The following is a 44,531-nucleotide window of genomic DNA, read 5'->3' on the forward strand; positions in this document are numbered from 1 at the left end:
GCGCTTCAGCCCAGGCGCGGCAGTACCAGGTCCCAGACACGGTCGGCGAGGTCCTCCTTGGGTCCGGTGGGCACGTCCACCGCGCTGCCGTCCGAGCCCAGGATGACGGCCTGGTTGTCCTCGGTGCCGAACGCGCGCCCGCCGCCGACCTGGTTGACCACGAGCAGGTCGCAGCCCTTGCGGGCCAGTTTGGCCCGGCCGTTGGCGATCACGTCGTCGGTCTCGGCGGCGAAGCCCACGACGGTCTGCGCCAGCCCCTCGGCGTCGCGTGAGGCGACCAGCCCGGCGAGGATGTCGGGGTTCTCGGCCAGCTCGATGGGAGCGGGCGTGGCGCCGGGGCTCTTCTTGATCTTGGAGGCGGCGCTGGCGACCGGCCGGAAGTCGGCCACCGCGGCGCTCATCACGATCACGTCCGCGCCGACGCGCTCGGCCTCCATGGCCTCGGCCAGCTCCACGGCCGAGCCCGCGCGCACGACGCGCACCCCGGCCGGGTCGGGCAGGGAGACGTTGGCGGCGACCAGGGTCACGTCGGCGCCGCGGGCGGCGGCGGTGCGCGCCAGGGCGTACCCCTGCTTGCCCGAGGAGTGGTTGCCCAGGAAGCGGACCGGGTCGACGGCCTCGCGGGTGCCGCCCGCGGAGACCACCACGCGCCGTCCGGCCAGGTCGGGGGCGGCGGTACCGCGGCGCAGCACGAGGCGGGCGGCCTCGAACAGCTCGGAGGGCTCGGGCAGGCGCCCGCGTCCGGTGTCGGCGCCGGTCAGGCGGCCCACGGCCGGGTCGAGGACGACGGCGCCGCGCGAGCGCAGGGTGGCCACGTTGGCTTGCGTGGCGGGGTGCTCCCACATCTCGGTGTGCATCGCGGGCGCGAACACCACCGGACAGCGCGCGGTGAGCAGGGTGTTGGTGAGCAGGTCGTCGGCCAGGCCCGCGGCGGCCCTGGCCATGATGTTGGCGGTGGCCGGTGCCACGAACACCAGGTCGGCCTCCTGGCCGATGCGCACGTGCGGGACCTCGTGGACCCCGTCCCACACTCCGGTGGCGACGGGCTGGCCGGACAGGGCGGCCCAGGTGGGCTCACCGACGAAGCGCAGGGCCTCGGCGGTGGGCACGACCCGGACCCGGTGGCCGGACTCGGTCAGGCGGCGCAGCAGTTCGCAGACCTTGTAGGCGGCGATGCCGCCGCCGACGCCGAGGACCACGCGGGGAAGGTTTGTGTCACTCACAGAAAGGAGTTCTACCAGCCCCCGGCCGCCCCGCGCGCGCCAGGGGCGCGGCGGGCGCGCGGAACGCGAGGGGCGTACCGGATCCCGCAAGACGAGTCGAGCCGTCGGCGAGGACGCCGTGCCCCTGGGAGCGCGGAACCCGGTTCTCCGCGACCCGAGCCCCGTGCGGGCCTGCGAGTACGCGGGGAAGGCGGGTCAGGAACCCTCGTAGGGCTCCGCGGTGAGCAGGCCGGACCTGACCTCGCGCAGGGCGATGGACAGCGACTTCTCCTGGACCTGGGTCTCCACCAGCGGGCCGACGTACTCCAGCAGGCCCTCGCCCAGCTGGGCGTAGTAGGCGTTGATCTGGCGGGCCCGCTTGGAGGCCATGGTGACCAGGCTGTACTTGCTGTCCACCAGCTCCAGCAGATCGTCGATCGGCGGGTTGGTGATGCCTTCGGCGACGGGCTCGGTACCAGCCACTTCATTACCCCCAGGAATGTTCCGCGGCTCGTCGTGGAGCCGCGGTGGACGGACGTTGGGGCGCCGTCGGGACGGTTCCCGGCGCGGCGCGGATGGCGCGGGCCCTCCGGGCCCGGCCGCTATCACACCTTGGGCGCGGTGATCAACGCTAGCAGCTCGTCGCCCACTTCCTGTACGGACGTGTTGACGAGGGTGGTGTCGAACTCCTTCTCGGCGGCCAGCTCGACCCTGGCCACGTCCAGGCGGCGCTGGATCACCTCGTCGGACTCGGTGCCGCGCCCGGTGAGGCGGCGCACCAGCTCCTCCCAGGAGGGCGGGGCGAGGAAGACGTGCAGGGCGTCGGGCATGGACTCGCGCACCTGGCGGGCGCCCTGGAGCTCGATCTCCAGCAGGACGGGCACTCCGGCGCGCAGGCGCTCCTCGACGGGTCGGCGCGGGGTGCCGTAGCGGTTGCCCGCGAACTGGGCCCACTCCAGGAGCTGGTCCTCGGCGACGAGGCGGTCGAACTCCTCGTCGGTGACGAAGTGGTACTGGACGCCGTCCTGTTCGCCCGGGCGGGGGCGGCGCGTGGTGACCGAGACCGAGAGCCACACGTCGGGGTTCTCACGGCGCAGGTGGGCCACCACCGTGCTCTTGCCCACACCCGAGGGTCCGGACAGCACGGTCAGCCGCTTCTGCGCCGGGCGGGACTGGGATCCGGGATCGGGCATGTGTGTTCGAGGCTTCCCTTCGGGCCCGCCCGCCACGGGCGGGGCCGTGGCCCTCGCGTCGCGCTCCGGCGGGCCGAAGCCGGTCCGGGCGCCGTCACCGTGCGGGCGGTCTGGTGTGCGGGGTGTCCGCGTACGGTCGCGGGAAGCTCCCTTTATACCACCGGGCAGCGCCGCACGGTCCTGACCCGCCTCGACACACACCGCGCCCGGGGTGAGCCAAGGGCAGCGGCACACAGCCCTGACCCGCCTCAACACACACCGCGCCCGGGGTGAGCCAAGGGCAGCGGCACACAGCCCTGACCCGCCTCGACACACACCGCGCCCGGGGCAAGCGAAGGGCCGCGGCACGGCGGACGGTCGTGACCTGGGGTCACCCGTCCGCCGACCGCGGCCCTGCCTGGCTCACCGGGGGTCGGCCGCTGTCGCGGCGTGGTGTGCGCCGCGACTGTGGGGGACGCGGCGGACCGGTGCACTGCGTTCAGGTGCTGCTCGGTACTGCTGGGTGCTGCGGGTACTGCCTGGTGTTACTTGGTGAGGTCGCCGAACTCGGCCTCGAGGGCGGCGCGCTGGTTGGTTCCCAGACCGCGGACACGGCGCGACTCGGCGATGTTGAGCCGCTCCATGATCTGCTTGGCCCGGACCTTGCCGACGCCGGGAAGGGATTCGAGCAGAGCCGAAACCTTCATCTTGCCGATGACGTCGTCCTTGAGGCCGTTGGAAAGGACCTCGGACAGCGAGATGCCGCCGTTCTTCAGTTTGTTCTTGACCTCCGCGCGCTCTTTTCTGGCCTTGGCGGCCTTGGCCAGAGCCGCGGTGCGCTGTTCGGGTGTCAGGGGAGGAAGGGCCACGCCGGGTCACCTCGGATTTCTACTCGTTTGTAGAGGGCGGACGCCTGCGCAAGTTAGTAGGTCTGACCCCTGTTAGGCAACGCAAAGTGCCCTTTCAACGGCTATTTCGTCGAACTAACTACGGAGAGTTGCTATTCGACTGCATTGCGAGACGAAAACCGGGACTTTAGTCCCGATTGAAGGAGGTCTGGAGGGTGCCACCAGCGCAGGTCACGTAGGGGTGACGCGGGTCACTCTCGGCAGTGTTCGGCGGGTTTCGGACATGCCAAATCAGTAACTGACAGTGACCCATAATCGGTCGCGTCAGACTCCCGTGCACCGGTTCGTCTCCCCGATCCGTCGATCCCTTGGCCCAACACCTCCGGACACCGTCGAAGGGCGCCCGCGCGGCCCCCTCCCCCTTCGCTCCCTACACGCGCACACCCGCCCGGCGCACGGCCGCCGCGAGGGAGGCCGCCGCCGCCCCCGGGTCCGGCGCGCGGGTGATGGGGCGGCCGATGACCAGCAGGTCCGCGCCGGCCGCCACGGCCTCCTCCGGGGTCGCCACGCGCGACTGGTCGCCCCTGTCCGCCCCCGCCGGGCGCACGCCCGGCGTGATGAGGGTGACGTCCGGCCCGACCTCGGAGCGGAGCAGGGCCACCTCCTGGGGTGAGCAGACCAGCGCGCGGGCCCCGGCGCCCACGGCCAGGACCGCCAGACGCCGCACCGCGTCGCGGGCCGGACCGAGCAGCCCCACCTGCTCCAGGTCGTCCTCGTCCATCGAGGTGAGCACCGTCACGGCGGCGATCCTGGTCTCCGGCGCGGCCTCCACCGCGGCCCGGACCATGTCCGCCCCTCCCCCGGCGTGGACGGTCAGGATCGAGGGACGCAGGCCCGCGACGCTGCGCGCGGCGCCGGCGACCGTGGCCGGGATGTCGTGCAGCTTCAGGTCGAGGAAGACCCCCACCCGGCTGGCCCCGCGCACCGCGCTGACCACGTCGGGCCCGTAGCGCAGGTACAGCTCCAGGCCCACCTTGACCGTGCTCACGTGCGGCGCGACCGCTGAGGCCCAGGTGGCCGCGGTCTCCAGGTCCCTGGCGTCGAGCGCCACGGCGATGGGCGCGGAGGGCGCGGTGGTCTCGGTCATGTCGGTATCTCCCATCGTGTGCCGCCGACCGGGGTCGGCGCGTGCAAGGCACGGACGTACTTGCGGACGTGCTTACCGCGGCACCTGAGAATGCACGTTCGCTGTCATGTGCACACCATCAAGTGTGCGGTTCCCCGGATGAGCCGCTTCATGCGCCCCACCCGTGTCACTTCCCCGTAACGGCCTCCCAGACGGCCGCAGACGGGACGTAACGGTCAGGACAGTGGTAGAGACCAATTGCGCGTGTTTGGTCGCACAGCGCCATCTGAACGCCGTTCAGGCCGGTCAGGGCCCTTGTGCGCCGCGTGCCCGGCCTGTCACGCGCCCACACCCGTCCGGTGCGCGGCGCCCACCAGGTCGGCGGCCCGCCTCAGCCCGCGGGCCTCCAGCAGCTCGGTGAACTCGCGGAGCACGCGGGCGCACGCCGAGGGGTCGGAGAAGTTGACCGTGCCGACCGCGACCGCGGAGGCCCCGGCCGCCATGAACTCCATCACGTCGGCACCCGTGCGGACCCCGCCCATTCCGATGATGGGCACGTCCGGAAGCGCCTCGTGCACCCGGTAGACGCACCCCACCGCCAGCGGGCGGATCGCCGGCCCCGACAGCCCGCCCATCCCCCCGGCCACCGCCGGGCGCAGCGTGCGGGTGTCCACGGCCATGCCGCGCACGGTGTTGACCATGGACAGCCCGTCCGCGCGCGCCTCCACGCACGCGGCGGCCAGCTCCACCACGTCGGGGACGTCGGCGGCGAGCTTGGCCAGCACCGGCAGCCCCGAACGGGTGTGGGAGCGCACCGTGCGCACCACGGCAGCGGCCTGGGCGGCGTCGTCCACGTAGCGGCGCCCCGCGGGGTCGGACGGGTCCGGACTGGAGAGGTTGACCTCGATCGCGCTGACCCCGTCGGCGGCGGAGACGCGTCTGGCGAGTTCGCCGAACTCGGCCATGCCGGTGCCCGCGACGGAGACGATCGCCCGCCCGCCGCGGGAGAGCAGCCAGGGCAGGTCCCGTTGGAGGAACACGTCCACGCCCGGGCCCTGCATGCCCGTCGTGCTGAGCATCCCGCTGGGCGTCTCGGCCATGCGCGGGGACGGGCGCCCGGCGTGGGGCTCCAGCATCACCGACTTGGTGGTGACGGCGCCGATCGAGGCGATGTCGAAGAACTGGGCCAGCTCGCGGCCCGCTCCGGCGCACCCGGCGGCGGTGACCACGGGGTTGGGCAGCTCCCAGCCGCCCAGCCGGGTCCTGAGGTCTGCGTTCAACTCTCTCACCCACTGTCTGGTGGTGGTCGGTTCCGGGGCGGGTCCGGGGCCCTCAGGCGATGTCGCGGGCCGTCTCCGCGGCGCGGGCCGCGCTGGAGCCCTTCCAGCCCGGGGCGCCCAGGGCGTCGAAGGGGATCGTGCCCACGTCGTCGAAGCGCACCTGCTCGCCCCGGAAGACCGGGCCGTCCACGCAGGAGCGCACCATGCGGGTGATCCCGTCCTCGCCCACCACCGGGATGACGCAGGTCATGCAGATCCCGGTGCCGCAGGCCATGGTCTCCTCCACCGCCACCTGGACGGGGATGCCGTGGCTGGCCGCCACGGAGGTGACCGCGCGCAGCATCGGCATGGGGCCGCAGGCGTAGACGGCGTCGGACCGGCATTCCTCGATCACCCTGCCCAGGACGTCGGTGACGCGGCCGCGGGTGCCGAAGGAGCCGTCGTCGGTGGTGAAGGCGGCCGTCTCGGCGATGCGGCGGGCGGTGATGGCGCTGAACACCCGGTCGGCGGAGGCGGCGCCCAGCACGAAGTCCACCCGGCAGCCGCGCCTGCGCAGTGACTGGGCGAGCGGGAACAGCGGGGCGCTGCCCGAGCCCCCGCCCACCAGCACGCAGTTGACCGGCTCGCGGGGCAGCGGGAAGGGGCGGCCCAGGGGGCCGACCACGTCCAGCAGGTCGCGCGAGCGGCGTTCGGAGAGCCAGGCGGTGCCGGTGCCCCGCACCGAGAACAGGAACTCGACGGTGCCGCCGTAGTCGGGCTTGACGTCGTGGATGGCGAAGGGGCGGCGCAGCAGGGTGCTGGAGTGGTCGCCGCCGACGGCCACCGACACGAACTGCCCGGAGCGGAACCGCTCGGCTATGCCCGGGGCGACCACGGTGATGGCGTAGTAGGCGTCCACCCTGCGTACGTTCAGCACGGGGCACCTGGTCTGCACCGGTCCGTTGTCGCTCATCAGGTCGTGGCGCCCGGGCCCGGTGTCGCGGACACCGGGGCGTCGGCGCCGCCCTCCCCCCTCTGGGATTCCTGCGTCGTCCTGTGCGCCAACCGTATAGGCGGGGGAACCGTGGACACACCGTCCACGGCGCCCCCGCCCACCGCCCCGGCTGGTTCGGGCGCCCGCTCTCCGGGCGCCCGAACCAGGAAGGTACTGCGCGTGGCGTCCGTTGAGGGCGGTGGCCCGCCCGGCGCGAAGCGCCACCGCGGGCGGCGGCGGGCGCCGGGCGGGCGGGGCGGAGGCCCGAAGAGGAACAGCCTAGGCCCGGCTGGCGGTGAGGGTGCTCGCGTGCTCCTGGAGGGAGCGCACGCCGAGGTCCCCGCGCACCCGCGCCTCGATGGCCTGGACCGCGGCGGCCAGGCCCTGCACGGTGGTCACGCTGGGCACGCCGCGCACCACGGCCGCGGTGCGGATCTCGTAGCCGTCCAGACGCGGTCCGGCCTGCCCCGCGCTGCCGAAGGGCGTGTTGACGATGAGGTCGACGCCCCCGGAGTGGATGAGCTGCACGATGGTGGGCTCGCCCGCCGGGCCGCTGCCCTCGCTGTGCTTGCGCACCACGGTGGCGTGCACGCCGTTGCGGCGCAGGACCACGGCGGTGCCCTCGGTGGCCAGGATCTCGAAGCCGAGGTCGGCCAGGCGCTTGACCGGGAAGATCATCGAGCGCTTGTCGCGGTTGGCCACCGAGACGAACACCCGGCCCCGCTCGGGCAGGGAGTCGTTGAGGGCCAGCTGCGACTTGGCGTAGGCGGCGCCGAACTCGGTGTCCAGGCCCATGACCTCGCCGGTGGAGCGCATCTCGGGGCCGAGGATGGTGTCGACTCCCTCGCCCTCCTTGTCGATGAAGCGGTTGAAGGGCAGCACGGCCTCCTTCACCGACACCGGGGCGTCCACGGGCAGGTCGCCGCCGTCGCCGCGGGCGGGCAGCATGCCCTCCTCGCGCAGTTCGGCGATGGTGGCCCCGGCCATGACGCGGGCGGCGGCCTTGGCCAGCGGCACCGCAGTGGCCTTGGACACGAACGGCACGGTGCGCGAGGCGCGCGGGTTGGCCTCCAGGACGTTGAGCACGCCGGAGGCGAGCGCGTACTGGACGTTGATCAGGCCGCGCACGCCCGTGCCGCGGGCGATGGCCTCGGTGGAGTAGCGGATGCGCTCGATGTCCTCGCGGCCCAGGGTGATGGAGGGCAGGGTGCACGCCGAGTCGCCGGAGTGGATCCCGGCCTCCTCGATGTGCTCCATGACCCCGCCCAGGTACAGGTCGCGGCCGTCGTAGAGGGCGTCGACGTCGATCTCGATGGCGTCGTCGAGGAAGCGGTCGATGAGCACCGGGTGCTCGGGGCTGACCTCGGCGTTGCGCTCGATGTAGTCGGCGAGCATCGCCTCGCTGTAGACGATCTCCATGCCGCGTCCGCCCAGTACGTAGGAGGGGCGGACCATGACGGGGTAGCCGATCTCGTCCGCGGCGGCCTTGGCCTCGGCGAAGGAGTAGGCGGTGCCGTACTTGGGCGCGGGCAGCCCGGCGTCGGCCAGGACCTTGCCGAACTCTCCGCGGTCCTCGGCCAGGTCGATCGCCTCGGGGCTGGTGCCGATGATGGGCACCCCGGCGTCCTTGAGGCGGCGGGCCAGGCCGAGCGGGGTCTGGCCGCCCAGCTGGACGATGACGCCGACGACCGGTCCGGCGGCCTGCTCGGCGCGCACGACCTCCAGCACGTCCTCCAGGGTGAGCGGCTCGAAGTAGAGCCGGTCGCTGGTGTCGTAGTCGGTGGAGACGGTCTCGGGGTTGCAGTTGACCATCACGGTCTCGTACCCGGCGTCGGAGAGGGCGAAGGAGGCGTGGACGCAGGAGTAGTCGAACTCCACGCCCTGGCCGATCCGGTTGGGTCCCGAGCCCAGGATGATGATCTTGGGGCGGTCGCCCGTGGGGACCTCGGTCTCCTCGTCGTAGCTGGAGTACAGGTAGGGCGTGCTGGCCTCGAACTCGGCGGCGCAGGTGTCCACGGTCAGGTAGACGGGGTGGACTCCCAGGGCGTGGCGCAGCTCGCGGACCACGTCCTCGCTGCGGCCGGTGATCTGGCCGATCTGGAGGTCGGAGAAGCCCAGCCCCTTGACCTGGCGCAGCAGGTCGGCGTCGAGCTTGGGGGCGTCGGCCAGGACGCGGGCCGCCTCCTCCAGGCGCAGCATCTGGTCCACGAACCAGGGGTCGATGCGGGTGGCCTCGTGGACCTCCTCGACGGTGGCCCCGGCGCGCAGGGCCTGCTGGACCTGGCGCAGGCGGTGCTCGGTGGGGGTGGCGGCCAGGCGCAGCAGCTCGTCCTTGTCGCCGGGCTCGCCCTCCCAGGTCAGGCCGACGCCCTTCTTCTCCAGGGAGCGCATGGCCTTCTGGAGGGCCTCGGGGAAGGAGCGGCCGATGGCCATGGCCTCGCCCACCGACTTCATGGTGGTGGTCAGGCCGGGGTCGGCGCCGGGGAACTTCTCGAAGGCGAAGCGGGGCACCTTGACGACGACGTAGTCGAGCGTGGGCTCGAAGCTGGCCGGGGTCTCCCGGGTGATGTCGTTGGGGATCTCGTCCAGGGTGTAGCCGACGGCGAGCTTGGCGGCGATCTTGGCGATCGGGAAGCCGGTGGCCTTGGAGGCCAGCGCCGAGGAGCGCGACACGCGCGGGTTCATCTCGATGACGATGACCCGGCCGGTGGTGGGGTGGACGGCGAACTGGATGTTGCAGCCGCCGGTGTCCACGCCGACCTCGCGGATGACGGCGATGCCGATGTCGCGCAGCTTCTGGTACTCGCGGTCGGTGAGGGTCATGGCGGGGGCGACGGTGATGGAGTCGCCGGTGTGCACGCCCATGGGGTCGAGGTTCTCGATGGAGCACACGACCACGACGTTGTCGTTGGTGTCGCGCATCAGCTCCAGCTCGTACTCCTTCCAGCCGAGGATGGACTCCTCCAGGAGCACCTCGGTGGTCGGGGAGAGCGCCAGGCCCTGCCCGGCGATGCGGCGCAGCTCGGACTCGTCGTGGGCGAAGCCCGAGCCCGCGCCGCCCATGGTGAAGGAGGGGCGCACGACGACGGGGTAGGAGAGCTCCTCGGCCGCGGCCAGGCACTCCTCCAGGGTGTGGCAGATGCGCGAGCGGGCGGACTCGCCGCCGATGCGCTCGACGATGCCCTTGAAGCTCTCGCGGTCCTCACCGGACTGGATGGCCTCGATGTTGGCGCCGATGAGCTCGACGCCGTACTTGGCGAGGATGCCAGCCTCGTCCAGGGCGACGGCGGCGTTGAGGGCGGTCTGCCCGCCCAGGGTGGGCAGGAGCGCGTCGGGGCGCTCCTTGGCGATGATCTTCTCGATCATCTCGGTGGTGATCGGCTCCACGTAGGTGGCGTCGGCGATCTCCGGGTCGGTCATGATCGTGGCCGGGTTGGAGTTGACCAGGATGACCCGCAGGCCCTCGGCCCGCAGAACCCGGCAGGCCTGGGTGCCCGAGTAGTCGAACTCGGCCGCCTGCCCGATCACGATCGGGCCGGAGCCGATCACGAGGACGGATGAAAGGTCACTACGGCGCGGCATGCTCTGCTTCCTCTTGCTACTTGGCAGCCGGAGCGGGCTGGGCGGACATCAGGTCGACGAACGCGTCGAAGAGTTCGGCGGCGTCGTGGGGGCCGGCGGCGGCCTCCGGGTGGAACTGGACGCTGAACGCGGGGCGGTCCAGCAGCCGCAGGCCCTCGACGACGCGGTCGTTGAGGCCGATGTGGCTGACCTCGGCCCGGCCGTAGGGGGTGTCGAAGGGCTCGTCGAGGGGGGCCTCGACGGCGAAGCCGTGGTTCTGGCTGGTGATGGCGACCCTGCCGGAGCGGGTGTCGATCACCGGCTGGTTGACGCCCCGGTGCCCGAAGGGCAGCTTGTAGGTGCCCAGGTCCAGGGCGCGGCCCAGGATCTGGTTGCCGAAGCAGATGCCGAAGAGCGGCCTGCCCGCGTCCAGGACGCCGCGCATGGCGGTGACGGGACCGTCGGCGGTGGCGGGGTCGCCGGGGCCGTTGCTGAAGAACACCCCGTCCGGGTCCAGGGCGAGGATCTCCTCGGCGGTGGCGGTGGAGGGCAGCACGGTGACCCGGCACCCCCGCTCGGCCAGGCGCTGGGGGGTCATGGCCTTGATGCCCAGGTCCACGGCGGCGACGTGGAAGCGGGTCGGCACGCCCTCGGGCGGCAGGACCTCGTAGGGCTCGCCGGTGCTGACCTCGGCGGCCAGGTCGGCCCCGGCCATGGTGGGCTGCTGGCGCACGCGCTCCAGCAGGGCCCGCGGGTCGGTCTCGGTGGTGCTGATGGCGGCGCGCATGACGCCCTTGTCGCGCAGGTGGCGGGTGAGCGCGCGGGTGCCGGTGAGGGCGATGCCGACCACGCCCTGGCGGCGCAGCTCCTCGTCCAGGGTGCGCTCGGCCCGCCAGTTGGAGGTGATGCGGGCGGGCTCGCGCACGACGTACCCGGCGACCCAGACGCGGCCGGACTCGGGGTCGTCGTCGTTGACGCCGGTGTTGCCGATGTGGGGGGCGGTCATCACCACGATCTGGCGGTGGTACGAGGGGTCGGTGAGGGTCTCCTGGTAGCCGGTCATGCCGGTGTTGAAGACCGCCTCGCCGAAGGTCTCCCCGGTGGCGCCGAAGGAGCGGCCGTGGAAGACACGGCCGTCCTCGAGTACCAGAATCGCGGGTCCGCTCTCGGACACGTTCGCCCCCTCCTCCGCCGGGCCGTGGGCGGCCCGGGTGTTCTGTTCTGTGCTCACTGGATCTTCCCCTCCAGGACGGTCGGGGCGCCGCGCAGGAACGTGGCGCGCACCCGGCCGGGCAGGGTCATGCCCCGGAAGGGGGTGTTGCCGCTCTTGCTGACCATGGCCGCGCCGTCCACGTCGACGGCGGCGGCCGGGTCGTACAGGACCACGTTGGCGGGCTGGCCGACCGCCAGGTCACGCCCGTGGTCGTGGACCCGGCCGATGCGGGCCGGTGCCGCGGACATGCGGTCGGCGACGTCGGCCCAGGTCAGCAGACCGGTGTCGACCATCGTGCGCTGCACGACCGCCAACGCCGTCTCCAACCCGACCATTCCCATGGCGGCGGTGGACCACTCGGTCTCCTTGGCCTCCGCGGGGTGGGGGGCGTGGTCGGTGGCGACGATGTCGATGGTGCCGTCGGCCAGGCCCTCGCGCAGCGCCTGGACGTCCTCGGCGGTGCGCAGGGGCGGGTTGACCTTGTAGACGGGATCGTAGCCCTCCACCAGCTCCTCGGTCAGCAGGAGGTGGTGGGGTGTGACCTCGGCGGTGACGTCGCAGCCGCGGGCCTTGGCCCAGCGGATGATGTCGACCGAGCCCCTGGTCGAGACGTGGCACACGTGCAGGCGCGAGCCCACGTGCTGGGCGAGCAGGCAGTCGCGGGCGATGATCGCCTCCTCGGCGACCGCGGGCCAGCCGGGCAGGCCGAGGCGGTCGGAGACGGAGCCCTCGTTCATCTGGGCGCCCTGGGTCAGGCGCGGCTCCTGGGCGTGCTGGGCGATGACGCCGTCGAAGGCCTTGACGTACTCCAGGGCGCGGCGCATGAGCAGGGCGTCGGAGACGCAGATGCCGTCGTCGGAGAAGACCCGCACGCCCGCGGCGGAGTCGGCCATGGCGCCGATCTCGGAGAGGCGCTCCCCGGCCAGGCCGACGGTGACGGCGCCGACGGGGCGCACGTCGCAGTACCCGGCCTCGCGGCCCAGGCGCCAGACCTGTTCGACGACCCCGGCGGTGTCGGCGACGGGGTCGGTGTTGGCCATGGCGTGGACGGCGGTGTAGCCGCCCATGGCGGCGGAGCGGGAGCCGCTGGCGACCGTCTCGGCGTCCTCGCGGCCGGGCTCGCGCAGGTGGGTGTGCAGGTCCACCAGACCGGGCAGGGCGATCAGGCCGGTGGCGTCGACGGTCCGGGCGCCCTCGGGGGCGTCCAGGTCCCGGCCGGTCGCGGCGATCCGGCCGTCGGCCAGGAGCAGGTCGACGGGGTCGCCGCCGAGGGGGCGGGCGCCGCGGATCAGGTGCGGTCCGTGGGTGTCGGGCATCGCGGTGTTGGCTTCCTCGTGTTCTGGGATGGGGAGGGGCGGCGCGGGGCCCCGGGGCGCGCCGGTGGGCCGGGCGCGGCGGGGGCCGGGGCCGCCCGGGCCCGTGGCGGGGCCTCGCGTCCCTCGGGTGCGGTGGCGCGGGGCACGGGGCCCCGCGGCCGGGCTGTCAGGAGCCGCCGAGCAGCAGGTAGAGCACGGCCATGCGCAGGCTGACGCCGTTGGCGACCTGTTCGGTGACGGTGCAGCGGGGCGAGTCGGCGACCTCGGCGGAGATCTCCATGCCGCGGACCATCGGGCCGGGGTGCATGACGATCGCCTCCTCGGGCATGCGGGAGAGGCGCTCACCGTCCAGGCCGTAGTTGCGGCTGTACTCGCGCGTGGACGGGAAGAACGACTCGTGCATGCGCTCGGCCTGTACGCGCAGCATCATGACGACGTCGGACTTGGGCAGGACCTCGTCGAGGTCGTAGGAGACCTCGCACGGCCAGGTGTGCACCGAGACCGGCAGCAGGGTGGGCGGCGCGACCAGGGTGACGTGCGCGCCCAGGGTGGTGAGCAGCAGCACGTTGGAGCGGGCGACCCGGCTGTGCAGGATGTCGCCGACGACGGCCACCCGCAGCCCCTCCAGGCGCCCCAGGCGCGAGCGCATGGTGAAGGCGTCCAGCAGGGCCTGGGTGGGATGTTCGTGGGTGCCGTCGCCCGCGTTGAGGACGGACCCGTCCACCCAGTTGGCGAGGCGGTGGGCGGCGCCGGAGGCGCTGTGCCGGATGACGACGCCGTCGGCGCCCATGGCCTGGAGGGTCAGCGCGGTGTCCTTGAGGCTCTCGCCCTTGGAGACGCTGGAGCCCTTGGCGGAGAAGTTGATGACGTCCGCGGACAGGCGCTTGGCGGCCAGCTCGAAGGAGGTGCGGGTGCGGGTGGAGTCCTCGTAGAAGAGGTTGACCACGGTGCGCCCGCGCAGGGTGGGCAGCTTCTTGACGGAGCGGTCGCCGACCTGGGCGAGTTCGGCGGCGGTGTCCAGGACGAGGGTGGCCTCGTCGCGGGAGAGGTCGCCGGTGGAGAGCAGGTGGCGCATCAGTCGTTCCCCTCGGTGGCGCCGGGGCGGGTGCGGGGGCGGAACGGGCCGAGCAGCACCGCGTCGTGTCCGTCGGTCTCCTCCAGGCGCACGGTGACGCTCTCGCGCAGCGAGGTGGGCAGGTTCTTGCCCACGTAGTCGGCGCGGATGGGCAGCTCACGGTGGCCGCGGTCGACCAGGACGGCGAGCTGGACGGCGCGGGGGCGCCCCAGGTCGCCGAGGGCGTCCAGGGCGGCGCGGACGGTGCGGCCGGAGAAGAGGACGTCGTCGACGAGGACGACGACGCGGTCGTCGAGTCCGCCCTGCGGGATCTCGGTCCGGCCGAGGGCGCGGACGGGGGCGGAGCGCAGGTCGTCGCGGTACATGGTGATGTCGAGCGAGCCCGCGGGGACGGTGAGGTCCTCCACCCGTTCGATGCGCCGTGCCAGGCGGTGGGCGAGCGGGACCCCCCGCGAGGGGATGCCCAGGAGGGTGACGTCCCGGCCCCCCTTGGTGCGTTCGAGCACCTCGTGGGCGATGCGGGTCAGCGCCCGGTTGATCTCGCTGCCGTCCAGGACGGCGCGGGTGCCCTCGGGCACCTCGGGTGCGGGGGAACCGCCGCCGGCGTCACCGGTCGTCGGTTTTTGCGCACGCAAAGTAGTGACTCCCTTCCCTGCCTCACTGAACAGGTCGTTAAAGGATGTCGATCGGATCCACGCTACCAGCGACGTTCGCGACCCCCGCGAGGCGGTCGATGACCCGAGGTCACGAATGTGACTCTGGTCACACCACAAGCGCACACGCACCCTCTGAAATGTGGTCATGTCGTCACCCAGTGGATACGGCAACGAAGGGGCCGAAACCTGAAATACCCAGGAGGAACGGGCTTTTCATGCCATCGTGACGCACGACTCCTCCCGTTCGGTCCTGACATGAGAGGTGTCTCACTTACGCACGGTTTGGCCACCGATTAGTCGCGTTTCACACCAACGGCTTGACCTGGAAGGCAGACCCCCCTACCGTCACTGTCTGTAACCACTGCCGGGTGGGGTTGCAACCCGTGACCATCCGCTGGACCGCCCAGGCGGCCCGCCGAGTACGAGCGGACGTCCCCCCACCACGCCAGCCACTGTCACGGCCGGGAGCGACAAGAAGATGCCATCCGAATACGCGAAGTCCCTCGGTGCGCGACTGCGTGCCATCCGCACCCAGCAGGGCCTGTCCCTGCACGGGGTGGAAGAGAAGTCCCACGGCCGCTGGAAGGCCGTCGTGGTGGGCTCCTACGAGCGCGGCGACCGCGCCGTCACCGTCCAGAAGCTCGCCGAGCTGGCGGACTTCTACGGCGTGCCGATGTCGGAGCTGCTGCCGGGCGGCGCGGCTCCCACCCCGCTGGGCCCCACGCCCAAGCTGGTCATCGACCTGGAGCGCATGCAGCAGCTGCCGCAGGAGAAGGCCGGGCCGCTGTCCCGCTACGTCGCCACGATCCAGAGCCAGCGGGGTGACTACAACGGGCGGGTGCTCTCCATCCGCCAGGAGGACCTGCGCTCACTCGCGGTCATCTACGACAAGTCGCCCGGGGACCTGACCGAGGAGCTCATCAACTGGGGCGTCCTCGACCCCGAGGCGCGCCGCGCGGTCGACGCCTTCTGACCGGTACCCGGGCACCGGGACGACCGAACAGATTCGCACCCGCTCGACGAGAACCGGCGACCCCACGGGGGCGCCGGTTCTCGTCGTGTCCGCCCGGCCGGGGACTGGCCGGCGGACGGGGCGGAGCGGCGCGGCCGGACGTGGGGCTTCCCCTCCCCAACCCGACCGCGCCGCCCTCCCGCCGGAGGGGGTCCGACGGAGTGTGTCGAACTCCTGTTCGACACGATCCAGTTAACCCCAGGCCGCCGGACCCGTCAAGGACCCCGCCCGGCGCTGTGCACCCCGTCCTCGCGCAAATCCCGGGACTCGGCGGGGCCGGGGAACTACCCTTGGCCCGTGGTAGCCGATACCGAGTTGCGCGAACTGGCCCCACCCGCCTTCACGCACGCCGTCCCCGCGCTGCTCCAGGTGTACGAGGCCGCCATGCGGCCGCCCCCGGAGCAGTTGCCCGGGCGCGCCTCCGTCATGAGGGGCCACGCCCGCAACCCGGGCTTTCGCGCGGTGGTGGCCGTGCGCGGCGGCCTTCCGGTCGGCTTCGCCTACGGCTTCCACGGGCACGGCGGCCAGTGGTGGCACGACACGGTGGCGGAGGGGCTGCGCGCGGGCGCGGGGATCCGCCAGGCGCGCCGCTGCCTGTCCGACGCGCTGGAGGTCGCCGAGGTGCACGTCCACCCGGACGCGCAGAACCGGGGCGTGGGCCGCGCCCTGCTCCACGCCCTGTGCCGGGGCAGGCCGGAGCGCACCGCGGTGCTGTCCACGCGTTCGGGACCCTCCGCGGCGCGCCACCTGTACCGCTCGTGCGGGTTCACCGAGGTGCTGGAGGACTTCCGCTTCCCCGGCAGCCCCGGTCAGCCCTTCTCGATCATGGCCGCCCGGCTTCCCCTGACGGGCTCCGGTGACCGGAGATCTCCCGGTAGATCTGCCTGGTGGCCGTGGACCGGTTCGAGGTGATGAAGTGGATGCCCGGCGCGCCCTCGGCCAGCAGCCGCTCGCACATGCGCTGGGCGTGCTCGATGCCGAAGGCCCGCACGGACTCGTCGTCGTCGCCGAAGGAGGCGAACTTCTCGGCCAGGTCGGCCGGGAAGGGAGCGCCGGAGAGCTGCTCCGAGCGCGGGATGAACGAGGTGCGCACCACCGGGAAGACCTCGGGGATGATCGGCACCTCGCAGCCCCGCGCGGCCACCCGGTCGCGCAGGCGCAGGTAGTCCTCGGGGTCGAAGAACATCTGGGTGATGGCGTAGTCGGCGCCCGCCTCGCACTTGCGCACGAAGTGGTCGGTGTCGGTCTCGACGTCGGCCGAGCGCGGGTGCTTGTAGGGGAAGGCGGCCACGCCCACGCAGAAGTCGCCGCTGTCCTTGATCAGGCGCACCAGCTCCTCGGCGTAGGTCAGCCCCCGGGGGTGGCGGATCCACTCCCCGTCCGGGTCGCCGGGCGGGTCCCCCCGCACGGCGAGCATGTTGGACACGCCCGCGTCGGCGAGACGGCCGACGAGGTGGCGCAGCTCGGCGACGGAGTGGTCGACCAGGGTCATGTGCGCGACCGGCAGCAGTGTGGTGTCGGTCGCGATGCGCTCGGTGGTCTCCACGGTCAGCCCGCGCGTGCTGCCGCCCGCGCCGTAGGTGACCGAGACGAAGGCGGGGCCGAGGGCCTCGATCTCCCTGATCGCGCGCCACAGGCGTTCCTGCGCCTGGGGCGTGCGGGGCGGGAAGAACTCGAAGGAGAACATCGGCTCGCCCGCGTCGAGGAGTTCGCGGATATGACGCGGCCTGGGGGCCGGGCCTCGGGGCGCCACAGGGAGTGTCGGTGCAGCCAGCATGCGCACCAGCTTAGGTCAGACGCCCCCGCGGCGGAGGCCCCGTCCCATCCTGTGAGACCCGTGGCGCACGCCACTCCCGAACGCCGCTCCCGAACGGCGCGACGTGCGAGGACGCGGCTCGGTCCCGCCCCCGCCGCGGTGACCCGCGCGTCCGCGCGGGCGGTGCCGGCGACGGTGTCGTCCGTGTCGGCGGACGGCTGGGATCGGCCTGATCAGGCGGAGCGGGACCGGGCCGCGCCCGACAGCCGATAACCTGCGGGTCATGGTGCCTTCCTCTTCCCCGTCCGCCTCCGCCGTCTTCGCGGTCCGCTCCGGTGTGGACCGCGAACTGAGCTCGTTCTGCGCCGGCCACCGGGCCCAGCTGCTGGAGATCGGGGAGGAGTTGGCCCCGGCCATGGACGCGCTGGAGGCGATGATCTCCGGCGGCAAGCGCCTGCGGCCGACCTTCTGCTACTGGGGCTGGCGGGGCGCGGGCGGCGCGGCCGAGGACGAGCGGGTGGTGCGGGCGGCGGCCTCCCTGGAGTTCCTCCAGGCGTGCGCGCTCGTCCACGACGACGTGATCGACAACAGCGACACCCGGCGCGGCCTGCCGGCCACGCACAAGCGGCTGGCCAAGATGCACGCCGACCAGGGGTGGAGCGGCGACAGCGAGGGCTTCGGCCAGGGCGCGGCCATCCTCATCGGCGACCTGTGCCTGGCCTGGTCGGACGAGATGTACCAGGCCAGCGGCTTCCCGACGGAGGTGCTGGGCCGGGGGCGGCCCCCCTTCGACGCGATGCGCACCGAGGTCATGGCCGGGCAGTACCTGGACACCCTGGAACAGGTGCGGGGCACCGGCACACGCGAGGCGGCGCTGCGCGTGATGCGCTACAAGTCCGCCAAGTACACGGTGGAGCGCCCGCTGCACCTGGGCGCGGCCCTGGCGGGCCGCCACGAGGAGCTGGCCGGGGTCTACACCGACTACGGCATCCCGCTGGGGATCGCCTTCCAGCTGCGCGACGACGTGCTGGGCGTGTTCGGCGACCCGTCCACCACAGGCAAGCCCGCCGGGGACGACCTGCGCGAGGGCAAGCGGACGCTGGTCGTGGCCGAGACCCTGGCGCGCGCCGGGGCGGCCGACGCCGAGCGGTTCCGCTCGCTGCTGGGGGCGCCGGACCTGTCGGTGGCCTCGGTGGAGTGGATGTGCTCCCTGATCGAGGGCTCGGGCGCGCTGGCCGTGTGCGAGGAGATGATCGCGGAGTACGCCGACCGGGCCGTCGCGGCCCTGGAGAGCCCCGAGCTGGACGCGTCCGCCCGCGAGCCGCTGCGCCAGCTGGTCGTGGCCGCCACCTCGCGTTCCTTCTGAGGGTCCTTCCCTAGGGGACTTTCCCGGGTTCGCGCCCACCGGGGGCCTGTTGTGTCCGCCTGCCCGCTCCGGTTGAATCGCTAACACGACATATCGCGAAATCGGGGAGTCTCCCATGTCTGGGCACACCGTTTCCCGCGGTCCGGTCGGCGCGGGGGAGAGAGCCCTCGCACCGGACCTGGCGCGCGGGTTCATGCTGCTGTTCATCGCGCTCGCCAACACGGCCTGGTACCTGTGGGCGCTCCCGTCCAGCGGGGGCGGCGTCCACCCCGAGCCGGGCGGCGTGCTGGACCGGATCGCGCAGTTCGTCATCGTCATGGCGGTGGACATGCGCAGCTATCCGATGTTCGCCTTCCTGTTCGGGTACGGCATGGTGCAGCTGGCCCGGCGCCAGGAGGCGGCGGGCTCCTCCGTGCGGGAGGTGAACGCGCTGCTGCGCCGCCGCAACCTGTGGCTGCTCGCGTTCGGCTTCGTCCACGCCCTGCTGCTGTGGATGGGCGACGTCCTGGGCGCCTACGGCCTGGCGGGGCTGCTCCTGGGCTGGCTGTTCCTGCGGCGCAGGGACGCCACGCTGCTGGTGTGGTCGAGCGTGTTCACCGGGCTGGCCGCCCTGCTGGCGGCGTTCAGCCTGCTGGGCCTGGCCTCCATGCCCGCGGACGCCTCCTACTCCTCCTCGGCCGCGTTCAGTACGGACCTGATGGCCGACAACATCGGCGACACCTCGATCCTGGGCGCCGCGCTGGCCCGCGTCCTGGACTGGCCGCTGGTCACGCTGGGCCAGGGGCTGCTGGGCATGGTCGTGCCCGCGGCGATCCTGCTCGGCTACTGGGCCGCGCGCCGCCGGATCCTGGAGGAGCCGGGCGGGCACCTGGGCCTGCTGCGCTGGACCGCGGCTCTGGGCATCGGCGTGGGCTGGCTGGGCGGGCTGCCCCTGGCCCTGACCCAGATCGGGGTCTGGGACCTGTCCCCCGCGCAGGCGGCCATGCTCACCATGCCGCACATGGTGACCGGGCTGGCCTGCGGCCTGGGCTACGTGGCGCTGATCGCGCTGGCGGCGCACCGGATCCAGGGGCGCGGTCGCGCACCGGGCGCGGTGGTCGGCGCGCTGTCGGCGACCGGCAAGCGCTCGCTGTCGGCCTACCTGGCCCAGTCGGTGCTGTGCGCGCCCCTCCTGGCGGCCTGGGGCCTGGGGCTGGGCGGCGAACTCGCCTCGTGGTCGATGGCCCTGTCCGCGGTGGGCGTGTGGCTGGTGACGGTGGCGGCGTCCTACGCCCTGGAGCGCGCGGGCAGGCGCGGACCGGCCGAGGTGCTGCTGCGCCGCCTGGCCTACCGCCGCCCGGTCGCGCGGGGCGCTCGGGAGGCGGAGGAGCCCGGCAGCGCGTCGGTTCGCACGGTCGGGCACGGACCGGCACGGGGACCGGCGGACGGAGAGCGTCCCGCGCCCTGACCCCGGCGCCCCGGGGCGCCGACCGCGCCCGACCCCGCGGCGCAAAAAGGCGCGTGCCGCTCAGCGTCCGGCACGCCCTCGTAACGCAGGATGGGGTGTCATGGGCGACGATCACACGACAAACCACACCATAGGGGTCACGGGGGCGACCGGGGCGCTGGGCGGGCGGGTCGCCGCGCGGATCGCGCGGCTGGGCAGGCCCCAGCGGCTCATCGTACGCGACATCAACCGCGCTCCCGAGTATCCCGGCAGCAGCGCGGCGATGGCGGCCTACGAGGACTCCACGGGCTTCGAGCGGGCCTGCCGGGGGGTGGACACGCTGTTCCTGGTCTCGGCCACCGAGTCCGAGGACCGGATCGACGTCCACGTGAGCGCGGTGGACGCGGCGGTCAAGGCGGGGGTGTCCTGGATCGTCTACCTGTCCTTCCTGCGCGCGGGCCCGGCGTCCACCTTCACGTTCGCGCGCACGCACTTCTTCACCGAGGCGCACATCCGGTCCACGGGGGTGCGGTACACCTTCCTCAGACCAAGCCTGTACCTGGACCTGCTGCCCGACTGGGTGGACGACGGGGGCGTGGTGCGGGGCCCGGCCGGTGACGGCCGGATCGCCTGGGTCTCGCGCGACGACGTGGCGGACGTGGCCGCGGCCGTGCTGACCGATCCCGTGGCCGCGCGCGCCTCGCACGACACCAGCCACGACGTCACCGGCCCGGAGGCGTTGTCCCTGGGCGCGACGGCGGAGAGGCTGAGCGTGCTCACCGGGCGCTCGGTGCGCTACGTGCCCCAGACCCTGGAGGAGGCCCTGGAGTCGCGCCGCGGCGGCGGCGCCCCCGACTGGGCGGTCGAGGGCTGGGTGACCTCCTACGCCGCGATCGCCGCCGGGGAGCTCGACGTGGTCTCGCCCGCCGTCCCCGACCTGACCGGTCATCCCGCCCAGTCCATCGAGGGCTTCCTGCGGCGCCATCCCAGCGCGCTGTCGCACGTCGCGGTCTGACCTCGGCCCCCGTCCCGCGCGCCGCGCCCCCGTGCGGGGCGTCCCCTGTGCCGTGGATCTCTCCGACGCCCGGCCCTTGACCTCAACAAATATTGAGGTAAGAGGCTGGGCGGTGTCGGAAGCAGGCGGTGCGCACCGAGGGAGAACGGCATGCGAGCGGTACAGGTCGAGGAGTTCGGCGGCCCTGGGGTCCTGGTGGTCCGGGACGTGCCCGAGCCCGAGGTGGGACCGGGTCAGGCGCTGGTGGAGGTCGCCGCGGCGAACGTGATGTACCTGGACACCCTGGTCCGCCGCGGCTGGGGGCTGGACTACTTCCCCGTGACTCCCCCCTACGTCCCCGGCGCGGGCGTGGCCGGGCGGGTGGTCCGGATCGGCCCGGGCGTGGACCCGGGCTGGGAGGGGGCCACGGTGGTCGCCGACACCGGGCACACGGACGGGACGCCGGAAAGACCCACCCTGCCCGTGGACGGCTACGCCGAACGGGCCGTGGTCCCGCAGTCGGCACTGGTCAGGGTGCCCGAGGAGGTGGACCCCCGGGCGGCGCTGGCCCTGCTGCACGACGGGCCGACCGCGCTGGCGCTGGAGCGGGCGGCGGGCTTCACACCCAGCACCACGGTCCTGGTCGCCGCGGCCGCCGGAGGGGCGGGCACCCTGGCCGTCCAGCTGGCCCGCACGGCCGGGGCCCGGGTCATCGGCGCGGCCAGGGGCTGGGCCAAGCTGGCCCTGGTCCGCGAACTGGGCGCGCAGGAGACCGTGGACTACTCCGAGCCGGGCTGGCCGGAGCGGGTGCGCGCGCTGACCGGCGGCACCGGGATTGACGTGGTCCTGGACGGCGCCGGGGGCGCGCTGGGCGCGGAGGCCTTCGGGACCCTGGCCGACGGCGGCCGGTTCGTCGGCTACGGCTCCGCGGGCGGGAGCTTCACGGAGGTGGACACGGAGGAAGCCGGGCGCCGCGGGATCGAGGTCCTGGGCCTGTTCGACCTCAAGCAGGCCGACGGCGACCGGCAGGACGCCCTGCGGATGGTGCTGGAGATGGCCCGCATGGGCAGGATCACCCCGCACGTGGGGCTGGCCCTGCCGCTGGAGCGGGCCGCCGAGGCGCACGCCGCATTAGAGAGGCGCGCGGTTCCCGGCAAGGCCCTGCTGGTCCCCTAGGACCGGGCGGCGCGGGCCGCCAGGCGCTGGCGCAGAGCGGCGGCGGCGGCCCGGGGGTCCTCCGCCTCCGTGATCGCGCGCACGACCACGACCCGGCGGGCCCCGGCGTCCAGCACGCGGTCGATGTTGTCGGCGTCGATCCCGCCGATGGCGAACCAGGGGCGGTCGGTGCCCAGCGCGGCCGCCTCCTCCACCAGCTCCAGCCCGGCGGCCGGACGGCCCGGCTTGGTGGGGGTCGCCCAGGTCGGTCCGACGCAGAAGTAGTCGCTGCCGGGCTCCTCGGCGGAGGCGGCCGCGGCGGCGACGTCGTTGTTGGAGCGGCCGATCACGGGGTCGGCGCCGATGATGTCGCGGGCCATGGGCACGGGCAGGTCCCGCTGGCCCAGGTGGAGGACGTCGGCGCGCACGGCGCGGGCGATGTCGGCGCGGTCGTTGACCGCGAGCAGGGCGCCGTACCGCTCGCACGCCTCCTTCATCACCTCCAGGGCCGCGATCTCCTCGCGTGCCTCCAGGCCCTTGTCCCGGAGCTGGATGATGTCCACTCCCCCGGCCAGGGCCGCGTCGGCGAACTCGGCCAGGTCGCCCCGACCGGTCCGGGCGTCGGTGCACAGGTACAGAAGCGATGCGTCCAGGCGCTTGCGCAGGCTGGTTCCGTGGCTGGTCCTCACACGGTCCACCCTAGGCCCTGGCGCGTTCGGACCCAAGGGGGAGGGACGCGGCGGCGCGCCCCTCCCCCTTCCCCGCGGACTAGAAGGCCAGGCTCTGGGCCCGGCGGCGCACCTCGGTGCCCCGGTTCTCGCGCATGGCCTGGATCGGCGTGCCCGGCAGGGAGTCGTCGGGGGTGAACAGCCAGCGCAGGGCCTCCTCGGAGGAGAAGCCCGCGTCGGTGAGCAGCAGCAGCGTCCCCGGCAGACCCTTGACCAGGTCGTCGCCGTCGATGAAGGCGGCGGGAATGGAGAGTTCGCCGTCGCGGACCACACCCATCATGCGGTTCTCGCGGATCAGCGTCTTGATCCGGTTCGGGCTCACGCCAAGCGGAGCGGCGGCCTCCTTGAGGGTCAGCCAGTCGCCGATGAGCGTGTCGATGTCGCGTTGTGTCACACCACCAATCTGCCACATCCGCGCACCTCCTTCCCCCCGGCACGGCGCGCGTCGGCCACGGGTCCTAGAATGGGGACAGACCCCTACATCCCGCGGGAGCCGGGTGGGACCCGGCTGAGAGGGAGGCTGTGAGCCTCCGACCGCACGAACCTGATCCGGATCATGCCGGCGAAGGGAGTGGAAGCCACAGCCGTGCGCACCTCCAACGATTCCCACCGCGACCGCGTCGTCGTGGTCGGCGGCGGCCTCGTCGGCCGGGTCACCGCCTGGCGCGCCGCCCAACGCGGACTGAGCGTCACCCTGGTCGAGTCCGACCCCGCCCGCGCCGCCTCCACCGTGGCCGCGGGCATGCTGACCCCCGCCACCGAGGCGGCGTTCGGCGAGGAGCCCCTCATGGAGCTGGGCATCCGCTCGGCCCGCATGTACGCGGACTTCGTCGCCGAACTGGAGGAGGCCAGCGGTCTGGACGTGGGACACCGCGCCACCGGCACGCTGCTGGTCGCCTTCGACCGCGACGACCTGGCCGTCCTCACCGAACTGCACGCGCTCCAGCGGAGGCTGGGCATCGCCGCCGAGCGCCTCACCGGCCGCGAGTGCCGCCGTCTGGAGCCCATGCTCGCCCCGTCCGTGCGCGGCGGCGTCCTGGCCCCCGACGACCACTCCGTGGACCCGCGGCGGCTGCTGCGCGCCCTGACCGCCGCGGGCGCACGCGCGGGCGTCACCGAGGTCCGCGGGCGGGTCGGGGAGGTCCTCTCCCCCGGTCCCGGGGGCGCCCGGCTGGGCGTGCTCCTGGCCGGGGAGGCCGAGGCGGGGCGGACCCTGCCCGCGCACCAGGTGGTGCTGGCCGCGGGCTGCTGGGGCGACGGCGTCGTGGTCCCCGAACCCGTCGTCCCGCCGCTGCGCCCGGTCAAGGGACAGCTGCTGCGCGCCCGGGTGCCCGAGGGCGGGCCGCCGCTCGTCAGCCGGACCGTCCGCGGCCTGGTCCGGGGCTTCCCGACCTACCTGGTGCCGCGCGCCGACGGCGAGGTCGTCATCGGCGCCACCCAGGAGGAGCTGGGCCACGACACCTCGCTCACCGTCGGGGGGCTCTGGCAGGTGCTGCGGGACGCGCGCGAACTCGTCCCCGGGGTGAGCGAGCTGGAGGTCACCGAGACCTGCGTCGGGCTGCGCCCCGGCTCCCCCGACAACGAACCCCTCCTGGGGCCCACCCGGGTCCCGGGACTGCACCTGGCCGCCGGCCACTTCCGGCACGGGGTCCTGCTGACCCCGGTGACCGGGGAGGCCATGGCCCGGGCCCTGACCGACGGAGACCTGCCCGAGTACGCCCGCCGTTTCACGGCACGACGCGCAAGTAGGTAGTAGCAGTGGAACTGATCATCAACGGCGACCGCCGCGAGTTCGCCGACGACACGACCGTGGAAGCGGTCGTGCGCGACCTGACCGGCGCCGAGGCCCCCGGCGGTGTCGCCGTGGCCGTCAACGACGAGGTGGTGCGCCGGACCGCGTGGGCCGCGAGCCCGCTCAACCAGGGCGACCGCGTGGACGTCCTCACCGCGGTGCAGGGAGGCTGAGCATGAACGACGACCTCGTGATCGCGGGAACCTCCTTCGGGTCCCGGCTGATCACCGGAACTGGCGGAGCCCCCTCCCTGGAGGTCCTGGAGGAGGCCCTGATCGCCTCCGGAACCGAGCTGACCACCGTGGCGATGCGCCGGGTCTCCCCCGGCACCCGGGGGTCGGTGTGGGACGTCCTGACCCGCAACAAGATCCGGGCGCTGCCCAACACCGCCGGATGCTTCACCGCCGTGGACGCGGTGCGCACCGCCCGCCTGGGCCGCGAGGCGCTGGAGACCGACTGGGTCAAGCTGGAGGTGGTGGCGGACGAGCACACGCTGCTGCCCGACCCCGTCGAGCTGCTGGAGGCCGCCGAACAGCTGGTGGACGAGGGCTTCACCGTGCTGCCCTACACCAACGACGACCCCGTGCTGGCCCGGCGCCTGGAGCAGGTGGGCTGCGCCGCGGTGATGCCCCTGGCCGCCCCGATCGGCTCGGGGCTGGGCATCCGCAACCCGCACAACCTGGAGCTGATCGTCGAGCAGGCCGGCGTGCCCGTCATCGTGGATGCGGGGATCGGCACCGCCAGCGACGCCGCCCTGGCCATGGAGCTGGGGTGCGACGCGGTCCTGCTGGCCACGGCCGTGACCCGCGCCCAGGACCCGGTGCGCATGGCCGCCGCGATGCGCGACGCCGTACGCGCGGGCCGCGGCGCGCGCCTGGCGGGCCGCATCCCCGTGCGGCGCTACGCCCAGGCCTCCTCGCCTTCCGTGAGTTAGGCCACCCGGCCCCGCGTCCCGCCCCCGACCGGTGCGTCCCACCTGGGGAGTTTGGCGGCGTCCTCTACCGTGGAACGAGTGTGCGGTCCGGCAAGGGCGCATCCCGCACACCACGACCACCCAGGCGCGAGCGTCCCCACCGCCCACGGAGCGGGCCTCACCGGGGACGGGGCGACCCGACGACCGGCGGAGCACACACCACCGGGACCGGGGGAGCCCCGGCCGGGGCCGGGACCCGTCCTCCGGGGAGACCGAGCAGGCCTCCCCGGATGTCCCACCGGCCCCACCGGCACCCGAACGGGACGGCGCGACCGCGAACCGCGGGGCAGACCTGGCGTGGGCTTCCGCTATCGTGTCGGTTCGACACCCGGTGTCGGGTACGCGCCACCGGCCGCGACAGCCCGCGCTCCCCGCAGCAAGGACACTACTCCGCCGTGGACATGACGACTTCCGACCCGCTCGTAGGCGCCACCTTGGACCGACGTTACTTCGTGGAGTCCAGGATCGCCGGAGGCGGGATGGCGACCGTCTACGTCGCCCACGACCTGAGGTTGGACCGACGGCTGGCCCTGAAGGTGATGCACCCTTCGCTGGCCCAGGACCCGACCTTCGTGCAGCGCTTCATCAACGAGGCGCACTCCGTCGCCAAGCTCTCCCACCCCAACGTCGTGCAGGTCTTCGACCAGGGTGAGGACCAGGGGCACGTGTTCCTGGCCATGGAGTACGTACCCGGACGCACCCTGCGCGACCTGCTCAAGTCCCGGGGCAGGCTCGGCGCCCACGACGCCCTGAACGCCATGGCCCCGGTGCTGGCCGCGCTCGGCGCCGCCCACCAGGCGGGCATGGTGCACCGCGACGTCAAGCCCGAGAACGTCCTCATCACCGAGGACGGCCGGGTCAAGGTCGCCGACTTCGGCCTGGCGCGCGCCGTGGAGCAGTCCAACCAGGGGCTGACCCGCACGGGCACCCTCATGGGCACGGCGGCCTACCTGGCCCCCGAGCAGATCGAGAAGGGCGTCGCCGACGCCCGCAGCGACGTGTACGCGGCGGGCATCATGCTCTACGAGCTGCTCACCGGCAGCCAGCCGCACACCGGCGAGACGCCCATCGCGATCGCCTACCAGCACGTCAACGAGGATGTCCCGCGCCCCTCGCACTTCCTGCCCGGCCTGCCCGCGGAGGTCGACGCGCTGGTCACCAAGGCCACCGAGCGCGACCCCAGGTACCGTCCCAGCAACGCGGGCCAGTACCTGGCCAAGGTCCTGGCGGTGCTCAACGGCCTGCCCGCGACTCCCCCCGCCTCCGCCGCCGACCAGGCCCCGCTGACGCCCGTCGCCCCGGCGGCGGCGACCACGGCCTCGGTGACCGCGCCCCAGCTCATCGCCGGGGGCGCCGGTCCCGGCACCGAGAACGCGACCATGGTCGTGGACATGGCCTCCGCCGGTCTCGACGACGGCCGCTACGACGACTACGACCGCGACAAGGACGGGTACGGCGACGACGGGTACGACGACTACCGGGACGGCCCCGACGACCGGCGCCGCCGCAACCTGCTGATCGGGATCGGCGCGGCGGTCCTGGCGCTCGTCCTGCTCGGCGCGGGCTGGTGGTTCCTGGTCGGCCAGTACGAGAACGTCCCCGACGTGGTGGGCCGCGACCCCGAGGCCGCGAGCCAGATCATCCGCGACGAGGGCCTGCGCTACGACCTGTCCTCCGAGTCCGTCTACAGCGACGCCGAGCCGGGCACGGTCGGCGAGACCGACCCCGAGGTGGGCGCCCGCCTGTCCCCCGACGACGTGGTCACCGTGTACCTGTCCAAGGGCCCGCAGACGGTGGAGATGCCCGACCTGGTCGAGATGGACGCCGCCAACGCGCTCAAGGAGCTGGAGGACCTGGGCTTCGCCCCGGACAACATCGTCCAGGAGGACGTGAGCTCCACCGAGGTCGAGCCCGGCGCGGTGGTCTCCACCTCCCCCGAGGCGGGCGCGGAGGCCGACCGGGAGGAGCCGGTCACCCTCACCGTCAGCCGGGGCATCCCGGTGCCCGCGGTGGTCGGCGAGGACCTGGACACCGCCCGCCAGATGCTGGAGGGCGAGGGCCTGTCCGTCGAGGTGGTCGAGGAGGAGAGCGCGGACGTCGAGGAGGGCAAGGTCATCCAGCAGAGCCCCGACAGCGGCTCCAGCATCGGCTCCGGCGGCACCGTCACCCTGACCGTCTCCACCGGTCCGCCCGGCGTGGACATCCCCGACGTGGTCGGCATGCGGGTCAACGACGCGCGTGAGGCGCTGGAGGAGGCCGGTTTCAAGGTCAAGGTCGAGCGCGTCTTCGGCGGCCGCGAGGTGGCGCACCAGTCGCACACCGGCAGGGCGCCCGAGGACACGGAGATCACGATCACCGCGACTCCGGGCGGCATCGACCTGGGCGACTTCGGCAACGGCAACGGCGACGACGATGACGACTGACCGGCCCGGGCACGTGGCCTGAGTCGGAAGCGGGGGGCGGGACCGGATCGGTCCCGCCCCCTCGCCGTGTGCGGCCGACCCGGCGCGGGGGGGCACGGCCGGCCGCCGTGGACGCCGTCCCCCGGCGCGGCCCCCGCCCGCTCCACCGCCCCGGTCGTCGGCCCGTGTCGTGGGTGCCGCCCGCCCGGGATAGGGTCACCCGCATGGCGAGCGAGGCGATCCGGGTACTGGTGGTGGACGACCACCCCATGTGGCGCGACGCGGTCGCGCGCGACCTCGGCGAGGCCGGTATCGAGGTCGTGGGCACCGCGGGCGACGGCGCCAAGGCGCTGCGCATCGCCCCGGCCGCGCGTCCCACCCTGGCCGTCGTGGACCTGCACCTGCCCGACATGAGCGGGGTCGAGCTGACCGCGGGCCTGGTGGCGCTGTCCCCGCCGCCGCGGGTGCTGGTGCTGTCGGCGAGCGGCGCCAGCGACGACGTCCTGGCCGCGGTGAAGGCCGGGGCCACCGGCTACCTGGTCAAGTCGGCGGGGCGGGAGGAACTGCTGGACGCGGTGCGCCGGGTGCACGCGGGCGAGGCCGTGTACACCCCGGGCCTGGCCGGGCTGGTGCTGGGCGAGTACCGCAGGCTCTCGTCGGCGGACCGCTCCCGGGAGCCGGAGGCGCCCGAGCTGACCCCCCGCGAGACCGAGGTGCTGCGCCTGGTCGCCAAGGGACTGGCCTACAAGCAGATCGCGCAGCGGCTGGGCATCTCCCACCGCACCGTGCAGAACCACGTGCAGAACACCCTCACCAAGCTGCACCTGCACAACAGGGTGGAGCTGGTGCGCTACGCCATCGACCGGGGCCTGGACGACTGACGCGCCCTCCCGCGCGTCCGCTTCGCGCGGTCCGCGCCCTCTGCCCCGTACGCGCCGGGCGCGTTCACCGCGTATTCTCCTCCCCGGGTTGGCCCCGGATCACCGCTCCCACTATGGTCTAGACCATATGGCGCCATGCGTCGTAAAACACACAACGTCGAGGAGAATCCGTATGCGAGTCGGGGTGCTGACCGGCGGTGGGGACTGCCCTGGTCTGAACGCGGTCATCCGCGCAGTGGTCCGCAAGGGCATCAAGGACTACGGCTACGAGTTCATCGGCTTCCGGGACGGCTGGCGCGGCCCGCTGGAGGGCGACACCATGCCGCTGGACGTGACCGCCGTGCGCGGCATCCTGCCCCGGGGCGGCACGATCCTGGGCTCCTCGCGCACCAACCTCATGAAGATCGAGGGCGGTGTCGAACGGGTCAAGGACAACATGGCCGGGCTGGGCGTCGACGCCCTGGTCGCCATCGGCGGCGAGGACACCCTCGGCGTGGCCCGCCAGCTGCACGACCGCGGCGTCAACGTGGTCGGCGTGCCCAAGACCATCGACAACGACCTCAACGCGACCGACTACACCTTCGGTTTCGACACGGCCGTGAACATCGCGATGGAGGCGATCGACCGCCTGCACACCACCGCCGAGTCGCACCACCGCGCGCTGGTGGTGGAGGTCATGGGCCGCCACGCCGGATGGATCGCGCTGCACTCGGGCATGGCCGCGGGCGCCAACGTCATCCTCATCCCCGAGCGGCCCTTCGACATCGACGAGGTCGTCAAGCACGTCGAGAGCCGTTTCGAGACCCAGTACGCGCCGATCATCGTGGTCGCCGAGGGCGCGCACCCCAAGGAGGGCCAGATGGAGCTGGCCACCGGGGAGACCGACTCCTTCGGCCACGTGCGCCTGGGCGGCATCGGCCAGCGGCTGGCCGACGAGATCGAGCAGCGCACCGGCAAGGAGGCCCGCTCGGTGGTCCTGGGCCACGTGCAGCGCGGCGGCACGCCCACCGCGTTCGACCGCGTGCTGGCCACCCGTCTGGGCGTGAACGCCATCGAGGCCGTGCACGACAAGGCCTTCGGCAAGATGGTCGGCCTCCAGGGCACGGACATCGTCCGCGTGGACCTGGCCGAGGCCACCGACACCCTCAAGACGGTGCCCTCCTCGCGCTACGAGGAGGCCGAGGTCTTCTTCGGCTAGGCACGCCCCGCGACCCGGAGCCCGGGAACCGGATTGTCCCGGGGCTCCCCCGGAAGGACCGGCCGCCGGCCACGCGCGCCGGCCCCCTCCGGAACGGTCCGCGCCCCCTCCCAGCTCCCAGGGAGGGGGCGCGCCGCGTCCCGGTCGTTCCCGTGTGCCCGCCGCCTCCCTCCCGTCCCGTCCGAAAACGGACGGAGCGGTGGACGGGATGTTCGATACTGGAGGATGGCGATGGACGCTCCCGGCCCCGTCACCGCCACTCCCACCTCACACCGGGACACGAAGGTATCCACCGGAGGTAGCACCATGTCCGCGTCGCTTGAGTCCGCGCCGCTCCCCGCAGCCCTGGCCGGGTCCGACGCCGGGCTCGGCGAGCTCTGCGTGCTCATGAAGCTCGGCGAGATCGTCCTCAAGGGCTCCAACCGCAAGCTGTTCGAGCGGCGGCTGCACAACAACATCCGCGCCTCCGTGCGCGACCTGGGCGAGGTCCGCCTCTCCCAGCGCGGCGCGGGCGTGATCATCGTGCGCAAGCCCGACGCCTCCGACCTGGAGGTCGCCGAGATCGCCGACCGCATGGCCAACGTCATGGGTGTGGTCTGGGTGCACCTGGTCCGCCGCGTGCCCAAGGACCTGGACGCCGTCACCGACATCGGCGTGCGCGTCATGCAGGGCCGCGAGGGCACCTTCGCCGTGCGCGCCCGGCGCCGCGACAAGCGCTTCGAGATGACCTCGTCGGAGCTGGCCGGGTACCTGGGCTCGAAGATCATCGAGGCGCACGGCTACAAGGTCAACCTCAAGCGCCCCGACAACACCCTGTTCGTCGAGGTGGACAAGGACGAGGCGTTCGTGTTCACCGACGGCGTGCCCGGCCAGGGCGGCCTGCCCGCCGGGATGAGCGGCCGCGGCCTGGTGCTGATGTCGGGCGGGATCGACTCACCCGTCGCCGCGCACCGGATGATCCGGCGCGGGCTCAAGGTCGACTTCCTGCACTTCTCCGGCATGCCGTTCACCGGCCCGGAGTCGATCTACAAGGCCTACAGCCTCGTCCGCCAGCTGGACCGCTACCAGGTGGGCTCGCGGCTGTTCGTCATCCCCTTCGGCAAGGCGCAGCAGCAGCTGAAGAGCTCGGGGATCGAGCGGCTCCAGATCGTCGCCCAGCGCCGCCTCATGCTCAAGACCGCGGAGGCCCTGGCCGACGACCTGGGCGCGGAGTGCCTGGTCACGGGGGACGCGCTGGGCCAGGTGTCCAGCCAGACCATGACCAACCTGACCGCCCTGGACGACGCGGTGGACCTGCCGATCCTGCGTCCGCTCATCGGCATGGACAAGACCGAGATCATGGACCACGCCCGCCGGATCGGGACCCTGTCCATCTCGGAGCTGCCCGACGAGGACTGCTGCACCATGCTGACCCCGCGCCAGGTGGAGACCGCGGCCAAGATTCCGGACCTGCGCCAGATCGAGAAGCGCCTGGACGCCGAGGAGCTGGCCGAGCACCTGGTCACCACCGCGCAGGTGCACAAGCCCAGCTTCCTGGGCGACGCCGCGCCCAAGCGCGTGGCGCCCGCCTCCGCGTCGGTGGCCGCCACCGCCTAGCGCGCGACGACGGCGCCCCGGCCGCTCCCCGCATGCGGGGCGGGGCCGGGGCGCCGTCGTGTTCAGCCCCGCGGTCTCACAGACCGGCCAGTTCGCGGCCCGGCGCCGGGGTCAGGGTCCGGCCGGTCAGGGCGGCCAGGGTGCCCGCCAGGTCGCGCAGCTCGGCCAGGTCCTCGTGCAGGAGGGCCTGCGGGCCGTCGCACAGGGCGTTCTCCGGGTGGGGGTGCACGTCGACGATGACGCCGTCCGCGCCGACCGCCACGGCCGCGCGCGAGAGCGGCAGCACCAGCTCGCGCTTGCCGCCCGAGTGGGACGGGTCGACGATCACCGGCAGGTGGGACAGGTTCTGGGCGACCGGGACCGCGCTGATGTCCAGGGTGTTGCGGGTGGCCTTCTCGAAGGTGCGGATGCCGCGCTCGCACAGGACGATGTCGAGGTTGCCGCGCTGGGCGATGTACTCGGCGGCCATCAGCCACTCCTCGATGGTGGCGCTCATGCCGCGCTTGAGCAGGACCGGCTTGCCCGCGTCCCCCACCGCCTGGAGGAGGGCGAAGTTCTGCATGTTGCGGGTGCCGACCTGGAGCATGTCGGCGTAGGAGGCGACCAGCTCCACGTCGGCGGCGTCCACGACCTCGGTGACGATGGGAAGGCCGGTCTCCTCGCGCACGTCGGCGAGGATCCTCAGGCCCTCCTCGCCCAGGCCCTGGAAGGCGTAGGGGGAGGTGCGGGGCTTGTAGGCGCCGCCGCGCAGCAGGGACGCCCCCGCCTCCAGCGCCATCCGGGCCGCGGCCAGGGTCTGCTCGGGGGTCTCGACGGCGCAGGGTCCGGCGATGACGGTGACGTTGTCGCCGCCGATCGGCACTCCGCGCACGCTGACGACCGTGCGGCTGTCGTGGTTCTCGCGGCTGACGAGCTTGTAGGGGACGGAGATGCGCAGGACGTCGCTGACGCCCGGCTTGGCGGCCAGGCCCAGGTCCTGGAAGCGCTCGACGTCACCGACGAGGCCGATGATCGTGCGGCTCACCCCGCGCGTCACGTAGGCCTCACCTCCGGCGGAGGAGACCAGCTCGACCAGATCGTCGATGTTCTCGGGGGTGGCGTCCGGCGCCATCACGATGACCATGTGCGTTGTCCCTAGCTGCTTGTCGGTTGGGTGAACGAGCCGACCGGCGCCCGGAACGAGAAAAGCCCCGGGCTCTACCGGCCCGGGGCTCAAGTCGTCTGTGTCAGCGCAGCGCTCTACAGGCGACCGGGGTGTCGGGCCGGTAGCCATAAAAGCGCCAGAAGTTCCGCTGCATGGCTGGAACTATAGCGCACGGTCGCCGCGTGTCCGCACACCCGGGGTGAGTGACCTGTCTCTCGTCGGCGCCTGACAGGATGGCCGCACGCACGTTCTCCCCAGGGGGAAGGCGTTCGTTCCGGCCGGCCGGCCGGGCGCGCCGCGGGAGCCCAGAGACGAGCAGGGGGACGGAAGTGTCCGAGGGAACGGACGAGGACGATACGGGCGGGGCCCGGCCCCGGATGCCTCCCGGGCAGGCGGTGCGCCAGGAGCACAAGCCGCTGCACTACGGACCGGTGCCCGCCTTCCGCCCGCAGCGGTGGGACCTGCGGGTCACGGGGGCGACCGAGGACCTGGGGTCGTACCGCTGGACGTGGGAGGAGTTCGCGCGGCTGCCGCGCACGGACTCGGTGAGCGACTTCCACTGCGTGATGCGGTTCAGCGTCCCGGGCGTGCCCTGGCGCGGGGTGCTCGCCACGGACCTGGTGGCGGCGGCCCCGCCCGCGCCGGAGGCCACGCACGTGATGGCGTGGGGCGAGTACGGGTACGGCGCGAACCTGCGCATGGACGACTTCCTGGCGGAGGGGGTGCTGCTGGCGACCCACCGCGACGGAGAGCCCCTGGCCCCCGACCACGGCGCGCCGGTGCGCCTGGTGGTGCCGCACCTGTACGGGTGGAAGAGCGTGAAGTGGCTGCGCGCGGTGGAGTACATGACCGCGGACCGCCGCGGTTTCTGGGAGGAGCGCGGCTACCACAACCGGGGCGACCCGTGGCGGGAGCAGCGGTTCTCCCACCAGGAGGAGGAGCGGGGGCCGGGCCGGGCTCCGCGGCGGTGAGCCGCGCGGGGTCCTCAGCGGCGAGGGACCCGCATCTCCACCTCGGTGCCCTGGCCGGGGACCGACACGTACTCGACGGTGCCGCCCAGGTCGCGCACACGGCCCCGCACGGACTGGGCCACGCCGATGCGGCCCTCGGAGCGGGCCCGCTCCAGGCGGCCGGGCTCGATGCCGGGGCCCTCGTCGCGCACGGACACGGTCACCGCGTCGTCCTCGTCCTCCACCAGCACCCAGGCGCGCGTGCCCTCGGGGCAGTGCCGCTCCACGTTGTCCAGGGCGGCGAGCACGGCGGCGGCGAGTTCGGCGGCGGTGTGCGCGGGCAGGACGACGGGCGTGGCGGGCGCGGACACCGACACGCGGGCCGACTCGGCGCGGCGCAGCGGCTCGCGCAGGTCCACCGCGTCCCCGGTTCCGGACGCGGCCGAGCGTCCCGCGTGAGGCGGCGCCGCCCCGCCGGTCCCGTTCAGCCCGTCCGTCCCGCCGGAGGCGTCCTCCGACGATCCGATCGTGACCAGCGCGCGCAGGCGCGCCTCCTGCTCGCCGGCCATCCGGCCCAGTTCGGCGGCCTCTCCCCCGGCCTCGGCGCCGCGTCTGCTCACCAGGGACAGCACCTGGAGCACCGAGTCGTGGATCGAGCGGGCCAGCTGCTCGCGCTCGCGGGTGCGCGCCTCCAGCGCGACCGCCTGCGCGAACCGCCGTTCGGCCCGCTCCGACATCCAGGACATGTATCCGACCGCCAGGCCGGCCAGGAGCAGCAGGACCACGCCGCGGGCGGTCGCGGCGGTCACGGCGGCGTCCATGACCGTGCGCAGGGTGAGGTCAGCGAGACCGTAGAGCACGGCGACGGCCGCGGCGGCGCGCCCGCCCCAGATGACGCTGGCCGCCAGCGCGGTGCCCGCGAACCAGTAGCCGCTCAGCGGCGGGGCCTGGGTGAGGTAGAACGGCGTGGCCGCCAGGGCGGTGGCGAACAGGCACGCGAAGGCCACCGCGAGGTCGGCGGTGAGCACGCGCCAGTCGCGCAGGTGCGGGCGGGCGTAGGCGCGGGTGGTGAACACCGTCCACACGACCATGACCGCCAGCACCGTCCAGGCCAGCCAGGGCCGGGTCAGGTGCTCGTGGTGCTGGACGAGGAGGAACAGGGCGTAGACCAGGGACGCTGCGCGGAAGACGGCGAAGGCGCGCCAGAGGGGGAAGTCGAAGCCCAGGGGTCAGACCACCGCCCCGTTGTCGGGCCCGCCGTCTCCGGGCGGACGGGAGTCGGTCATGCGCAGGATGAGCACGACGAAGCTGACCAGGAAGGCCAGCACCGCGGCGAACATCAGCCAGTTGGGCAGGGAGACACCGACGAACGCGGCCCCGAACACCAGTACCGGCGCGCCCAGCAGGCACAGCCAGGCGGCGATGCCCACCCGGTCGCCCTGGAGCAGGGGCGGCGGTGGCGGGGGCTCGTAGTGGCCCTCCAGGTCGGCCTCGGCCCGGCGCCGGGCCTCCTCCTCCGCCGTCTCGCGCTCCTCCCCGTCCCCGGCGCCGGCGGTCCCTCCGGCCAGGAGGTCGCCATCGGAGGAGGCGTCCCCTCCCGGGGCGCTGAGGTTCTCGGCGTCGGGCCAGGCGGCGCGGCGGCGCTGCCCCCGGGTGTCGGCGTCGTCGTAGAAGCGGGCGACCAGGTCGTTCCAGACCTCGTCCTCGTCCGCGGGCCGGGCGGGCGCGGCGTCGGGGTCGACGTTGGCGGGCGGGCCGTCCAGCAGGTCGCCGCCGACCGTCGCGTCGGGGGACTCGTGCGCGGCGGCGGCCTCCCCGCCCTCCTCGGCGTCGGCGTCGGAGCGGGGTTCGCCGCGCGACGCCAGCAGGTCGGGGGCGGTCCCGGGCCGCCCGTCCAGGTCGGGCAGCTCGGCGCCCAGGACCCTCTCGGCCGCGGCCCGCTCCTCGGCGTCCACGTACAGGTGGTCGGTGGGCGGGTCGTCGGCCTGGCTGCCCTCGGGCTCCAGGACGTCCTCGTCCAGGGGCACGGCGTAGGCGGCGATGCCGCTGCGCCGGAGCGCCTCCAGCATGAGGTCGGCGTGCGAGGGCGCGAGCAGGATCAGCGGAACGTAGGCGTCGGCGAGCAGGCCGTTTCCCCGACGTTGCGTCATCGGTCGGCTCCTTCCCCGCTTCTACTGTGCTCTCGCACGAAGGCGAGGCTCCCGTCGAAGACGACGGCGGCGTCATGGTCGAGGGTCGCCACGTGGTAGCTGTCGTGGAGCAGGTGGATCGTCAGCCCGGTGTTGACCGCTCTCCTAGCGAGGATACGCAGACTGCGCGGTCCGACGACGTGGTCCTGGGTGCTTCGGTAGGCCAGGATCGGCGCTCGCAAACCGGACATGCCCTCCTGAACCTCGCGCCACAGCTTCGGGAGTGTCGCCGCGGCCGCGGTGGGGACGCGGTCGTACCCGCCCTCGGTGGTGTCGTCCTTGGAGACGTCGCAGCCCAGACCGGGCGTGGAGGGCATGATCCGCGAGACCAGGCGGCGGACGGGGGCGATGACGGGCAGGCGTCGGTCCTCCACCACCAGGGAGGGGTTGACGAGCACGACCCCGCGCACGAGGTCCGGGTGCCTCTGGGCCAGGCGCAGGCTGAGGGCGCCGCCCATGGACAGCCCCATGACGAACACCTCCCCGCAGCGCGAGGCCAGGTCCAGCAGGGCCCGTTCGACCTCGGCGAGCCAGTCGTCGCTGGTGGTGAGGTTCATGTCGTGCCAGACCGTGCCGTGCCCGGGCAGCAGGGGCGCCTCGACGCTGAGTCCGGCGGCGGCCAGGTGCTCGGCCCAGGGGCGCATCGAGTACGGGGAGCCGGTGAAACCGTGGCAGAGCAGGACGCCCGTGTCCGACCCGCGGTGACTGAACGGCTCAGCGCCCGGGATCAGGGGAGGGGCGTCGGTCGGTCTCACGGAGCGGCTCCAGGGATCGTGCGGTGCGCGGGGAACGGGGGTCTGCGGCGACCGGAGCGGAGGCACGGGAAACCCTGGCTCCTGCCGTGAGGCTAACCGTTCGGCGGTCCGTTCGCCATGAGTGCACACTAACGTTCCCGTCCCCGGCGGCCGGAGGCAGGCACCCGCCACGCGGGCCGACTGAGTATCCTCTTCTGCGTCGGGCCGACGGCCCGTTCGGGGGCGCTTTGGCACTCGCGCTCACACGGTGGGAGGATGGCGCACGTCAGGCGGCGGCTCCTCCCCCACTCTCCGGGCGCGAGCCCTTCTGACAATGTCGGCAGAGCGGGACGGTGAATCGTGGCAGACCCTGCCCAGTGCTCCCCGCGTGTGCAGGGGTGATCTGAGCGATGTTCTACTGGGTGGTCAAGGCGATCCTGGGGCCGGTCCTGGCCGTACTGTGGCAGCCGCGCGCCGAGGGTGTGGAGAACGTGCCGCGCCGCGGTCCGGCGATCATGGTCAGCAACCACCTGTCCTTCTCCGACCACTTCTTCGGTCCGCTGCCGCTGCCGCGCAAGATCACCTTCCTGGCCAAGGCCGAGTACTTCACCGGCACGGGCGTCAAGGGGCTGCTGAGCCGGGCGTTCTTCACCGGCGTGGGGCAGATCCCCATCGACCGCTCGGGCGGCAAGGCCAGCGAGGCGGCGCTGCGCACGGGCCTGAGGGTGCTCAAGCGCGGCGACCTCCTGGGCATCTACCCCGAGGGCACCCGCTCCCCCGACGGCAAGCTCTACCGCGGCCGGACGGGTGTGGCGCGGCTGGCGCTGGAGGCCAAGGCCCCGGTGGTGCCGATGGCGATGATCAACCTGGAGAAGATCATGCCCCCCGGCCGCACGGTGCCCAAGCTGGGCGTGCGCCCCAAGGTCAAGTTCGGCAAGCCGCTGGACTTCTCCCGCTACCACGGCATGGAGAAGGACCCGCGCGTGCTGCGGGCCGTCACCGACGAGATCATGTACGCGTTGATGGAGCTGTCCGGCCAGGAGTACGTGGACCGCTACGCGCAGTCGGTCAAGGCCGAGCTGGAGGCGGAGGCCAAGGAGGCCAAACGCGAGCAGCACGCCAGCGACAAGGACCGCAGGCGGACCGAGCGCGAGCGGCGCAAGGGGGAGCGGCGGACCCGCCGCGAGGAGAAGCGGGCGGCGCGCAGGGACAGGCGCGAGGGCGGGGACGCCGCGGACCCGGCCGCCGCCCAGGAGTAGCCCGCGCGGCGGCCCGGGAAGCGGACGGCCCCCGCGCCCCCACGGTGGGGGTCGCGGGGGCCGTCCGCTTCTCGGGGCCCGGGTCAGTGCCGGGCGAGGTCGCCGGCGCCGACGATGCCCGCCTCTCCGCCGAGTTCGGCCAGGCGCACCTCGGCCATGCGGCGCCCGGGGCGGCCCGGGACGTTGCGGGCGAAGGCGGCGCGGACCGGGTCCAGCAGGATGGACCCGGCGTCGGAGACACCGCCGCCCAGGACGAAGCACTCGGGGTCGAGGATGGCGGCGAGGTCGGCCAGGCCGTGTCCGGCCCACTCCCCAACCTTGGCGAAGCACTCCAGGGCGGCCCTGTCCCCCTCCAGCGCCGCCTGGGTGATGACGTGGCCCTCGACCTGGTCGATGACGCCGTCGGCGAGCTTGAGCATGCGCTCGGCGGCCACGGGGTCGGTCAGCGCCAGGTCCTGGGCCTCGGCGACCAGGGCGCGGCCGCTGGCGTACTGCTCCCAGCAGCCGTGGTTGCCGCAGGCGCAGCGGCGCCCGTGCGGGACCATCCGGTAGTGCCCGACCTCGGCGGCCACGCCGTAGCGGCCGCGGTGCAGGGCGCCGCCGATGACCAGGCCGCCGCCGATGCCGGTGCCCAGGGTGATGCACACGATGTGGTCGCTGCCGCGCCCGGCGCCGAACCTGGCCTCGGCCCAGGCGGCGGCGTTGGCGTCGTTCTCGATGACCACGGGCAGCCCGACGCGCTCCTGGACGTGGTCCCGGAGGGGCTCGTCGCGCAGGCCGAGGTTGACGGCGACCTGGACGGTGGCGCGGTCCTCGTCCACGAATCCCGCCACCCCCACCCCGACAGCCCGGACGGAGTCGGCGTCCTGTCGGCCGCGCAGCTCCCCGACGGCCCTGGCCACGACGTCGGCCAGGGCCTGCGGGTCGTTGGAGGGGGTGGGGTACTTGACCTTGTCGAGGATCTGCCCTTCGGGGTCGACGACCCCGGCGGCGACCTTGGTCCCGCCGATGTCTACGCCGATGGTCAGCATGGGGGCAGCTCCTTCGTACTTACGCCCGAACTCTGACATAAGTCTCAAGGTTCATGGCAAAGTGTTTTCAGATGATGTATGCCATCTGATTAAACCAGGCGTGAGGCGACCCCCGACACCCCCGGAGTCGAACCGTGATCTCCTCCCGTTCACCCCGCGGTGACCTGGCGTTCCTCGCCATCCGTCGCCCTTTCGCCACCCTGCGTCCGGCCCTGTGGGCGGCGCCCCGCGGCGTCGTCGGCGCGGGTCTGCTCCAGGGAGCGCTCGACCACGTCCCAGGTGCGGCCCAGGGCCCCGACCGCGGCCAGCCCGGCGCGGCCGAGGTGCCCGACGACCTCGGGGCCGGAGGTCCGCACGATGTCGAGGAGTTCCTCCAGCGGGGGGCGCCGGTCGCCCGTCTCCAGGCGGATGGCCTCCTCCCACACGTCGCCCTTGCTCGGGGGCGGTGAGGTCACGGCGTCCACCCCGCGCTTGACCCCGGCCGTCAGCAGCCTGCGCTGAAGGGTGGTCACCAGCTTCAGCGCGTCGTCGATGAGGTCGGGGTCCTCGCCCCTGCCCGCACCCGGACCGCCGTTGCGACCGGTGTTCTCCGTCATGTCAGCTTCCTCCTTCGCGCCGCGTTCTGCTTCACGGTAACCGGCCCTCCGGGCGCCGGGGAGGTTTCTCAGGGCAGGTTCAGGGGCGAATCAGGGGCGCGTGCGCGGCTACGGTGAGTGAGGCCGAGGGAAACCGCAATGACCGTGAAAACCTACAAAGGACACAAAATTCACATACAGCACATAGTTCTCACGACGTGCGCAAACACTACGTCGGGCGTATAGTCTCGCGTGCGTACGAGGGAGGAATCCGTTCCTTCCTCCGCCCGCGCACCAGCGCGTCCGCCGCGCCGGACACGACCCAGGGTCACCGTTGGATACCGAACGACAACGTGTTCTACTCATGAGTAGGGTGGTGTTGTTACGGTCATCACGTCCCGTACTACCCGAACCCGTACACGTCCAGGAGCACCACGTGCGCGAATACAGCTCTCCCGCGAAGGCTGAGATCTCCGACGACGCGCGACTGACCGACACGCTCTACGCGCGCGCGGCCAGCGAGCCCAACGCCGTCACCGCCCGTCGCCAGGAGTCCGGCCAGTGGCACGACGTCACCGTGGCGGAGCTGCACGCCGACATCGCCGCGTACGCCAAGGCCCTGATCGACGCGGGCATCGAGCACGGCGACCGCGTCGCCCTGATGTCGCGCACCCGCTACGAGTGGACGGTCGTCGACTACGCCATCTGGTCCGTCGGCGGCGTGACCGTCCCGATCTACGAGACCTCCTCCGCCGAGCAGATCGAGTGGATCCTCACCGACTCCGGCGCCAAGGCCGCGTTCGTGGAGAACGACGCCCACGCCGAGCGCGTCGAGTCGGTCCGCGCCCGGACCCCCGAGCTCGGCCCCGTCTGGCGGTTCGACGACCCCGGGTACGCCGAGCTGCGCTCCGCGGGCTCGGAGGTGAGCGACGAGGCTCTGGAGAAGCGCCGCACCGCGGTCAAGGCCGACGACCTCGCCACCCTCATCTACACCTCGGGCACCACCGGCCGCCCCAAGGGCTGCGAGCTCACCCACCGCAACTTCCTCTTCATCTCCCACAACGCGCTGGAGGGCCCGGCCCGCCAGGTCCTGCGCAGCAGGGAGAACCCCTCCACGCTGCTGTTCCTGCCGCTGGCCCACGTCTTCGCCCGCTTCGTCCAGGTCATGGTGATCGAGGCCAGAGCCACCCTCGGCCACTTCCCCTCCACCGGCCCCGAGCTGATCGAGCAGTTCTCGGCGTTCAGGCCCACCTTCCTGCTCGCGGTCCCCCGCGTGTTCGAGAAGGTCTACACCAAGGCCGAGCAGAAGGCCGCGGCCGAGGGCAAGGGCAAGATCTTCAACGCCGCCGCCGACACCGCCGTCGCCTACAGCAAGGCCCTGGCCACCGGCCGGATCCCCCTGAGCCTCAAGCTCAAGCACGCGCTGTTCAGCAAGCTGGTCTACGGCAAGCTCCTGGCCGCCCTGGGCGGCAACGCCGAGTACGCCGTCTCCGGCGGATCCGCGCTGGGCGCGCGTCTGGGCCACTTCTTCCGCGGCATCGGCTTCACCATCATCGAGGGCTACGGCCTCACCGAGACCACCGCCCCCACCTCGGTGAACAGCCCCGAGTTCAACAAGATCGGCACCGTGGGCCAGCCGCTGCCCGGCACCACCATCAGGATCGCCGAGGACGGCGAGATCCTGCTCAAGGGCGACCACATCATGGTCGGCTACTGGAAGAACGAGAAGGCCACCAAGGAGGCCTTCACCGAGGACGGCTTCTACCGCACCGGCGACCTCGGCGCGCTGGACGACGACGGCTTCCTGAGCGTCACCGGGCGCAAGAAGGAGATCATCGTGACCGCGGGCGGCAAGAACGTCGCCCCGGCCGTCCTGGAGGACCGCATCCGCGCCCACGCCCTGGTCAGCCAGTGCATGGTGGTCGGAGACAACCGCAAGTTCATCGCCGCGCTGATCACGATCGACCCCGAGTCGTTCGTCCAGTGGCGCGAGGCCAACGGCAAGAGCGGCGAGATCGCCGACCTGACCGGGGACGCGGACCTGAACGCCGCCATCCAGGAGGCCGTGGACAACGCCAATAACGCGGTGTCCAAGGCCGAGGGGATCAAGAAGTTCAAGATCCTGCCCAGCGACTTCACCGAGGAGAGCGGCCAGATGACCGCCTCCCTGAAGGTCAAGCGCCACGTGGTCAGCAAGCAGTGGAGCAAGGAGATCGACGACATCTACGCCGGCTGAGCGCTCCGCCGCCCACACCGGACACACGGGAGCCGACCGACCTCGCACGGGGGCGGTCGGCTCCCGCCGTGTGCGGGCCCGTGCTCCGGGAACACGACGGACCCGGCCGCACCGCGGCCGGGTCCGTCACCCACGTGTGGGCGCGCTAGTGGTGGGCCGCCTCCTTCTCCGCCCCCGTGGAGGAGTGGTGCGGGTGGTGGCCGTTGTGCGCCTCCACGCCATCCAGGGACACGTCGTCCTTGGTGTACCAACGCGCCAGGGCCTTGCGGAGCTTGCCGCTGCCCTTGCGGGCCTCGGGGTTCTCCACACCCTTGCCGTCCACGTCGGCGTCGTCCTTCAGGGCCGTCGAGGTGATGACCGGCTTGCTCTCCAGAACGTGCACCGTCTCCGGGGAGCTGTGCTTGTGCACCTCCACGAACTCACCGCTGGGCAGCTGCTGGATGGTGCCGCTCTCGTAGCCGTGCTCCAGGGTCTCCCGGTCACGGCGCTGCAGCCCCAGGCAGATGCGCTTGGTGATGAAGAAGGCCGCGATCGGACCCACGATGACCAGCACACGGAAGATGTACGTGGTCATGTACAGGCTGATCGAGAAGGTCTCCGAGATGATGTCGTTGGATCCGGACATCCACAGCACACCGTAGAAGATGATCCCGGCGACGCCCACACCGGTGCGCACCGGCGCGTTGCGCGGACGGTCGGCGACGTTACGCGCGCGCTTGTCGCCGGTGATCCACTGCTCGATGAACGGCCACGCGCCCAGGGCACCGAAGAGCAGGCCCATGATCCCCAGCCCGGGGATGAGCACGCCGATGATGAACGGGTAGCCCCCGATGGAGAAGTCGAACCAGTTCGGGAAGATGCGCAGCGAACCCTCCATGAAGCCCAGGTACCAGTCGGGCTGGAGCCCGGAGGTGATGGACGTCGGACTGAAGGGCCCGAACAGGTGGATCGGGTTGATCTGCACGAACGCGCCCAGCAGCGCGATCACGGCGAACGTGAAGAAGAAGAACCCGCCCGCCTTGACCGCGAAGGCCGGGAACATGGGCGTTCCGACCACGGTCTTGTCCGTGCGCCCGGTACCGGGGTACTGGGTGTGCTTCTGGTGCCACAGGATCATGAAGTGCGCGACGATCAGACCCAGCAGCAGCGCCGGCAGCGCCAGCACGTGCAGCATGTACAGCCGCGAGATGATGTCCTCGCCGGGGAACTCCCCGCCGAAGAGGAACATCGACAGGTAGGAACCCACCAGGGGGATCGCCAGGACGACGCCCTGGAGGACCCGCACGCCCATGCCCGAGGGCAGGTCGTCGGGCAGCGAGTAGCCGAACAGACCCTCCAGCAGCGCCAGGACGAAGATCGCGACGCCGATCAGCCAGTTGATCTCGCGCGGCTTGCGGAACGCGCCGGTGAAGAACACCCGGAGCATGTGCACGACCAACGACGCCACGAAGATCAGCGCGGCCCAGTGGTGGATCTGGCGGACCAGGAGCCCGCCGCGCACCTCGAAGGTGATGTGGAGCGTGGAGGCGTAGGCCTCCGACATCAGAACGCCCTGGAGGCGCTCGTAGGAGCCGTCGTAGACGACCTCCACCATGCTCGGCTTGAACCAGAGCGTGAGGAAGACACCCGTGAGCAGCAGGATGATGAACGAGTACAGCGCGATCTCGCCCAGCATGAACGACCAGTGGTTCGGGAAGACCTTGCGCAGGTTCTTCTCGCCGGTCTTGGCCAGGTGGAAGCGGTCGTCGATGAAGTTGCCGACGCCGCGAAGCGCCTTGGGTGCTTGCGTGGTCTTACTCATCGGCTAGTCCTTCGCGTAATCCCAGAACGTCGGACCCGGCGGCGCGACGAAGTCGCCGGTCGCGATGAGGTAGCCCTCGTCGTCGACGCCGATCGGCAGCTGGGGCAGCGGCCGGTGCGCCGGACCGAACACGACCTCGGCGGCGTTGGAGGCGTCGAACGTCGACTGGTGGCACGGGCACAGGATGCGGTGCGTCGTGCGTTCGTACAGGGCCGCGGGGCAGCCCACGTGGGTGCAGATCTTGGAGTAGGCGACGATGCCGTTGTGCGTCCAGTTCAGACGCGTCTGGCCGTCGGCGCCCTCGACCTCCTCGGTCATCCGCTCCTGCCAGTCCTCCTCGGGGACCTTGATCAGGAGGATGACGGACTTGGCCTGGTCGTTGAGGCTGATGCCGTGCGGGTAGTGGTCGTCGTCGATCGCGGGGAGGGCGGAGATCATCCCGTTGGGGTCGTTCTCGAAGTCCTCCGCGCGGATGGCGCGGTGGGTGCCCTCGACGTACATCCGGCGGCCGTTGCGCCACGGCGTGGTCTTGAGCTTGTCGCCGGGCAGCGGGCCGGTGTCGCGCAGCAGCACGATCGGCGCCAGCCCCAGCGGCAGCATCGCCAGGATGAGCGTGCGGCGCATCAGCGGACGCTTGGTGAAACCGCTCTCGTCGGCGCCCTGCATGAAGAAGGCGCTGAACGAACCCTTCTCCTTCTCGTCCGAGGGCAGCTCGTCATAGGGAGAGGCCACCTCGTAGTGCGGCATCACCTGACGAGCCCACACCGTCATACCCGCACCGATGCCGAACATCGCCAGCGTCAGCGTGCCGCCCAGCAGCATGTTCGAGTACTGGGCGATCTGCGGGTCCGCGATCGCACTGGAGCTGAAGAGGAAGTAGGCGACCAGGAAGCCGATCCCGCCCAGGAAGG

General features: G+C 72.6%; 39 protein-coding genes and 1 riboswitch. Of the genes, 16 read left to right on the plus strand and 23 right to left on the minus strand.

Annotated elements, in window-relative coordinates:
• Positions 1 to 5 precede the first annotated feature (5 nt).
• The 12 genes from coaBC to pyrR all read right to left on the minus strand — a co-directional run bounded on the left by coaBC (position 6) and on the right by pyrR (position 14,401).
• Positions 6 to 1,199 (minus strand): bifunctional phosphopantothenoylcysteine decarboxylase/phosphopantothenate--cysteine ligase CoaBC, encoded by a 1,194-nt coding sequence (gene coaBC, locus G011_RS0124445; protein WP_019610767.1) that lies wholly within the window; start codon positions 1,197 to 1,199, stop codon positions 6 to 8.
• Positions 1,200 to 1,418: 219 nt separating this feature from the next.
• A complete protein-coding gene (gene rpoZ, locus G011_RS0124450) occupies positions 1,419 to 1,685 on the minus strand; it encodes a DNA-directed RNA polymerase subunit omega (protein ID WP_013154112.1) in 267 nt (88 codons plus the stop codon).
• A gap of 122 nt (positions 1,686 to 1,807) precedes the next feature.
• Positions 1,808 to 2,395, minus strand: coding sequence for a guanylate kinase (gmk, locus tag G011_RS0124455; protein ID WP_013154113.1), 588 nt, complete (start codon positions 2,393 to 2,395; stop codon positions 1,808 to 1,810).
• Between the two features lie 524 nt (positions 2,396 to 2,919).
• Positions 2,920 to 3,243, minus strand: coding sequence for an integration host factor, actinobacterial type (gene mihF, locus G011_RS0124460; RefSeq protein ID WP_017565056.1), 324 nt, complete (start codon positions 3,241 to 3,243; stop codon positions 2,920 to 2,922).
• A 409-nt stretch (positions 3,244 to 3,652) separates the two neighbouring features.
• Positions 3,653 to 4,369, minus strand: a complete 717-nt coding sequence (gene pyrF, locus G011_RS0124465; RefSeq protein ID WP_013154115.1) for an orotidine-5'-phosphate decarboxylase — start codon at positions 4,367 to 4,369, stop codon at positions 3,653 to 3,655.
• Between the two features lie 317 nt (positions 4,370 to 4,686).
• On the minus strand, positions 4,687 to 5,628 hold the full coding sequence (locus G011_RS0124470; protein WP_019610768.1) for a dihydroorotate dehydrogenase: 942 nt from the start codon (positions 5,626 to 5,628) through the stop codon (positions 4,687 to 4,689).
• 52 nt (positions 5,629 to 5,680) lie between these two features.
• A complete protein-coding gene (locus G011_RS0124475) occupies positions 5,681 to 6,580 on the minus strand; it encodes a dihydroorotate dehydrogenase electron transfer subunit (RefSeq protein WP_013154117.1) in 900 nt (299 codons plus the stop codon).
• A gap of 300 nt (positions 6,581 to 6,880) precedes the next feature.
• A complete protein-coding gene (gene carB / locus G011_RS0124480) occupies positions 6,881 to 10,183 on the minus strand; it encodes a carbamoyl-phosphate synthase large subunit (protein ID WP_013154118.1) in 3,303 nt (1,100 codons plus the stop codon).
• Positions 10,184 to 10,199: 16 nt separating this feature from the next.
• Positions 10,200 to 11,336: a glutamine-hydrolyzing carbamoyl-phosphate synthase small subunit gene (gene carA / locus G011_RS0124485; protein ID WP_026338624.1), complete on the minus strand. Its 1,137-nt coding sequence runs from the start codon at positions 11,334 to 11,336 to the stop codon at positions 10,200 to 10,202.
• A 53-nt stretch (positions 11,337 to 11,389) separates the two neighbouring features.
• Complete coding sequence (locus G011_RS0124490; protein ID WP_019610771.1) at positions 11,390 to 12,691, minus strand: dihydroorotase; 1,302 nt, start codon at positions 12,689 to 12,691, stop codon at positions 11,390 to 11,392.
• Between the two features lie 166 nt (positions 12,692 to 12,857).
• Positions 12,858 to 13,766 carry an aspartate carbamoyltransferase catalytic subunit gene (locus G011_RS0124495; protein ID WP_019610772.1) on the minus strand — a complete coding sequence of 303 codons (909 nt, stop codon included), beginning with the start codon at positions 13,764 to 13,766 and terminating at the stop codon, positions 12,858 to 12,860.
• On the minus strand, positions 13,766 to 14,401 hold the full coding sequence (gene pyrR / locus G011_RS0124500) for a bifunctional pyr operon transcriptional regulator/uracil phosphoribosyltransferase PyrR (protein WP_026338625.1): 636 nt from the start codon (positions 14,399 to 14,401) through the stop codon (positions 13,766 to 13,768). The genes G011_RS0124495 and pyrR overlap by 1 nt, the downstream gene beginning before the upstream one ends.
• A 499-nt stretch (positions 14,402 to 14,900) precedes the next feature.
• Between pyrR and G011_RS0124505 the strand changes: the two genes are divergently transcribed.
• Entirely contained in the window at positions 14,901 to 15,395 is a 495-nt protein-coding gene (locus G011_RS0124505) for a transcriptional regulator (protein WP_013154123.1), read from the plus strand.
• 336 nt (positions 15,396 to 15,731) lie between these two features.
• Positions 15,732 to 16,346 (plus strand): GNAT family N-acetyltransferase, encoded by a 615-nt coding sequence (locus G011_RS0124510; RefSeq protein WP_026338626.1) that lies wholly within the window; start codon positions 15,732 to 15,734, stop codon positions 16,344 to 16,346.
• On the opposite strand, the gene metF is transcribed toward G011_RS0124510, so the two are convergent.
• Positions 16,258 to 17,187 carry a methylenetetrahydrofolate reductase [NAD(P)H] gene (gene metF, locus G011_RS0124515; protein ID WP_026338627.1) on the minus strand — a complete coding sequence of 310 codons (930 nt, stop codon included), beginning with the start codon at positions 17,185 to 17,187 and terminating at the stop codon, positions 16,258 to 16,260. The two genes, G011_RS0124510 and metF, sit on opposite strands and share 89 nt — an antisense overlap.
• 286 nt (positions 17,188 to 17,473) lie before the next feature.
• On the opposite strand from metF, the gene G011_RS0124520 reads away from it, so the two are divergent.
• The 4 genes from G011_RS0124520 to G011_RS0124535 all read left to right on the plus strand — a co-directional run bounded on the left by G011_RS0124520 (position 17,474) and on the right by G011_RS0124535 (position 22,152).
• Positions 17,474 to 18,556 carry a polyprenyl synthetase family protein gene (locus G011_RS0124520; protein WP_019610776.1) on the plus strand — a complete coding sequence of 361 codons (1,083 nt, stop codon included), beginning with the start codon at positions 17,474 to 17,476 and terminating at the stop codon, positions 18,554 to 18,556.
• A gap of 115 nt (positions 18,557 to 18,671) precedes the next feature.
• Positions 18,672 to 20,003 (plus strand): DUF418 domain-containing protein, encoded by a 1,332-nt coding sequence (locus G011_RS0124525; RefSeq protein ID WP_019610777.1) that lies wholly within the window; start codon positions 18,672 to 18,674, stop codon positions 20,001 to 20,003.
• Positions 20,004 to 20,103: 100 nt separating this feature from the next.
• Entirely contained in the window at positions 20,104 to 20,997 is an 894-nt protein-coding gene (locus G011_RS0124530; RefSeq protein WP_019610778.1) for an SDR family oxidoreductase, read from the plus strand.
• Positions 20,998 to 21,147: 150 nt separating this feature from the next.
• The gene (locus tag G011_RS0124535) at positions 21,148 to 22,152 is read left to right on the plus strand and encodes a zinc-binding dehydrogenase (RefSeq protein ID WP_019610779.1); all 1,005 of its coding nucleotides are present in this window, start codon (positions 21,148 to 21,150) and stop codon (positions 22,150 to 22,152) included.
• On the opposite strand, the gene thiE is transcribed toward G011_RS0124535, so the two are convergent.
• Together thiE and G011_RS0124545 are read right to left on the minus strand one after the other, a co-directional pair.
• Complete coding sequence (thiE, locus tag G011_RS0124540; protein WP_019610780.1) at positions 22,149 to 22,820, minus strand: thiamine phosphate synthase; 672 nt, start codon at positions 22,818 to 22,820, stop codon at positions 22,149 to 22,151. The two genes, G011_RS0124535 and thiE, sit on opposite strands and share 4 nt — an antisense overlap.
• Positions 22,821 to 22,899: 79 nt before the next feature.
• Complete coding sequence (locus G011_RS0124545) at positions 22,900 to 23,253, minus strand: Rv2175c family DNA-binding protein (protein ID WP_019610781.1); 354 nt, start codon at positions 23,251 to 23,253, stop codon at positions 22,900 to 22,902.
• Between the two features lie 82 nt (positions 23,254 to 23,335).
• Positions 23,336 to 23,447, plus strand: a riboswitch (TPP riboswitch).
• Here G011_RS0124545 and thiO point away from each other — a divergent pair.
• The 7 genes from thiO to thiI all read left to right on the plus strand — a co-directional run bounded on the left by thiO (position 23,416) and on the right by thiI (position 31,701).
• Entirely contained in the window at positions 23,416 to 24,612 is a 1,197-nt protein-coding gene (gene thiO, locus G011_RS0124550) for a glycine oxidase ThiO (protein WP_026338628.1), read from the plus strand. (Overlaps the previous riboswitch by 32 nt.)
• A gap of 5 nt (positions 24,613 to 24,617) precedes the next feature.
• Positions 24,618 to 24,824 carry a sulfur carrier protein ThiS gene (thiS, locus tag G011_RS0124555; RefSeq protein ID WP_013154133.1) on the plus strand — a complete coding sequence of 69 codons (207 nt, stop codon included), beginning with the start codon at positions 24,618 to 24,620 and terminating at the stop codon, positions 24,822 to 24,824.
• Positions 24,825 to 24,826: 2 nt separating this feature from the next.
• A complete protein-coding gene (locus G011_RS0124560) occupies positions 24,827 to 25,585 on the plus strand; it encodes a thiazole synthase (protein ID WP_019610783.1) in 759 nt (252 codons plus the stop codon).
• 434 nt (positions 25,586 to 26,019) lie between these two features.
• A complete protein-coding gene (gene pknB, locus G011_RS0124565; protein ID WP_026338629.1) occupies positions 26,020 to 28,047 on the plus strand; it encodes a Stk1 family PASTA domain-containing Ser/Thr kinase in 2,028 nt (675 codons plus the stop codon).
• Between the two features lie 203 nt (positions 28,048 to 28,250).
• Positions 28,251 to 28,907 (plus strand): response regulator transcription factor, encoded by a 657-nt coding sequence (locus tag G011_RS0124570; protein ID WP_013154136.1) that lies wholly within the window; start codon positions 28,251 to 28,253, stop codon positions 28,905 to 28,907.
• Positions 28,908 to 29,079: 172 nt separating this feature from the next.
• Positions 29,080 to 30,105 (plus strand): 6-phosphofructokinase, encoded by a 1,026-nt coding sequence (locus G011_RS0124575; RefSeq protein WP_019610785.1) that lies wholly within the window; start codon positions 29,080 to 29,082, stop codon positions 30,103 to 30,105.
• Positions 30,106 to 30,411: 306 nt separating this feature from the next.
• Entirely contained in the window at positions 30,412 to 31,701 is a 1,290-nt protein-coding gene (gene thiI / locus G011_RS0124580) for a tRNA uracil 4-sulfurtransferase ThiI (protein WP_013154138.1), read from the plus strand.
• Positions 31,702 to 31,777: 76 nt separating this feature from the next.
• Here thiI and aroF read toward each other — a convergent pair whose 3' ends face one another.
• Positions 31,778 to 32,824 carry a 3-deoxy-7-phosphoheptulonate synthase gene (aroF, locus tag G011_RS0124585; RefSeq protein WP_019610786.1) on the minus strand — a complete coding sequence of 349 codons (1,047 nt, stop codon included), beginning with the start codon at positions 32,822 to 32,824 and terminating at the stop codon, positions 31,778 to 31,780.
• A 350-nt stretch (positions 32,825 to 33,174) separates the two neighbouring features.
• On the opposite strand from aroF, the gene G011_RS0124590 reads away from it, so the two are divergent.
• The gene (locus tag G011_RS0124590; protein WP_019610787.1) at positions 33,175 to 33,816 is read left to right on the plus strand and encodes a molybdopterin-dependent oxidoreductase; all 642 of its coding nucleotides are present in this window, start codon (positions 33,175 to 33,177) and stop codon (positions 33,814 to 33,816) included.
• A gap of 14 nt (positions 33,817 to 33,830) precedes the next feature.
• On the opposite strand, the gene macS is transcribed toward G011_RS0124590, so the two are convergent.
• Genes macS through G011_RS0124605 form a run of 3 tightly spaced genes read right to left on the minus strand, consistent with a single transcriptional unit; the run spans position 33,831 to position 36,739 of the window.
• Positions 33,831 to 35,021, minus strand: coding sequence for a MacS family sensor histidine kinase (gene macS / locus G011_RS0124595; RefSeq protein ID WP_255342158.1), 1,191 nt, complete (start codon positions 35,019 to 35,021; stop codon positions 33,831 to 33,833).
• A gap of 3 nt (positions 35,022 to 35,024) precedes the next feature.
• A complete protein-coding gene (locus G011_RS0124600) occupies positions 35,025 to 35,945 on the minus strand; it encodes a hypothetical protein (protein ID WP_019610789.1) in 921 nt (306 codons plus the stop codon).
• On the minus strand, positions 35,942 to 36,739 hold the full coding sequence (locus G011_RS0124605; protein WP_019610790.1) for a carboxylesterase: 798 nt from the start codon (positions 36,737 to 36,739) through the stop codon (positions 35,942 to 35,944). Before G011_RS0124605 ends, G011_RS0124600 begins: the two co-directional genes overlap by 4 nt.
• 389 nt (positions 36,740 to 37,128) lie before the next feature.
• Here G011_RS0124605 and G011_RS0124610 point away from each other — a divergent pair, with 389 nt between their 5' ends.
• Positions 37,129 to 37,977: a 1-acyl-sn-glycerol-3-phosphate acyltransferase gene (locus tag G011_RS0124610; RefSeq protein WP_019610791.1), complete on the plus strand. Its 849-nt coding sequence runs from the start codon at positions 37,129 to 37,131 to the stop codon at positions 37,975 to 37,977.
• Between the two features lie 83 nt (positions 37,978 to 38,060).
• On the opposite strand, the gene G011_RS0124615 is transcribed toward G011_RS0124610, so the two are convergent.
• Both G011_RS0124615 and G011_RS0124620 read right to left on the minus strand, forming a co-directional pair.
• Positions 38,061 to 39,008 carry an ROK family glucokinase gene (locus G011_RS0124615; RefSeq protein ID WP_013154145.1) on the minus strand — a complete coding sequence of 316 codons (948 nt, stop codon included), beginning with the start codon at positions 39,006 to 39,008 and terminating at the stop codon, positions 38,061 to 38,063.
• A 149-nt stretch (positions 39,009 to 39,157) separates the two neighbouring features.
• A complete protein-coding gene (locus G011_RS0124620) occupies positions 39,158 to 39,604 on the minus strand; it encodes a hypothetical protein (protein WP_019610792.1) in 447 nt (148 codons plus the stop codon).
• A 415-nt stretch (positions 39,605 to 40,019) separates the two neighbouring features.
• On the opposite strand from G011_RS0124620, the gene G011_RS0124625 reads away from it, so the two are divergent.
• The gene (locus G011_RS0124625; protein WP_019610793.1) at positions 40,020 to 41,819 is read left to right on the plus strand and encodes a long-chain fatty acid--CoA ligase; all 1,800 of its coding nucleotides are present in this window, start codon (positions 40,020 to 40,022) and stop codon (positions 41,817 to 41,819) included.
• Between the two features lie 145 nt (positions 41,820 to 41,964).
• Here G011_RS0124625 and G011_RS0124630 read toward each other — a convergent pair whose 3' ends face one another.
• Positions 41,965 to 43,620 (minus strand): cytochrome bc complex cytochrome b subunit, encoded by a 1,656-nt coding sequence (locus tag G011_RS0124630; RefSeq protein ID WP_019610794.1) that lies wholly within the window; start codon positions 43,618 to 43,620, stop codon positions 41,965 to 41,967.
• Positions 43,621 to 43,623: 3 nt separating this feature from the next.
• Positions 43,624 to 44,531: ubiquinol-cytochrome c reductase iron-sulfur subunit (locus G011_RS0124635; RefSeq protein ID WP_019610795.1), on the minus strand; the 908-nt coding region annotated here is incomplete at its 5' end.

Source organism: Nocardiopsis sp. CNS-639, from assembly GCF_000381685.1.
GTDB classification, from domain to species: domain Bacteria; phylum Actinomycetota; class Actinomycetes; order Streptosporangiales; family Streptosporangiaceae; genus Nocardiopsis; species Nocardiopsis dassonvillei.

Bases quoted from the DNA above. Each gene is read 5' to 3' on its own strand.
- G011_RS0124610 (WP_019610791.1), top strand. From the start codon at position 37,129: ATGTTCTACTGGGTGGTCAAGGCGATCCTGGGGCCGGTCCTGGCCGTA.
- thiO (WP_026338628.1), top strand. From the start codon at position 23,416: ATGCCGGCGAAGGGAGTGGAAGCCACAGCCGTGCGCACCTCCAACGAT.
- carB (WP_013154118.1), bottom strand. From the start codon at position 10,183: ATGCCGCGCCGTAGTGACCTTTCATCCGTCCTCGTGATCGGCTCCGGC.
- thiI (WP_013154138.1), top strand. From the start codon at position 30,412: ATGTCCGCGTCGCTTGAGTCCGCGCCGCTCCCCGCAGCCCTGGCCGGG.
- gmk (WP_013154113.1), bottom strand. From the start codon at position 2,395: ATGCCCGATCCCGGATCCCAGTCCCGCCCGGCGCAGAAGCGGCTGACC.
- G011_RS0124520 (WP_019610776.1), top strand. From the start codon at position 17,474: ATGGTGCCTTCCTCTTCCCCGTCCGCCTCCGCCGTCTTCGCGGTCCGC.
- G011_RS0124530 (WP_019610778.1), top strand. From the start codon at position 20,104: ATGGGCGACGATCACACGACAAACCACACCATAGGGGTCACGGGGGCG.
- G011_RS0124575 (WP_019610785.1), top strand. From the start codon at position 29,080: ATGCGAGTCGGGGTGCTGACCGGCGGTGGGGACTGCCCTGGTCTGAAC.
- G011_RS0124490 (WP_019610771.1), bottom strand. From the start codon at position 12,691: ATGCCCGACACCCACGGACCGCACCTGATCCGCGGCGCCCGCCCCCTC.
- G011_RS0124505 (WP_013154123.1), top strand. From the start codon at position 14,901: ATGCCATCCGAATACGCGAAGTCCCTCGGTGCGCGACTGCGTGCCATC.
- G011_RS0124525 (WP_019610777.1), top strand. From the start codon at position 18,672: ATGTCTGGGCACACCGTTTCCCGCGGTCCGGTCGGCGCGGGGGAGAGA.
- G011_RS0124630 (WP_019610794.1), bottom strand. From the start codon at position 43,620: ATGAGTAAGACCACGCAAGCACCCAAGGCGCTTCGCGGCGTCGGCAAC.
- G011_RS0124535 (WP_019610779.1), top strand. From the start codon at position 21,148: ATGCGAGCGGTACAGGTCGAGGAGTTCGGCGGCCCTGGGGTCCTGGTG.
- G011_RS0124600 (WP_019610789.1), bottom strand. From the start codon at position 35,945: ATGACGCAACGTCGGGGAAACGGCCTGCTCGCCGACGCCTACGTTCCG.
- G011_RS0124620 (WP_019610792.1), bottom strand. From the start codon at position 39,604: ATGACGGAGAACACCGGTCGCAACGGCGGTCCGGGTGCGGGCAGGGGC.
- G011_RS0124615 (WP_013154145.1), bottom strand. From the start codon at position 39,008: ATGCTGACCATCGGCGTAGACATCGGCGGGACCAAGGTCGCCGCCGGG.
- G011_RS0124570 (WP_013154136.1), top strand. From the start codon at position 28,251: ATGGCGAGCGAGGCGATCCGGGTACTGGTGGTGGACGACCACCCCATG.
- G011_RS0124495 (WP_019610772.1), bottom strand. From the start codon at position 13,766: ATGCGCCACCTGCTCTCCACCGGCGACCTCTCCCGCGACGAGGCCACC.
- aroF (WP_019610786.1), bottom strand. From the start codon at position 32,824: ATGGTCATCGTGATGGCGCCGGACGCCACCCCCGAGAACATCGACGAT.
- G011_RS0124475 (WP_013154117.1), bottom strand. From the start codon at position 6,580: ATGAGCGACAACGGACCGGTGCAGACCAGGTGCCCCGTGCTGAACGTA.
- pyrF (WP_013154115.1), bottom strand. From the start codon at position 4,369: ATGACCGAGACCACCGCGCCCTCCGCGCCCATCGCCGTGGCGCTCGAC.
- G011_RS0124560 (WP_019610783.1), top strand. From the start codon at position 24,827: ATGAACGACGACCTCGTGATCGCGGGAACCTCCTTCGGGTCCCGGCTG.